Source organism: Rhodococcus sp. UFZ-B548, assembly GCF_903819475.1.
In the GTDB taxonomy this organism is placed as follows: domain Bacteria; phylum Actinomycetota; class Actinomycetes; order Mycobacteriales; family Mycobacteriaceae; genus Rhodococcus_F; species Rhodococcus_F erythropolis.
Window position 1 is genome coordinate 1 of sequence record NZ_CAIJDS010000046.1, and the last position, 55610, is coordinate 55610.

The 55610-nt window shown below is 60.0% G+C and carries 59 protein-coding genes and 1 tRNA gene (1 of these 60 running past the window's edge); 36 read left to right on the top strand and 24 right to left on the bottom strand.

Annotation, left to right across the window (positions count from 1 at the left end; all coding sequences use genetic code 11):
- The first annotated feature begins 465 nt into the window (after positions 1 to 465).
- Together H7C86_RS28305 and H7C86_RS28310 are read left to right on the top strand one after the other, a co-directional pair.
- On the top strand, positions 466 to 1017 hold the full coding sequence (locus tag H7C86_RS28305; RefSeq protein ID WP_095971859.1) for a recombinase family protein: 552 nt from the start codon (positions 466 to 468) through the stop codon (positions 1015 to 1017).
- 272 nt (positions 1018 to 1289) lie between these two features.
- A complete protein-coding gene (locus H7C86_RS28310) occupies positions 1290 to 1763 on the top strand; it encodes a hypothetical protein (protein ID WP_182262676.1) in 474 nt (157 codons plus the stop codon).
- A 266-nt stretch (positions 1764 to 2029) separates the two neighbouring features.
- On the opposite strand, the gene H7C86_RS28315 is transcribed toward H7C86_RS28310, so the two are convergent.
- Positions 2030 to 2269 (bottom strand): hypothetical protein, encoded by a 240-nt coding sequence (locus tag H7C86_RS28315; protein ID WP_182262677.1) that lies wholly within the window; start codon positions 2267 to 2269, stop codon positions 2030 to 2032.
- 16 nt (positions 2270 to 2285) lie between these two features.
- Positions 2286 to 3116 carry a ParA family protein gene (locus H7C86_RS28320; RefSeq protein WP_182262678.1) on the bottom strand — a complete coding sequence of 277 codons (831 nt, stop codon included), beginning with the start codon at positions 3114 to 3116 and terminating at the stop codon, positions 2286 to 2288.
- Positions 3117 to 3845: 729 nt separating this feature from the next.
- Here H7C86_RS28320 and H7C86_RS28325 point away from each other — a divergent pair.
- The 5 genes from H7C86_RS28325 to H7C86_RS28335 all read left to right on the top strand — a co-directional run bounded on the left by H7C86_RS28325 (position 3846) and on the right by H7C86_RS28335 (position 5666).
- Positions 3846 to 4100: a hypothetical protein gene (locus H7C86_RS28325; protein ID WP_182262679.1), complete on the top strand. Its 255-nt coding sequence runs from the start codon at positions 3846 to 3848 to the stop codon at positions 4098 to 4100.
- A complete protein-coding gene (locus H7C86_RS37440; protein WP_259349316.1) occupies positions 4097 to 4222 on the top strand; it encodes a hypothetical protein in 126 nt (41 codons plus the stop codon). Before H7C86_RS28325 ends, H7C86_RS37440 begins: the two co-directional genes overlap by 4 nt.
- Positions 4219 to 4347, top strand: a complete 129-nt coding sequence (locus H7C86_RS37445) for a hypothetical protein (protein WP_259349317.1) — start codon at positions 4219 to 4221, stop codon at positions 4345 to 4347. The genes H7C86_RS37440 and H7C86_RS37445 overlap by 4 nt, the downstream gene beginning before the upstream one ends.
- Before the next feature lie 400 nt (positions 4348 to 4747).
- Positions 4748 to 5041: a hypothetical protein gene (locus H7C86_RS28330; protein WP_182262680.1), complete on the top strand. Its 294-nt coding sequence runs from the start codon at positions 4748 to 4750 to the stop codon at positions 5039 to 5041.
- 430 nt (positions 5042 to 5471) lie between these two features.
- On the top strand, positions 5472 to 5666 hold the full coding sequence (locus H7C86_RS28335) for a hypothetical protein (RefSeq protein WP_182262681.1): 195 nt from the start codon (positions 5472 to 5474) through the stop codon (positions 5664 to 5666).
- A gap of 111 nt (positions 5667 to 5777) precedes the next feature.
- On the opposite strand, the gene H7C86_RS37450 is transcribed toward H7C86_RS28335, so the two are convergent.
- Together H7C86_RS37450 and H7C86_RS28340 are read right to left on the bottom strand one after the other, a co-directional pair.
- On the bottom strand, positions 5778 to 5903 hold the full coding sequence (locus tag H7C86_RS37450) for a hypothetical protein (RefSeq protein ID WP_259349318.1): 126 nt from the start codon (positions 5901 to 5903) through the stop codon (positions 5778 to 5780).
- 947 nt (positions 5904 to 6850) lie between these two features.
- The gene (locus H7C86_RS28340) at positions 6851 to 7072 is read right to left on the bottom strand and encodes a DUF4177 domain-containing protein (protein ID WP_095971864.1); all 222 of its coding nucleotides are present in this window, start codon (positions 7070 to 7072) and stop codon (positions 6851 to 6853) included.
- A gap of 96 nt (positions 7073 to 7168) precedes the next feature.
- On the opposite strand from H7C86_RS28340, the gene H7C86_RS28345 reads away from it, so the two are divergent.
- Entirely contained in the window at positions 7169 to 7600 is a 432-nt protein-coding gene (locus tag H7C86_RS28345; RefSeq protein WP_182262682.1) for a hypothetical protein, read from the top strand.
- A gap of 175 nt (positions 7601 to 7775) precedes the next feature.
- Here the strand turns inward: H7C86_RS28345 and H7C86_RS28350 are convergent, their stop codons facing one another.
- The 3 genes from H7C86_RS28350 to H7C86_RS28360 all read right to left on the bottom strand — a co-directional run bounded on the left by H7C86_RS28350 (position 7776) and on the right by H7C86_RS28360 (position 10246).
- Positions 7776 to 8228, bottom strand: a complete 453-nt coding sequence (locus H7C86_RS28350; protein ID WP_182262683.1) for an HIT family protein — start codon at positions 8226 to 8228, stop codon at positions 7776 to 7778.
- Positions 8229 to 8362: 134 nt separating this feature from the next.
- Complete coding sequence (locus H7C86_RS28355) at positions 8363 to 9352, bottom strand: SMI1/KNR4 family protein (protein ID WP_182262684.1); 990 nt, start codon at positions 9350 to 9352, stop codon at positions 8363 to 8365.
- A gap of 375 nt (positions 9353 to 9727) precedes the next feature.
- A complete protein-coding gene (locus tag H7C86_RS28360) occupies positions 9728 to 10246 on the bottom strand; it encodes a hypothetical protein (protein WP_182262685.1) in 519 nt (172 codons plus the stop codon).
- Positions 10247 to 10377: 131 nt separating this feature from the next.
- On the opposite strand from H7C86_RS28360, the gene H7C86_RS28365 reads away from it, so the two are divergent.
- Both H7C86_RS28365 and H7C86_RS28370 read left to right on the top strand, forming a co-directional pair.
- Complete coding sequence (locus H7C86_RS28365; RefSeq protein ID WP_095971867.1) at positions 10378 to 10554, top strand: AlpA family transcriptional regulator; 177 nt, start codon at positions 10378 to 10380, stop codon at positions 10552 to 10554.
- A 246-nt stretch (positions 10555 to 10800) separates the two neighbouring features.
- Positions 10801 to 11700: a site-specific integrase gene (locus H7C86_RS28370; RefSeq protein ID WP_182262686.1), complete on the top strand. Its 900-nt coding sequence runs from the start codon at positions 10801 to 10803 to the stop codon at positions 11698 to 11700.
- A 1099-nt stretch (positions 11701 to 12799) separates the two neighbouring features.
- Here the strand turns inward: H7C86_RS28370 and H7C86_RS37975 are convergent.
- Entirely contained in the window at positions 12800 to 12925 is a 126-nt protein-coding gene (locus H7C86_RS37975) for a transposase (protein WP_182262687.1), read from the bottom strand.
- Between the two features lie 223 nt (positions 12926 to 13148).
- Positions 13149 to 13523, bottom strand: coding sequence for a cupin domain-containing protein (locus H7C86_RS28380; RefSeq protein ID WP_182262688.1), 375 nt, complete (start codon positions 13521 to 13523; stop codon positions 13149 to 13151).
- 54 nt (positions 13524 to 13577) lie between these two features.
- Between H7C86_RS28380 and H7C86_RS28385 the strand changes: the two genes are divergently transcribed.
- The 8 genes from H7C86_RS28385 (at position 13578) to H7C86_RS28420 (ending at position 27829) form a co-directional block, all read left to right on the top strand.
- On the top strand, positions 13578 to 14027 hold the full coding sequence (locus H7C86_RS28385) for a MarR family winged helix-turn-helix transcriptional regulator (protein WP_182262689.1): 450 nt from the start codon (positions 13578 to 13580) through the stop codon (positions 14025 to 14027).
- Positions 14028 to 15561: 1534 nt separating this feature from the next.
- Positions 15562 to 17037: an MFS transporter gene (locus tag H7C86_RS28390; protein WP_182262690.1), complete on the top strand. Its 1476-nt coding sequence runs from the start codon at positions 15562 to 15564 to the stop codon at positions 17035 to 17037.
- 76 nt (positions 17038 to 17113) lie between these two features.
- Positions 17114 to 20539, top strand: a complete 3426-nt coding sequence (locus H7C86_RS28395) for a BTAD domain-containing putative transcriptional regulator (RefSeq protein ID WP_182262691.1) — start codon at positions 17114 to 17116, stop codon at positions 20537 to 20539.
- 122 nt (positions 20540 to 20661) lie between these two features.
- A complete protein-coding gene (locus H7C86_RS28400) occupies positions 20662 to 22047 on the top strand; it encodes an FAD-binding oxidoreductase (RefSeq protein WP_182262692.1) in 1386 nt (461 codons plus the stop codon).
- Positions 22048 to 22103: 56 nt separating this feature from the next.
- Positions 22104 to 22934, top strand: a complete 831-nt coding sequence (locus H7C86_RS28405; RefSeq protein WP_182262693.1) for a DUF5602 domain-containing protein — start codon at positions 22104 to 22106, stop codon at positions 22932 to 22934.
- Between the two features lie 384 nt (positions 22935 to 23318).
- Positions 23319 to 26078: a BTAD domain-containing putative transcriptional regulator gene (locus tag H7C86_RS28410; protein WP_182262694.1), complete on the top strand. Its 2760-nt coding sequence runs from the start codon at positions 23319 to 23321 to the stop codon at positions 26076 to 26078.
- 361 nt (positions 26079 to 26439) lie between these two features.
- Positions 26440 to 26898, top strand: a complete 459-nt coding sequence (locus H7C86_RS28415) for a hypothetical protein (protein ID WP_182262695.1) — start codon at positions 26440 to 26442, stop codon at positions 26896 to 26898.
- A gap of 94 nt (positions 26899 to 26992) precedes the next feature.
- Complete coding sequence (locus H7C86_RS28420; protein ID WP_182262696.1) at positions 26993 to 27829, top strand: alpha/beta fold hydrolase; 837 nt, start codon at positions 26993 to 26995, stop codon at positions 27827 to 27829.
- A gap of 217 nt (positions 27830 to 28046) precedes the next feature.
- Here H7C86_RS28420 and H7C86_RS28425 read toward each other — a convergent pair whose 3' ends face one another.
- Entirely contained in the window at positions 28047 to 28232 is a 186-nt protein-coding gene (locus tag H7C86_RS28425) for a hypothetical protein (protein ID WP_182262697.1), read from the bottom strand.
- Between the two features lie 132 nt (positions 28233 to 28364).
- Here H7C86_RS28425 and H7C86_RS28430 point away from each other — a divergent pair, with 132 nt between their 5' ends.
- The 8 genes from H7C86_RS28430 to H7C86_RS28465 all read left to right on the top strand — a co-directional run bounded on the left by H7C86_RS28430 (position 28365) and on the right by H7C86_RS28465 (position 37444).
- A complete protein-coding gene (locus H7C86_RS28430) occupies positions 28365 to 29927 on the top strand; it encodes a S1C family serine protease (protein ID WP_182262698.1) in 1563 nt (520 codons plus the stop codon).
- Positions 29928 to 30296: 369 nt separating this feature from the next.
- Positions 30297 to 30455, top strand: coding sequence for a putative ATP-grasp target RiPP (locus H7C86_RS28435; RefSeq protein WP_095971880.1), 159 nt, complete (start codon positions 30297 to 30299; stop codon positions 30453 to 30455).
- A gap of 86 nt (positions 30456 to 30541) precedes the next feature.
- Positions 30542 to 31561, top strand: coding sequence for an MvdC/MvdD family ATP grasp protein (locus tag H7C86_RS28440; RefSeq protein WP_182262707.1), 1020 nt, complete (start codon positions 30542 to 30544; stop codon positions 31559 to 31561).
- Positions 31558 to 32295: a TIGR04500 family putative peptide maturation system protein gene (locus H7C86_RS28445; RefSeq protein ID WP_182262699.1), complete on the top strand. Its 738-nt coding sequence runs from the start codon at positions 31558 to 31560 to the stop codon at positions 32293 to 32295. Before H7C86_RS28440 ends, H7C86_RS28445 begins: the two co-directional genes overlap by 4 nt.
- 23 nt (positions 32296 to 32318) lie before the next feature.
- Entirely contained in the window at positions 32319 to 34454 is a 2136-nt protein-coding gene (locus tag H7C86_RS28450; RefSeq protein WP_397517274.1) for a peptidase domain-containing ABC transporter, read from the top strand.
- Between the two features lie 204 nt (positions 34455 to 34658).
- Positions 34659 to 35297 carry a PE-PPE domain-containing protein gene (locus H7C86_RS28455; protein WP_182262700.1) on the top strand — a complete coding sequence of 213 codons (639 nt, stop codon included), beginning with the start codon at positions 34659 to 34661 and terminating at the stop codon, positions 35295 to 35297.
- 378 nt (positions 35298 to 35675) lie between these two features.
- On the top strand, positions 35676 to 36074 hold the full coding sequence (locus H7C86_RS28460) for a hypothetical protein (RefSeq protein WP_182262701.1): 399 nt from the start codon (positions 35676 to 35678) through the stop codon (positions 36072 to 36074).
- An 869-nt stretch (positions 36075 to 36943) separates the two neighbouring features.
- A complete protein-coding gene (locus H7C86_RS28465) occupies positions 36944 to 37444 on the top strand; it encodes a hypothetical protein (protein ID WP_182262702.1) in 501 nt (166 codons plus the stop codon).
- Between the two features lie 61 nt (positions 37445 to 37505).
- Here the strand turns inward: H7C86_RS28465 and H7C86_RS28470 are convergent, their stop codons facing one another.
- Both H7C86_RS28470 and H7C86_RS28475 read right to left on the bottom strand, forming a co-directional pair.
- A complete protein-coding gene (locus H7C86_RS28470) occupies positions 37506 to 37691 on the bottom strand; it encodes a hypothetical protein (protein WP_182262703.1) in 186 nt (61 codons plus the stop codon).
- Between the two features lie 279 nt (positions 37692 to 37970).
- Positions 37971 to 38044: transfer RNA gene (locus tag H7C86_RS28475), tRNA-Gly, on the bottom strand.
- Between the two features lie 305 nt (positions 38045 to 38349).
- Between H7C86_RS28475 and dcd the strand changes: the two genes are divergently transcribed.
- The 4 genes from dcd (at position 38350) to H7C86_RS28495 (ending at position 41081) form a co-directional block, all read left to right on the top strand.
- Complete coding sequence (dcd, locus tag H7C86_RS28480) at positions 38350 to 38919, top strand: dCTP deaminase (RefSeq protein WP_019747488.1); 570 nt, start codon at positions 38350 to 38352, stop codon at positions 38917 to 38919.
- Between the two features lie 25 nt (positions 38920 to 38944).
- Positions 38945 to 39229, top strand: coding sequence for a hypothetical protein (locus H7C86_RS28485; protein WP_019747487.1), 285 nt, complete (start codon positions 38945 to 38947; stop codon positions 39227 to 39229).
- 91 nt (positions 39230 to 39320) lie between these two features.
- Positions 39321 to 39527 carry a hypothetical protein gene (locus H7C86_RS28490; protein ID WP_019747486.1) on the top strand — a complete coding sequence of 69 codons (207 nt, stop codon included), beginning with the start codon at positions 39321 to 39323 and terminating at the stop codon, positions 39525 to 39527.
- A 30-nt stretch (positions 39528 to 39557) separates the two neighbouring features.
- Complete coding sequence (locus tag H7C86_RS28495; RefSeq protein WP_141487664.1) at positions 39558 to 41081, top strand: hypothetical protein; 1524 nt, start codon at positions 39558 to 39560, stop codon at positions 41079 to 41081.
- Between the two features lie 3 nt (positions 41082 to 41084).
- Here H7C86_RS28495 and H7C86_RS28500 read toward each other — a convergent pair whose 3' ends face one another.
- Positions 41085 to 41837, bottom strand: coding sequence for an IclR family transcriptional regulator (locus H7C86_RS28500; protein ID WP_021333867.1), 753 nt, complete (start codon positions 41835 to 41837; stop codon positions 41085 to 41087).
- Positions 41837 to 43348, bottom strand: coding sequence for an APC family permease (locus tag H7C86_RS28505; protein WP_141487663.1), 1512 nt, complete (start codon positions 43346 to 43348; stop codon positions 41837 to 41839). Before H7C86_RS28505 ends, H7C86_RS28500 begins: the two co-directional genes overlap by 1 nt.
- 238 nt (positions 43349 to 43586) lie before the next feature.
- On the opposite strand from H7C86_RS28505, the gene H7C86_RS28510 reads away from it, so the two are divergent.
- The 3 genes from H7C86_RS28510 to tatA are packed head-to-tail and all read left to right on the top strand — an operon-like array spanning position 43587 to position 46054.
- On the top strand, positions 43587 to 45167 hold the full coding sequence (locus tag H7C86_RS28510; RefSeq protein ID WP_182262709.1) for an FAD-dependent oxidoreductase: 1581 nt from the start codon (positions 43587 to 43589) through the stop codon (positions 45165 to 45167).
- 39 nt (positions 45168 to 45206) lie between these two features.
- Complete coding sequence (locus H7C86_RS28515; protein WP_020968713.1) at positions 45207 to 45878, top strand: Rid family hydrolase; 672 nt, start codon at positions 45207 to 45209, stop codon at positions 45876 to 45878.
- Complete coding sequence (gene tatA, locus H7C86_RS28520) at positions 45878 to 46054, top strand: Sec-independent protein translocase subunit TatA (protein ID WP_019747480.1); 177 nt, start codon at positions 45878 to 45880, stop codon at positions 46052 to 46054. The genes H7C86_RS28515 and tatA overlap by 1 nt, the downstream gene beginning before the upstream one ends.
- Positions 46055 to 46106: 52 nt before the next feature.
- On the opposite strand, the gene H7C86_RS28525 is transcribed toward tatA, so the two are convergent.
- From H7C86_RS28525 to H7C86_RS28545, 5 genes are all read right to left on the bottom strand, one after another.
- Positions 46107 to 46721: a bifunctional 2-polyprenyl-6-hydroxyphenol methylase/3-demethylubiquinol 3-O-methyltransferase UbiG gene (locus H7C86_RS28525; RefSeq protein WP_141487662.1), complete on the bottom strand. Its 615-nt coding sequence runs from the start codon at positions 46719 to 46721 to the stop codon at positions 46107 to 46109.
- Entirely contained in the window at positions 46718 to 47476 is a 759-nt protein-coding gene (locus H7C86_RS28530) for a PIG-L deacetylase family protein (RefSeq protein WP_030535919.1), read from the bottom strand. Before H7C86_RS28530 ends, H7C86_RS28525 begins: the two co-directional genes overlap by 4 nt.
- Complete coding sequence (locus tag H7C86_RS28535) at positions 47470 to 48408, bottom strand: acyl-CoA dehydrogenase (protein ID WP_182262704.1); 939 nt, start codon at positions 48406 to 48408, stop codon at positions 47470 to 47472. The genes H7C86_RS28530 and H7C86_RS28535 overlap by 7 nt, the downstream gene beginning before the upstream one ends.
- A complete protein-coding gene (locus tag H7C86_RS28540; protein ID WP_021343174.1) occupies positions 48405 to 49109 on the bottom strand; it encodes a glycosyltransferase family 2 protein in 705 nt (234 codons plus the stop codon). The genes H7C86_RS28535 and H7C86_RS28540 overlap by 4 nt, the downstream gene beginning before the upstream one ends.
- A gap of 233 nt (positions 49110 to 49342) precedes the next feature.
- On the bottom strand, positions 49343 to 50110 hold the full coding sequence (locus H7C86_RS28545; protein ID WP_020906539.1) for a GAF and ANTAR domain-containing protein: 768 nt from the start codon (positions 50108 to 50110) through the stop codon (positions 49343 to 49345).
- 110 nt (positions 50111 to 50220) lie between these two features.
- Here H7C86_RS28545 and H7C86_RS28550 point away from each other — a divergent pair, with 110 nt between their 5' ends.
- Positions 50221 to 50919 carry a HemK2/MTQ2 family protein methyltransferase gene (locus H7C86_RS28550; RefSeq protein ID WP_037277350.1) on the top strand — a complete coding sequence of 233 codons (699 nt, stop codon included), beginning with the start codon at positions 50221 to 50223 and terminating at the stop codon, positions 50917 to 50919.
- Here the strand turns inward: H7C86_RS28550 and H7C86_RS28555 are convergent.
- Positions 50876 to 51925 (bottom strand): iron-containing redox enzyme family protein, encoded by a 1050-nt coding sequence (locus H7C86_RS28555; RefSeq protein WP_020968719.1) that lies wholly within the window; start codon positions 51923 to 51925, stop codon positions 50876 to 50878. The two genes, H7C86_RS28550 and H7C86_RS28555, sit on opposite strands and share 44 nt — an antisense overlap.
- Here H7C86_RS28555 and H7C86_RS28560 point away from each other — a divergent pair, their 5' ends adjacent.
- Complete coding sequence (locus H7C86_RS28560) at positions 51926 to 52165, top strand: CDGSH iron-sulfur domain-containing protein (protein ID WP_019747472.1); 240 nt, start codon at positions 51926 to 51928, stop codon at positions 52163 to 52165.
- A gap of 128 nt (positions 52166 to 52293) precedes the next feature.
- On the opposite strand, the gene H7C86_RS28565 is transcribed toward H7C86_RS28560, so the two are convergent.
- The 3 genes from H7C86_RS28565 to H7C86_RS28575 form a co-directional block, all read right to left on the bottom strand.
- Positions 52294 to 52497: a cold-shock protein gene (locus H7C86_RS28565; RefSeq protein WP_003943666.1), complete on the bottom strand. Its 204-nt coding sequence runs from the start codon at positions 52495 to 52497 to the stop codon at positions 52294 to 52296.
- A gap of 316 nt (positions 52498 to 52813) precedes the next feature.
- Positions 52814 to 53791 (bottom strand): YihY/virulence factor BrkB family protein, encoded by a 978-nt coding sequence (locus H7C86_RS28570; RefSeq protein WP_020968720.1) that lies wholly within the window; start codon positions 53789 to 53791, stop codon positions 52814 to 52816.
- Positions 53792 to 53877: 86 nt separating this feature from the next.
- Entirely contained in the window at positions 53878 to 54315 is a 438-nt protein-coding gene (locus tag H7C86_RS28575) for an STAS domain-containing protein (RefSeq protein ID WP_141487661.1), read from the bottom strand.
- 317 nt (positions 54316 to 54632) lie between these two features.
- Here H7C86_RS28575 and H7C86_RS28580 point away from each other — a divergent pair, with 317 nt between their 5' ends.
- Entirely contained in the window at positions 54633 to 54881 is a 249-nt protein-coding gene (locus H7C86_RS28580) for a hypothetical protein (RefSeq protein ID WP_020968722.1), read from the top strand.
- A gap of 15 nt (positions 54882 to 54896) precedes the next feature.
- Here the strand turns inward: H7C86_RS28580 and H7C86_RS28585 are convergent, their stop codons facing one another.
- Positions 54897 to 55610: the 3' portion of a SigB/SigF/SigG family RNA polymerase sigma factor gene (locus H7C86_RS28585; protein WP_223258034.1), read on the bottom strand. Its footprint extends 6 nt past the window's final position; 714 of the gene's 720 nt are visible here — the last part of the coding sequence; its start codon lies off the right edge, out of view; it ends in the stop codon at positions 54897 to 54899.

Consider the following 55610-nt stretch of genomic DNA (forward strand, 5'->3'; position numbering starts at 1 on the left):
AGCGGAACCCTCGGTCCCGCTATCTCGGTGTCCACCATCCGGGGTGAACCTCACTTGCTTCGGCGGGGCCTGCACACCATCCATCCGGGACGAGTACGCGACGTCAACGATAGCGTGAATCGGATGGTTCGCAACGCGCGCGCTGGGTTCCGACTAGGTTAGGCTCAAACAAACTGTGCTGCAATTGATTCCCCGGTTTTCGTCTGAGTGTGGAAGGGGTTTCGGTGATTTTGTTCGATGCATGACGCACGCGCACGCACAATCCATGCAATGCAAACCAGTCAGCGGTCATCAAGAGAAAGGGAGCTCCGGAATGGGCATCTCGAAAACGAACGATTCAGAGACTCGATCTACAGATGGTTTGGGTAGCTCGCTCACTAGCGAGTTTGGAGTCTCAAAAACCCGTCTCATTCGCACTGTCTCGAAACATAGTGCATCGGTTGAGTTCTGGGACAGAGGCATCGCGTGAGCGCTTTGTTGGGGTATGCGCGGGTGTCAACCTCGGAACAGAATGCCGATCTGCAGGAGGACGCTCTCAGCGCCGCCGGTTGTTTCAGGGTCTGGACCGACACGGCTTCAGGGGCGAGATCTGACAGGCCAGAATTGGCCAAGCTTTTGGATACGCTCAGGGAAGGAGACACCCTGGTGGTTTGGCGGCTCGATCGGCTCGGTCGTTCGCTCCCTCATCTGATAGATACTGTCGAGCAACTGAAAAGTCGTGGAGTCTCGTTCAAGTCACTGACTGAGTCGATCGACACTTCAACGTCGGGAGGCACGTTGATCTTTCACATCTTCGGGGCTCTCGCTGAATTCGAACGCAGTCTCATCAAAGAAAGAACCATGGCTGGGTTGGCTGCGGCCCGCGATCGCGGTCGCATCGGTGGACGTCCAGCCGCGCTATCTGTGGCGAAGCGACGTCTGGCGATCAAGATGCGAGGCGAGGGAGTTCCCATGGGGGAGATAGCTGAGGTTCTCAACGTGGCGCGCAGTACGTTGTATCGGAATCTGGCGAAGTGATCGGGCTGGCGACAGCGGACGCCCTGAATGGCGTTCTGACGCCTGATCTCGAAGTCTTCTAGACGAGACGTCGCCGATTCCAGGTCGGCGCGTCAACGCGATCTAGGGGCGCAAGAGATCATCGCCTATCGATGAATCATCTATATGTCAAGCACTGCAATAGCTTTCAGAGAGATCTGTCCGGGCTGCCGTATAGCTTGACTTCGTCCCCCGCGCGCGCGAGAAATCCGTTTCCCGTACACGCCGACGATCCGAGTAGCGAGGAGTCCAACATGTACCTGACCGACGAAGACAAGCGAACCATCCACGGTCGGACGCGCACGATTCGAAACAGATTGAGTGGTGAACTGAATGAAGCAGTTCTCGAGGTCGTCGAGGAGAGCGGCAACGATGACTTCCTCGCAATCTACAAATCACTGAAGCGACTGCGGCCCTCGGATGTTGATCGCGCCATGACGGCCAGAGTGGTCCGGTTCCTCCTCGCCAAGATGGTCGCCGCGGGAGATCAGGGTTTGGATAGGATCGAGTTCGATTGTGCTCAGACGGTCCGAGATTGGGGTGGAACCAGCGCCGCGATCGCAGATGCCTATTCGGTGGTCGGCCCGGCAGACACGACAGACCGTGGCGTTTCCGATGCAATCGTCATCTACCTCGATCGTCTCGGGCCGGCGAAGGCCAAGCGGAAGGCCAAGCCTGGGGATCCGTTCGCGGAGATATTGAGAAGGCATGGGGTGCAACCGGAATGAGTCGATCCTGATTGTTACTCCAAGTCTTCCCCGGCTAGCTTCTTCTTAGCGAGTCTATTGGTACCGACCCGCTGGACGGTTGGCGCAATTCGTTGGGGAACTTCCATTGGCTCCGCCGAAATGCGCATCGTTCGCCCCGGACTTTACGAGAGTCCGGGGCGCCCGCAGGTTCGCGAGGCTACTTTCGCTGCCGAGTGACTTTCCCGGTAACCCATTTTGGGGCAAGCTAATTGGTCTTCAAGTGAAGTTGGGCCCTTGCTAGCTTGTTACCTTGCCAGCACTTCATCGATGCACCTGTTGAACTCGGCGTCCATCGTCGTCCCCAGTTGAGCGAGCTTCGCCTTGAAGGCTGCACGACGGGCTTTCGTCACTCGGGCCGATACCTGGACAGTTTGGGCATCGGGGTCGTCGGTCAGGCTGAGAGCGGAATCGGTGGAGTTGAGGGTAATCGCTTCGCGGTTCTCCGCGGGAATTGCCGGATGCGCGCTCCGTCGGCGAGAGCTCAATGTACTTGCTTGCGGTTCATACTTCGGCGGCATTTCGGTTCTCCCCGTTATCGATTGAATGCAGGATCGAGGTCAGATAGTCGGCGTATGTCTGGTGAAGAACTCTCGCTTTGACTGTGCCCCATGTATCCAGACCTCGGCCGGACTCTTGAGCCTCAGCGATGAAGCTTGCCCGTTGAACAGGTGGGGAGAGAAGAGACACGGGTGCCGGAAGGTTTATCAGTGCACCCTGCAGTTCGCTCATCCAGTGATCCATCCGCTTTGTCTTCTGCACCCCGTTCACGATGGCGGCCGCAATCGTGAGCTTGGGATTCGTGTACTCCTGGATTATCTCGACGGTGTCGAGGAGGCGATCCAAGCCGTCGAGGGCGAACTGGCCGAGTTCTGCGACTACCACTATGGCGTCTGCTGCAGTGAATGCGTTGATAGGCAACTGGTCCAGGCTCGGAGGGCAATCGATCAGAATGAGGTCGTACCGATCGGAGATGTCCGCGATTGCCTTCTTCAGCCGGCTCTCCCTGCCAGCCTTCATGGTGACCAGGCTTTGCGCTGCATCGGCAAGATCGTCGCCGCCGGCTGGGACGACATCCAGGTTTGCCCACTCGGAAACCCGTATCGCGTCGGACATCGGTGAGCTATTCGACTTGTTCAGGACCGTGGCGAGTGAACAATCGAGGGGACCTTGATGTTTGGGTGCCAGGACCTTGGTTGCGTTGCCCTGCGGGTCAGCATCGACCACGAGAACCTTGAGTCCGTGATCGGTGATCGCCGCGCGTGCGATGTTCACGGTTGTGGTTGTTTTCCCGACTCCGCCTTTCTGATTGGCGAACGCAATAGTCTTGGTCATCTGACTCCACTAATTTGATGGAAAACCAGCTCTTACCAGTGGTTTCTATCGTCTAAGCGTATCGAATTGTTAACTTGCCATGTAGTGAAGACGTGAGCATGTGAACAGGCTGGAGAGCTAACAGCTCAACAAGTGGCCACAACGGTCGAATAGAGGCGATTGCCTGCCTGATCCGCAGGAGTCGGTGCATGAGAAATCCCGGTTCTTAGCAAGTCGACTTGCTAACAACCGGGATTCTGTGTGGTCGAACTATCCGAAGCCGAGGTTCACTCATCCCACCACCGAATGGATTGTGATGATGATCGGGATGCCAGCGTGGCGGCGGCCTGGGCTGTCCAGCTACGGGTGCACGCGTGGATTGTAACTATCCAGTTCCGAGCTCATGGAGGCTGTGATTGAAGGCAAGATCACAATTTGAGTTGTTGACAAGTAGCTGCTCATAGGACTGTATGTGTCTGGCTTGATATCTGACTACTTCGCTGCCGGCAGGGTAGTTGAAGGTGTAGTCCCGTTGCATTCTGTAACCTGCTGTGGTCGGCGCGTCGTCAGGCCCGCCGTAGATTCAATATGCTCCAAATCTAGCCAACGGTATACGCTGTGCGCGTTGTGCGGGCAGTGTCGAAATCGACCACCCGCACATTCGCGTATCGGACATCGAAGCACCAAACGGCCACGCGAGACAAGGCTAGTAATAAACTGGTAAAGACATCGATGCCAGGAGAGCTGCACGTGACCGATCTCAGCCCGCAAGGACGCGCCCATCTTCGAAAGAACGCGCAGAGCTACGGCGACGACGTGCTGGTCGACGTCCTCGATGCGCTCGACGCCGCCCTGAATGAACGCGATGAACTACGCGACGCCCTCGTCAACCGCATATTCACCACACCGTCGACCGAAGATGCAATCAGCGAACGAGCCGAACCCACCTCGCTAGCCAGACCTGAATCTAGCGAAATGCTTAGATCTGGTAATAAAGGCCTGTGAACACCAACACCATCGCCGCAGCAAATCACGATGAGAAACTTCTCATTGCCGCTGCCCTCGTAACCGGCTACCCCACACCGATTCACGTCCTCTGCCAACAAGACGAACCGACAGCCGCATGACAGAAGACGAACTGCGCGCCGAGATCCGCGCCCGCGCCGAACAAACAGTTGCCCCCGACATAGACGCCGGCTGGGTCGAACTGATCAACAACGTCATCCGCAACAAAGCCCCCGACACGAACTAGCATCACGTCGTCCAGGGGCGCGCCTGGATCTGTCGACGCACCAGCCGCACATCACCGGCCGAGTGCTCCAGAAATCAACGCGCACAAAGTCGCTCCCATTTGGCGAGTGGCGGGGCCGATCATCCACCCAGAACACCAACCCCGCCGGTCGCCACTCTAGGTTATATCGTCCCCATCCCCTCACTGCGCGCCGCGCCGGACTCGTCCAGGTCGCCGAGTTGCACGCATGTCAGTATCCGGAGTATCGCTGGCTGACAGCCAATCGAGATGACTCACTGCGGAAGAACAAATACCTCAAGGCCAGGCGGTTCGGAGTGCTGTCGAGAACGGAAGTATTCTTGACGGGTGAGATGCTCGACGCGCATCTGGACGTAACTGTTCTAGCCAGGAAGGCGACAGCATGAAGACTGGCAGCGATAATCGACGCTGGATGATCCTCGAAAGGCCCAAGCCTGCAAAGGTTTCAGACGCCGAGGAATACTGGTTGTTCGCTCCGTCTCAGCTGTCCGCTCGCTGCGCCTATTGGGTACGTCAGATTGAGCGTGGCTGGCTTCCGAATCGCCGGATCGTGCGTGAGGGGTACCAGAACGGGGCCGATTGGTATGGCATCTACATCTGGGAGTACCTGAATGTTCTCGACCCGCTGATCACGCAGAAGCGGACTCAGCTCGCGTCGAGTTGCTCTAACGCTTAGCCGCACCTCTCGCCCAACGCTAGGCGCCGTGGCGCGAGTAGTTGGTGGAGAGTCCGCCTCGCGTCGTTGTCGTCCAGGGGTGCGTCTGGATGTCGCCGACAAAACGCCTTGCAGTCATTGTGACTCGGCACAGCGATCTCAACGCGCACGGACCTCCATCCAGGTGTAAGTCACCGCCGGTCCTGCTCACGCGTCGGCCACGGAATCCAAGCCCGCACCAATGCGGTCTCCCTCCGTAGTGCGCCGCTGCCTGGATGGATTCAACGTCCCCGCTTTCAGTGGGGCACACGGCGGTCTGATGGTACCGACGGATGGACTGATGTGGTGTTCACGCCGAACTCAGGAACGGCGATGGCGGGCAACGCGTTCAGCGTTCCGGCCGCACATCCGAACGCAATCGTCACCAGCGTCTTGCCAGTGCGATCGGACAGTGCAATGGCTGCACGGAATACTCGTCAATGACACTGTTGTTGCGACTGGACCGAATACGTCCGCCTATGACCTACGTGCGCGGGTGACCGCCGGTATTTCACTCGCTGCCGGGGATCTGGTCAAGGTTCAAGTGCAGCGAGTGAGTACCTTCGGCACGACGGTGTATGCCGGTGCCAAGTTCGCCATCGTCTGACCCACATGACAATACCGCCGATCTCATCGCGTTTAGCGGTGAGATCGGGGGCTTTTTCGTTGATGCTTAGCTGAGTGGGTGTCGAACTGGAAAGGGAGTAGATCAGGTTCCTTAGTAGATCCGGCGATGCCCGTACGGAACGCCGAAAGGCTGAGCCACGGCCAGTGAACCGAGTGATCGGGTTACAAAGGCGACGAAGAGGGCTCCTGCTGTGAGGCACAGTGCTTTTCGTTTCACGACATCTCCGTTTCGAGGCCCGTTAGATTCTGCAGGTTTCCGGTCGCAGATAGTTGCCGAGAGTAACTAGCTTCCGCGTTCTTCAATTCCCAACAGGGTAGCCCTGACGGCCACACAAGATAGGGGACCGTCAGGGCTGGTAAACGAACAACTGTAGCGCTATACGTTTACAATCCCACCATACCTGCAATGGTAGCCGTATCGTAACCATGGGGCCTTTTCATCTCCGACTTTACCCTCTGCCGCAATTGCGCCGGGCGCGTGATGTGCGAGTTCACAGCGGCAATTGGCGGCGACGCAGTGAGTGGCTCTCGGATCGGAATGACATCCGCGGGACAGGAACTTCGGTGATCTTGCTGCAGTCTCAGCCGTTCGGCTGGTGAGATCCATGGGCCGTCGTAAACCACACTGCTGCAGCGTCGGCATTGTGTGCAGTATGCACCGTTCTTCATCGGCTAATACAACTCTCGCTGTCCGGGTCCCGACCCGTGAATGATCTTAGTCGGCGCAGTCGAAGCGAGCGCTGCCGGCTGGCTCGTGGGGCTGACCGTGTTATCGACGTCGAACCACCGCAGGCGCTGTCTACGGCGCGAGGGGAAGGTCAAACCTCAATCTCGTCGGGCATCTTCGAGATCCGGGGGTGTTACTGACAAGGGCCACCAGCGAGTGTGTGATCAGCACGCTGGTGGCCCTGGGTGCGCCGCGAACCGAGGCGGAAGCGGCGCACCGTTTGTGGTGCCCCGCCGACTGTCTGGGGGAGATCGCGTCGGCAGGGCTACGCCATACCCGAGTACGGAGTCGGGTGATGCCGCCATCGGAAATGTACGGGTTGAAGATTTCGGTTACCAGTCTTCGTCAGGTAACAGATACTTGAGCGTTGAACTATCCCGATTGCATTTTCTGACGGGCCTGGTCAGTTCGGTTCTACTGTCGTCAGCCTCTTTGATTCACGACGTTCTGCGCTTGAATATCGCCATGTAGTTCCGTCCCTTGATGTTTCCGGTGAGGTTGCCAGTCATCAGCACTTCTTGATAACTGATCAGCTCCCAGCCTTGGGAGCCGAGATGGTTGAGGTATTCGTTGAATTTGGCGATCGCCTCCGCCTGCTTCTTCGCATTCCAGCGCTCCGTGATGTTGATCGATTCGGTCCAGTATTGCCACTTGTCCATGGCCGGAGAGCCTATAGCTCCGAGAAGAGTGAGGGCTGGAAGTGAATACGATCACGGATTGTTCGGTGGGAGCCCCCAGAAATCTAGGATGGTTGAATGATGAACGAGAGCGACGCTTCGGTCCCGACGATTGATCCAATCGCAAGTTGGTTCACTGCTCTCGGAAGCCGCGCTCGCCGCGCTCTTTTTGCTGCCCCTCGTGGAGAAGTGCCGCAGAAGTATGTCGACGAAGTTCTCGCCAAGGGCCACAAGCTGGCGCTTTCCTGGTTTTCGGAATCGACGAACTCGGAGTCCGTTCGACTGCCGGAGGCGGTGGCGGACTATGTCGACGGTGTTCTAGCTGCACTACAGCGATGGTGGATCGGTCTCTCGAATGAACACCGATTGCAGTGGGCGGAAGTCGAGAACGGTCCGGTTCCGAACAGTCTTCACATTTCGTATCCGGATGCGTTCGAGTTCGTACCCGGCGATGATGTGGTCTACGCAGACCCTCAAGTGATCGATTTCATCGCAGTCGCCGCTGCGTGATCGCATCTCGCGCCATATACGCCCGAAAGGTACGGATTCCCTTAACATTTTGGTGGGTCGTGCCGCCGGATATTTGTAGGTTCGGAACTGCCTGGGGACACTGCGGTCGGCCGGAGTCGACTGTCGCAGCGTCCGCCTGAGCTACCGGTCTACGCGGAGACGGTGCACGTCCGAGTTATTCCAAGGCTTCGGAAAGTTGCCCGTCCAGGGTGGTGAAGAGCCGACTGCCGAGAGTGTCGATCGCCTCCAAGTCGCCTGGGGTTCCCGGTTGCCAGGGCAGCACCAGTCGGTCCTTGGTCTTGTCGAGATAGCGCGGAATCACGTGCAGGTGGAAGTGGAACACTGTCTGCCAGGCGTCTGCACCGCAGCAGTTGAGTAGGTTCACCCCGTCTGCACCGAACTCCGCGACCGCTGCCTTGGCGATCCGCTGCGCTGCCAGTGTGACTGCAGTCAGGTCTTCGGCAGGAATCTCGAACAGATCTTTGCTGTGCCGCTTGGGAATGACCAGTATGTGACCGTCCGAGCCTGGATTGATATCCATGAAAGCGAAGGTCGTTTCGTCCTCGGCAACTTTCACGCTCGGGACGGTGCCGGCAATGATGCCGCAGAACAGGCACAGATCGGTCATGTCCAGGGAGTCTAGCTCCGGCAACGTAGTCGCGGTCCCTCGCCTTGCCAGAAGGGCAAGGGATCAAACCGCACTCGGACTCCAGCGGGAAACGCCGATTCAATTCTGGAAGGGCAGTCCAGGCGGCACTTTGTTTAGTTGGACGATTCAGTCGCGGGGCGTGAGAGTTGGCTTGCAGCGAGCTGTCTGAGTCCCCAGGTACGGTCAGGTTCCCATTCGAGGGCTCCGTTGTCTGTCGTCCAATACCAGCCGTCGTCGAACGCCTGCGAGGTCGTCAGGCTGTCGGCGAGGTCAGTCAGCATGGCGCTGATCGAGACCCACCGTGGACCGGGTTCGTCTGCCCCGGACTTGTCGAATTCGGTTACGCAACCGTGCATGGGACCAGGGCGGGTGTCGACGCACAGGAAGTTTCCGTCCATCCCCGCGAAGGGCACGAAGGCCGGGATGAAGGTGTCGGCTTGAAATCCTGCCCCGGCGGGCGCATCCACCGGTCCGTCGCCGTACAAGCGAGCACTCTCGTCCCAAATCTGGATAGATGACTCCCACTGCCAAAGGACATCGTCCAACGTGAGAAACGCGAAACGGTGGAGCAACCCCAGCAGCCTCTTGTCGGAAACTCCGTCGACCAAGGTGTACAGCTCGATCAACTCGGCCGGCCACCTTTGTCCCGTCTTCGCCATCGCGGCGTCGACACTGTCGCGGTCGGCGCCGGTGATCGTCGTGCCGGGGAAGTGGACTCGCAGCCAATCGGAGATGCGGCTCCACTGATCACGAACCGAACCCGCCGCCCTTGAATGTGCGGCGGGTCGAGCGTGCGAAGAACCCTCGATCATCGCCTCGACAGCAGCGCGCCGCTGTGCGTTCTCTTCCTCGGTGACGCACCGGCGGATCTCGGCTTTGAGTGCGGCGCGGTCAAGACTGTGATCGCCGATTCCCGGCACACGGGCATGCGCGCTTCCCAACGACACCCAGATCATCGGCCGCGATCCGTCCTCGGTCGCAGCTAACTGCACCCCTGCCTCGGCGATCTGTGCGATCGCAGCATCATCACCGACGACGTAACCATCGCGCACCAGAACTTCGCCGGAACCCGAGCCTTGCCGAGCAACTGCCCAATAGGTCACGGAGCACTCTCTTTCATCCGGTACGGGAATCCAATTATCCGTTCTGAGAGATTGTCTCAGTCGATCGGGGCGACACAGTCGGACACCCCTCGTCGCTCGTAGTGGAGGTATTCGAGGCATGTGCCCCGCTTGGTAGACCGTTCGACCGGGACAGGCGCCGAAGGTCAGACGGGTTGGAGGGTTCGGTTTGGGTGCGCGCTGAATGACAATCTGAGCCGACCGCACCAGAAGATGTGGATATCTGCCCTTTCGACAGGGAGCCGAGAATCATCCATGTCCGAGACAGTCATCGAACTGCCATCCGTATCGGTTCTGGCCTGGTCGACACACTCCGGCGAGCTGATTCGATGTGTGCCGGAAGCAAATTCACACGATCTATCGCGGATCTGTGAAGCTGCCTTGCTGAAGGGGAAAACGGTGTCCTTCAAACGGTTTGGCTTCGTCCGCAGATGCGACTTCGAGATCGAATGCTCGTAGCTTTCCCGGTCCGGTTCGGTATCCCTTGACACGGTAGACCGCAAGGACAAATCCAGCGGCGATCGGTATCAACAGATTGCCCACGTAGCGGTCCGGATCTCGGACTTGCCACCAACGTCCGACGCCGAGAATCTGATCAGGATCTTGGGCGTCGACGTCTTTGTTCCATCCTTGCCATGGACGTTCGTCGTCATTTGGATCCTTGATGGCTGCTGCAACCTTCACCATCAAAGCCACTGGATGGTCTTCCGGCACAAAGGGGGTGGACTCTAGTCGGTCTGCTTCTTCCGCCGTGACGTAGACATTGCGTCCGCTCGTGACAATGTCGCGGACCAGGCCTGTGTCGATCAAGTTTTGTACAGCTTTCCGGGTCATCCCAAGCCGGTCTGCAAGCACACTGCGGGCGATCAATTCCATGCCTGCGATGTTAGTCGATTGCCGACACTTCACGTAGCAGCGTTAATGGGTGTGGACAAAGTAGCGAAGAGAGGGCTAGTGTTCGTAGCTGGTTGCTACTTTGTGGACAAGAAATCGAGAGTGGAGTGAGGATGGAAGAGCTGGCGTTGTGGAAGTCTTCCCAGGTTGCGGAGTACTTGGGGATCTCGGAGTGGTCTGTGGACAAGCTGGCGAGGGAGAGGCAGATCCGGTGTGTGATGCTCGGGGCACGTTCACGGCGTTTCAGGCCGGCAGATGTTGAGGCGTTCGTAGAAGAGCGGGTGGCCTGATGGATCTACCTCAGGTCATGTTGGGTCAAGGATTCAGCGCCGGGTTCGTACGGTATGGCAGGTAGAAGGTCCACCAACCCTGCCAAGATGCCGAACGGCCGATGGAAGGCGCGCTATGTGGTGAGAGATCCTGTCTCTGGCAAACAGATTCGCCAACCCACCAAGACGTTCGACTTCAAATGGCAGGCTGATGAATGGCTGGACGCGAATCGGGGGAGGACGGCACGAGAAGACAAGATTGGTCTGATGTCTATCGCGAGCTACGCGGACAGATATTGGTCCGAGATCGTGTACGGCTTGTCGAGTGATCAGAATATCGCCAATTTTCGAGGACATCTGTCGATACGGGTGATTCCCACACTGGGTGACGTCAGGATTGGAGATCTGAATTCGGCCATGGTGGAGCGTGCGCAGGCCAGATGGGCTGTGGGTGTGTCACGGACAGTCGTGATGGGCACCCGCAGTTTCCTCAGCAGGCTCTGCGCTCATGCGATCAAGCAGGGCGTGTTGCAAGGCAATCCGGTGTTGAGTGCTAAGAAACCGCCTCGGGAATTGCGTCGAGAAGTACACACTCTGGCTCGGGTTGAGATCGATCAACTGCTGGGCGAGTTGCAGAGGCGCGATGAGCTTTACTCAGATCTCGCGTCAGTCGCGGTACTGACCGGGGTGCGTGTGGGTGAGCTTCTAGCGCTTCGCCCGTCGGATATCAGTTTCGAAGACAGAGTGATCCGGGTTCAGCAGGCATGGTCCGGCACCGGTAGAAACCGAGTACTAGGTCCACCGAAGTCGGGCAAGATTCGGTCTGCTCCGCTACCTGCGTCGCTGGTGCCGACCCTGAATCGGCGCATCGATGTGATGGGGTCTCGCGCTGAGTCGTTGTGGCGGGGACCTCGGGGAAGTTCACTTCATCACGGGAATGTCATCGCCCGCACAGGATTCAAGGAGATCGTCACCAGTTTGGGTCATCCAGAATTTGTCTGGCATGACCTGCGGGCGACAGCAATTGTGGGATGGCTCCGATCCGGAGTTCCGCTCACTGTGGTCCGCGACTGGGCAGGACACGCATCAATTTCGACGACCGATCGATACGTCCGCGTAGCCCGGTCTGACTATGCCGATGCGGTCAATCTACTTGATCTCCAGTGATTTTACCGTTGGGTTTGGTTTCTAGACCGCAGTCGACAGCGCTGCGTTCTGATGGTTCTGAAGTGCACGGAATCAAGTCGCGCAACGCATCCCAGATCTGAATCGGGTGTGAACAGCGAGTCTGCGGGTTCGCCTCTGCCGAGACTGCCGATTCCGTGAGCCTGTTCTTTGTAGGGCATCGTGAACAATTCCTGGCGACCACGTGTGTAAGCAATTCCGGTGATCAGAATTCGTCGTTATCAGTGAGAGTCCGACGCAAACCAACCTCATCCCGATGCAGTGCTGGCAATCCCAGGGACCGGGCTCCGGGAGCTTCCTAGCCGTCTGATCAATGGCTGGGAGGTCAACGAACAGCTCCTCACGCGTTCAAGCGTGAGGGGCCACTCGTCGTGGAGCGGACAAGCGGTCAGCGGAAATTGGGCTCAGGCCATGGGGGGTCCAGATCAAGAAGGCCTTTAGTCCGTCTGGGATCTCGCACTGGTGGATACACTGGTTACACACCCAACGTCAGCGCATCACAGGATGATTCGAGAATGGAGGCTGTCAAGGTGGCCGACCGAAAGACGATCTACAACGGGTTTGACCATGACTGACGGAACTTCTGACGCTGCGGAATCCAAGCTCGCACTCTGGTCATGTGACGCTCTCGAGTACCGCGGGACAGTATTCATCAAACCAGTCGGGCGAGGGATCGAACTCCTCGACCTCGAAAGTAATTCCCAGCTGGCGCCATACCTTGTCAAGTTTGGGGAACCGCTGCGAATTGAGGATCTCATGCGAGATGGCCGGTATCGAATGAGTCTGGTGTTGACGAGGATTGAACCTGACGAGCAGGGTGAAGCGATCACGTCCGATGCAGGTTGACCGGGGTGATGACCGTTGAAGTACCTGCGCCGGGGCAGCCCGACAACGTGGTAGGTACGGCCGACTGGCTTGAACTCCTAACCGTGAATGGCAGCTCACTCGCAAATCCTGCCGACGTGCGGTGCTATCCCCCAAGTGGTGCGGAATATTCGCGGGGTAGTCCCATCCGATCCTACTGTTCCTCAACACCTTTCCGGTCTGGTTGATTGCGGATAGAATGCAACATCATCTTCACTTACGGCCTCCGCGCCTTTTGGGCGATCGACATGAGACTGACCGCGAAGTGGGCGCGGCACCGTTGCCATGACGCGCCGAGAAAGGTGGCGCCGATCGCCGCCACAAGAAAGGCTTGCGTGGACATCGGAGGTCGCCAACTTGACCCCGTTCAGGCCGCAGCCTCGAGTGCGCGGAATAACGTCAACCAGCCGCCCTTCTCCTCCTCGGATGAGACGTCGATACCTGAATCTCTTGGTGCTCGTTGCCCGTTCATGCTGACCGCCAACATGCTTCTACGTCTTTCGGACTGCCGTGTTGGTGCCGTGCCGGATGGTGGGAGTGTTCCGGACCTGTTGGACGCGATCTCGCTAACACGTCCAAGGAGGCGTTATGGTTCCGCCCTCGGCAGTGACGGCGGTCAAGCCCACCGATGTCGTCACCCACAACGCGGCAGCGCTGTCGCTCGGGTTGTCGAGCTGAACCGTCGCCGACTCCGGAACCAGTACGACATCTCCAACTGAGAGTTGAACTCGATTGTCATCCAGGGTGATCACGGGCGAGCCGTGAAGTACGAGAAAGACCTCCTCGTGCGAGACCGTGTGCGGTGCGCCGATATTACCGGGCTCCAGTTCGGTACGCCAGGCGCACAGCTGTCGACTACCGCGGGAGGGTGCCACATAGGAGTGGAATTGTGCGCCGTGCATTTGGTGGGTGTAGTGATCCCCGCTTTTTCGGATCGGCATGTCAAGTTCCCTTCGTCAGTTTAACTGTCTTTATTGGACAGGTAGACTGACGACATGTCAAGGGACGAACCACGCGCCGATCTGCTGATGTTGCTGATGCGCAGCGCGTCCGCCCTGGCCGAGCAGATCAATTCCGCAGTCCTCGCGGAGGGGCATTCGTCGCTACGACCGGCGCATGGCTTGTTATTTTTGCGGGTGGCCGGCGACGGGGCCACTGTCAGCGAAATTGCCGCCTACCTTGGTATCACTAAACAATCCGCAGCCGTGATGGTCGACGAGTTGGTCGCATCCGGATATGTGAGCAAGCAGCCCCACCGATACGACCGCCGTTCGCAGCTCGTTCGGCTCACCTCCGCCGGCGCCGACGTGACCACTGCGGCTACCAACGCAGCACTCTTCCGTTGGAAAGCGGCGAGCACGACACTTGGCGCGGACACGATGGCATCGCTGGTGCTCGCGCTCGAGGAGATTGGGAGAGACGGCACGCCGCGCCCAGTCTGGTGACCCGAATAGGCTTTGGCCGCAGCGCCCTCGCGCCTTGTATTAGGCCCGAGGGTGACGCATCAACGCGTCGGCGATCCGTAACGATTGCGATCTGGTGGAGCATTGTCGATTCTGGCTGGGCATTGTCATTTGAAGGTCATGGCCAACGGCAGATGCTCTCCGCTAGTTCCACACCTGGCGAACAGATCGGCTCTGGCTTTGTTCGGTCACTTCGGTTGGACAAACCGGTGCCTTTGCGGATGACCGCACAAGTGGGCCGCACTTCGTCGATCGCAAAGCAGGACTGGTCGATCGGGAACTGACTCGCTCTCGTCACCTAAGTCCAAGCGAAAACCAAGCGCGCTCCAAGGTTGGGTACCGAAAATGACTTGGTGCTTGTTGAATGCACAGATCAATTGTGCACTTGGCGCCGGATTGAGAGTGGGTGGAACCTGAGGGTTCCGATGTGCGATGTCTTCACACAGGGGCTCCATGACGATCGTGATCTCTCCGGGAGGTCAAGTCGGCCGACGCGCTGGTGCTCACGCATGAAGCGCAGCTGTGAAAGCAATTCGGCGGCGAGAATCAGAGTTGGGCTGCAACAGAACTACTTCATCTTTGAAACGGGCGCTGCCCGAATTCTTGGACTGAGAACGTCGACGGCGTCGTCGACGCGTTGCCGTGGAGTCAAGATCTGCGGGGTGGTGAGGCATTAGTCCTCTTGACGTACAGGTGCTGAATTTCACGCGGGAGGCGGGCCGGGATGTATGGCCTCGCAGAAACTCATCTATTTGTGACGACAGGGCAGCGTATCTGTGCGCCGCCAGGAGGAGAAAGAGTATGCAGGGGACGCACGATCGAAACCGACACCGAGACATTCTTGCTCGGTCGGCAGATAGTGGCATTGATATGCAGGCTGAGGATCATTTCGACGCGGTACGGTCGGTCGTGACTATGCTGTGCTCCGTATCGCTCTCCGCGGAATATGTTGCAGAGGCTGCGAATCGAAGTTGTTGTGAAATATTCGATTCGCTCGGATTGCGATCGGCGCGGGTGGGATCAATATTGCAGTTGGCCTATCAGACGACTGCGCGAACCATTGATCAGGTCGCAGGGCACGCGGCCTACGTTGAGCGTTCACTGGCTTTTCCCGACAGACTGAATGCACTCACCATTCGGCAGAGACAGATTCTGGCATTGAGGGCGATCTGTGGATTTGGGGTAGGCGACGTGGCGACCGCTCTGTCGGGTTCTGTTGAGGGCATTCGCCTCGAACAGCATCGTTCGTTGTCGCGGCTGCGGGTAGAGGTGCTATCGAGTGCTTAGTTCAGGACGCTCAATCCGGTAGATCACGAATCGAATCCGCCGCTGTTCGTCGTGGGCTTCCGTACTCAGATGATACCTAAATAGTGTAAGTCGTTGAGAGTCATTCGCATTGAGTGTCGCGGTCTGCGATCGGGTGCCATGTGGGTTCCAAGCGTTTCGCCCGATATGTCCCAAGCGTCGGAGCGCAGGGTGTTCCGAGTACACACCCCTTCGACCATCAGGACGGGCCATGACCGCACCGATCACCCCGAAGAACACCGCAGTACGAAACACCTCAGTACGAAACACCGCAGTACGACGAGCCACTCTGCTGGCAGTATGCGTGAGCACCGCAATGCTCATGCTCGACATCGCCGTCGTCAACACCGCCCTGCCGTCGATCGCATCCGATCTCGATACCGGAGTCAGCGCCCTGCAATGGGTGATCGACGCGTACACGCTGGCATTGGCGACGGTGGTTCTCAGCGCCGGATCGTGGGCAGACCGACGGGGTCGACGCCATGTTTTCATCATCGGCATTCTGTGGTTCACCACGGCATCTCTGTTCTGCGCTCTGGCGCCGAACATCTGGGTGCTCGACCTCGCGCGGGCCGCTCAGGGTATCGGCGGCGCAGTGCTCTTCGCCTGCTCACTTGCCTTGCTGGCGGACGTGTTCGAGAAGGGTCCCCAGCGCGCGACTGCTCTGGCTGCATACGGCGCCACGATCGGGGGCGCGTTTGCCGTCGGCCCACTGGTGGGCGGGCTACTTACCGAGTTGTTGGATTGGCGCGCAATCTTTTTGATCAACGTTCCGATCGGGTTGATCACACTGGCGATGACGGTGCGGTGGGTTCCCGAGTCACGCGATCCTCGACCTCGCGGCGCGGACGTGCCCGGGCAGATTCTGGTGTCCACCGGGCTGGCAGCTCTGGTGTTCGGTTTGTTACGCGGTAACGAGGATGGGTGGTTCGAGCCGCAGCCGATGATCGCCGCGGTGATCGCCGCGGCCGCCATGAGCGGTTTCTCCCTGCACGAGCTTCGTACCACCGAGCCCATGCTGCCCCCGCATCTGCTCGCCAATCGGGCCTTCGCCGGAGCGCAGATCGCAGCGTTCTCGATCTCTGCCTCCCTGTTCGCGGTGTTCGTCTACACGACCATCTATCTGCAGAACGTGCTGCATCTGTCTCCCGTGGACGCCGGCCTGGTGTATCTACCGGCGACGATAGCGATGTTCGTCGTCGCGGGTGCCACCGCGAAATTGGACGGGCGCATCCCCGTCTCGGTCTCGTTGACGTGCTCGCTTCTACTCGTCTCGGTGGGGCTGGTCATGATGACCGTCGTCGACGTGACCAGTTCGCCGTACGCGATACTTCCCGGATTTGTTGTCGCGTGCGTGGGGGCCGGGGTGTTCAACCCCGTCATGAGTGGGTTGGTTCTGGGCGAAAGCACTTCGAACCATTCCGGATTGGCCGCAGGGATCAACGACGCGTTCCGGCAGACCGGCATCGCAGTCGGGGTTGCCGTGCTCGGCGCCTTTCTTCCGGCGCAGTCGATGCTGCCCGGCGGATCACCGGACGACTTCGTCAGTGGACTTCGGTTGGCACTGTTTGTCGCAGCCTTCATCGCAGCTCTCGGTGCGTTGGTCTGTGCGGCGACTCTGCGCACTGCCCGACAGGCTGGCAAATCTGTCGCGAAAGAGATTGATTCCGAATCGATATCGGCCTGATGATCTTCTCGCGCGCCTGCCGGTTTCTGTCCCTAAGATCTCAGTGTTTGATGTCGAACTGGGCTAGGAGCGACGCGTGATCTATCGACTTCTCGGACCGTTGGAGGTGTGCCGTGCTTCGACGCACAGTGAGCCGGGTGGTCCCGCTGTCAGTGAGCTTGTTGTGGATCTGGGTCCGAAGAAGCAGCGGACAGTTCTCGCCGTTCTGCTTCTCAATCGTGGACGCGTCGTCTCCACCGACCGGCTGATCGACGCTCTCTGGCACGACGAAGCACCTGCCAGCGCGATGGCAAGCATCCAGGCATACATCTCCAATCTGCGCCGAGCGCTGCGCGTCGAAACCGGTGCGGCGTCACCGATAGTGCGTCAATCGCCTGGCTACGTTCTGGATATCTCTGCCGCCGAAGTCGATCTGTCGGTGTTTCTCGACGACGCCGAAACCGCGCGACAACGCGCAGAGGACGGGCAGTGGCAGGAGGCATTGACGATCGCTGACCGCGCCCTCGCCTCGGTTCGTGGACAGTTGCTCGAGGATTTGTGTGACGAGCATTGGGTGGAGGTGGAGGCCGCGGCATTCGAGGAGGTGCGAACCGAATGTCGTGAGACCCGGATAACGGCACTTCTTGCTCTCGGGCGCCTGGCTCCGGCGTTGGTCGAAGCCGCGCAGTTGTGCAGCGAGTACCCGTTCCGAGACCGGACCTGCTGGCTGAGAATGGTGGCGCTCCATCAGGCCGGACGGTCCCCAGAAGCCTTGGAACAGTTCCGGGTGCATGCGGCGAGGTTGGACACCGAACTAGGCCTCGAACCCGGCGGAGAACTGACAGCACTTCAGGGCGGGATTCTGCGACACGAGCCTGGCCTTGCTGCGTGGCCGCGAATTCCGGGATGGTCAGGTGCGGGAATGATTTCGGTGCCTGCGCCTGAATCTGCGGTCGTGGAAGGTCCGGACGTCGATTCAGCGCGCGCATTTGTCGGGCGGGGATCGGAGGTCGGTGCGGTTGACCAGATGCTCGATCAGGTTCGCACCGGCGCGCCTCGTTGGCTAGCTCTGACGGGTCCGGCGGGTATCGGCAAGACTCGGCTCGCGGAGGAGTGCGACGCCCGGGTGGCTTCGATTGGCGGGGTCGCAGTGTGGGCACGGTGCGTGGAGGACGATGGGGCTCCGGCATGGTGGCCGATTCGCCGAATACTGGGAGAGTTGGGGACCGATGCTGACGCGGTGCTCTCGTTGCCGACCGATGTGGAACCGGACGAGGCCAGATTCGCTGTCTACGAACGCGTGCTGACGGCCATCGAGTCTGCGGCGGCGAACGTGCCTGTGCTAGTGGTGGTGATCGACGACATTCAGTGGGCCGATCCCACGACGCTTCGCTGTTTGACGTACTTGGTGGGTGCGCTGCGTAGGGAATCAGTCTGGTTCGTGCTGACTCTCCGCGACACGGAGGCCGGACCGAATGTTCGACGACTGGTGGATGCGATTCTTCATGGTGACGGGAATCGGCACGTCGTTGTGCCGGCACTGGCCCAGACGGAGGTAGCTCGGCTGGCCAGTTGTGTGTCGGGGGAGCAACTCGATGAGACGGAAGTGCGGATTCTGGCTGAGCGAACAGGTGGCAACCCGTTGTTTGTCTCGGAGTACGCCAGGCTTCCTCGCGACGAACGCCTTGACGGAGGGATCCCGATGGCCGTCCGCTCGGTGCTCGGGCGCAGACTTGCTGCGGTGGAACCGGCAGTGTTGCAGGTCCTTCGCGTCGCGGCTGTCATAGGTGAGAGCATCGAGATGGGTACGTTGACTGCTGCGACCCGGCTCGATGTGGACACGTTGGCTGACTATCTCGACGACGCTGCAGACGAACGGATTATCGTTGCGGACCCCGCAATCGGGGGCTACGTTTTCGCGCACGGGCTTCTTCGCGATGAAGTTCTCGGTGCGATACCTGCGCTTCGTCGTCAGCGTATTCACGCTCGCGTAGCCGACGTGCTTGCAGATTCGTCCGATCCGGATGGATTGAGTCGGCGCGCACAGCATCTGCTGTCTGCCCTTCCCCTGGTCGATCCTGGAGTGGTGCTGGAGGCGTGCTCGGCTGCAGCGCGGCAAGCGGCTGAGCGATGGAGTTCTGAATCCGCCGCCCAGTGGTGGGAGGCTGCTGTCCGTGCGTTCGATCTGCTACCTGCGTCCCTACAGTCGATTGATGCTCGGGATGATCTGTTGGTCGCCAGGGTCGAGGCACTTGCACGGGCCGGGCGAGGGCAGACGGTTCTCGATGTCGTCAATGCCGGTCTCCTCGAAGCGGTTCGGGAAGAGCGCACTTCGGCTGTCGGACGCTTGGCGGCTGCGCTGCTGCGCGCTGCAGGCGCGTGGCCCTGGGTTTCCTACGGCAAGGACCCCGGCCCGCTCCTCGAACGTCTTGCCGGCTTGGAGCCTTTCGTCGTGTCCGATCAAACGGCGCACGCCCGCGTTCTTGCCGCATTGGCTGTCGGGAGTTGCTATCACCCGGACTCGACGGTTCCCGATTCCCTGAGCTCCCGGGCGCTCGAGATGGCCCGGGAAGTGGGCGATTCGGACGTGATCGCCGATGCCCTCTTGGGGCGGATTCTGCTGTACTCCGGAGTTGCGACGCATAGCCACGAATCAGTCGAACTTCTCGAGGAACTGTTCGAGTTGGCTCATCAACAATCACGATCCGACGAGGTCATCGCCCACACAGTGGCGAGTATGACGCGGATGAATCTCGCGGATGTCGATGCAGCAGCGATGCACGTTCGGCAGGGAATTATCGGGTGCGATGTTCTGCGATTACCTGTGCTCAGGGTCCAACTGCGTTGGATGGAAGCGACTCTCGCGGCATGGCACGGCGATTTCGAGGAGACCAAGCGGCAGTTCAACACCGCTCGGCAGATCCACCTTCAAACCGAGCTGTACACCGCGGGGAGTGCAGGTTTGGCCTTCAACACGCTGGAGTGGGAGTACGGCACACTCGCAGACGCCGACCCCGGAATCGTCGAGCCGGACTCGTGGAGTATCGCGATCGCCGGTGCCAGGGGAGAACGAGAAAGGGCAGCTTTCGAGATCAGCCTTTGGTGTGCAAAGTCCGGTCCAGTCACGTGGACGACGTTAGGCCACCAGACGTTGATCGCCCGTGTTGTCGCGGACCTGGAACTCGGCGAGTACGCCGAGTCGTTCGTCGAACTCCTCACACCGTTCGTGGACCGCATAGCCACGGTGGGGCAGGTGGGCGTTATCGGATCGGTCGCGGAAGTCGTCGCCCGCCTGCATGCGATGCAGGGTCGCCCGGACATGGCGACGGTATTGCTCGATCAGGCGGAAGGTATCGCCAGACGAACATCGAGTCCCCCCACACTGCTGCGATGCCGCTTATTGCGCGCCCAACTTCAGGCTGGATCGGTCGCTCGAGATCGCGCTATTGCCGAGATCGCGGCGGAGTCCGAGCAACGTGGTATGCACGGCCTTGCTACTTTTGCGCGCTCGATGCTGGTGTGAGGGAGGGCCTCTTGACCTTGGACGTCGCTTGGATAGGGTGACAAAGCCGAGTCAAGAATCAGCCAAGCACTCTCGGACATCCTTTCTTCATTCCCGAAAACGGGCCGAGGAAAGGACTTCCGATGAATCTACAGACTCCCATGCTCGACACTGCGCTCGAATCGTTGCGCGCAGAGGTGACCGGATCTGTCGCGTTGCCCGGCGAGGCGGGATACGAACTCGCAACTCCGTGGAACGTGGCCGTACCGGTCAACCCGTGTGCCGTGGTGGCAGTCGAGAGTGCGCAGGACATCGCCGCTACCATGCGATTCGCGGCAAGGAACGACCTCCGCGTCGCCGTGCAACGAACCGGGCACGGCGCGGTACCTCTCGGCAATGACGTTCTGCTCGTGCATACCGGCAAGCTGACAGAGTGCATCGTCGATCCCGAAACGCGCACTGCCCGAATTGGAGCAGGACTGATCTGGCAGGACGTCATCGACGCCGCCGCGCCGCACGGATTGGCGCCGTTGGCAGGCTCGTCGGCCACCGTCGGTGTCGCCGGGTTCCTCACCGGCGCCGGTATCGGACCCATGGTGCGTACGTACGGCCTGTCGTCCGATCACGTCCGTTCGTTCGACATCGTTACCGGCAGCGGCGAACTCATTCACGTTACTCCGGACGAGCATGCCGAACTGTTCTGGGGGCTACGCGGCGGCAAGGGAACTCTGGGCATCGTCACCACGATCGAGATCGACCTCATGCCGATCACACACTTCTACGGCGGTGCACTCTATTTCGATGGAGCGGATGCGGCAAGAGTGGCACACGCGTGGCTGGACTGGTGCGCCGATCTTCCTGAGCACAGTTCCACCTCTGTCGCATTTCTGCAACTCCCACCGCTGCCGCAGGTTCCGCCGCCACTGGCCGGAAGACTGACCTTTGCGGTCAGGTTCGCCAGCCTCGCCGACGAAGGTGAGGCCGAACAGATCATCAACCGAATTCGTTCGGTAGCAACACCGTTGATCGACGCCGTCGGCGTTTTTCCGTATGCGGCCATCGCGGCAGTGCACGCTGATCCCATCGACCCGATGCCGACACACGAATCAACTGTGCTGACCACCGAACTGTCGCACGAGGCCGTCGACACGCTGCTCTCGGTCGCCGGACCCGGATCTCAGTCCCCACAAACTGTCATCGAATTACGTCTTTTGGGTGGCGCCCTGGCTCGGGAACCGAAGCACCGCAGCGCCTTCTGTCATCGAGATGCCAGTTTCGCGCTAATGGTTGCGGGAGTTCTCGTTCCGCCCTCCGCGGACGCCGTCGTCGGCCATTCCCAGCGGATCGACCGGGTGATGGCGCCCTGGACCACCGGGCGCGCCCTGCCCAACTTCGCACCCAGCGACGACCCCGATCAGATCGCCCGAACCTACGACGAGGACACCGCCCACTGGCTCAGCGCTCTGGGCAACGAACACGATCCCGACGGTGTACTGCGTGTGGGTCAGGTCATGCGTCAGATCCGATGACAATGCGGCAACGTCCCAGCTTCGCAACACACCGACCACTGTCGACAGGAATGAACATGCATGCTGTACGAACCGCAGCTGCCCTCGGAATCTCGCTCGTGACCGCACTAGCGGTCGTGGGATGCAGCGACGCATCTACGCCGCGGGCTCAAGGATCCGAGAACGCGCACCAGCACGGAGCTGACGTCCTCGTCGGGTCTGAAACCGCCCTGGGACAAGGAAGCGCCAAGACCTATGTCACAGTCGACGATTCGGGGAATCCGAACGAAATCGGTATCCGCATCTCCGAATCCGCACTCGAGGGACTCCCTGACGGACCTGAGGCGACCATGACGATGCTCATGATGGACTTGCCGGCGAATGCACCAGAGACCGGATTCGATCATGTGATGCTCGACTGGAACCCGCACGGTCACGATCCGGAGATTCTGTTCGGCAAACCGCATTTCGACATGCACTTCTACATGACGGATGTCGAGCACGATATCGACCCGGCCGCGGCGGATTTCGCTGAGCGCGCAGCCAAACTGCCCGAGCCGCGGTACGTTCCGCAAGGATACGTTCCACCGCCCGGTCCCGCTGCCGAGAACACGGTTCCCTTCATGGGCATGCACTGGACCGACGTCGCGGACGGAGCGATTCCAGGATCATTCGACTTCACCGAGGTCCTTCTGAACGGGTCATGGGATGGCGAATTCACGTTCATCGAACCGATGATGACACGGGAATGGATGCTTACGAAGCCCGCTATTCGAGAAGAAGTGCGCCAGCCCGCGTCGTATCAACGGACCGGCTACTACCCGACCACCTACTCCGTCGGTTTCGACGATCAATCAGGCGACTACGTCATCGCACTGTCCGGCCTGACGATGCGCGAGGCATCATGACGAGACCATCCTCGTTCGGCCCATCGTCCACTTGATGTAGTTGCGAAATGGTCCGTCGAACTCGAGTGGCAGCGTGCATGCATAAGTGCACCACGGTAAGTGTCGTTGGGGTTCCGGTGGACCCTGAGAGCGCTGATGGGTCAGCTGCACGATTCAGGAAATCACCGGATCGTGCAGCAGACCCGTTCGCATTGAACGCGGATTGTTGTGGCAAGCTCGCACTTTTCGGGTCGCTGCACTCACGCACTTTCGCTCTTGGTGAAGTGGATCGGGACGGGTCAAATGCGATCAGAGTGGACCTATCTACATCCTGGGGTAGATAGTGGTTGCGCATTGCAAGTGTGCATCTTCTCATCGTTGTGGTTTGACGTTAGATTTGCCGCTATGTCTCTGAACGTGCAGTTGTTCGGCCCGGTGGTCGTGCGGGTCGACGGGGCGATTGTTCCGCTCGGCGGTCGTATTCCCAGGGCTATCGTTGCTCGACTTGCATTGTCTTCCGGGCATCGGCTTCCAGCTGGAGAATTGATCGAGGCGTTGTGGGTATCCCCACCTCCGTCAGCGATTGCTTCTTTGCGCGCCCACATCTCTCGGTTGCACAATCTGCTCGGAGAGCAGCTTGCCGGTGGCCGTGGCGGGTATGCGTTGCTGGGTGTCGACAGTGTCGATGTGCACGCCTTCACTTCGGCGGCCGAGGCCGGGATCCGCGATCGTTCGTTGGGCGTACTCGAGACCGCTGAAAGATTGTGGACTGGGAAGTTGTTCGACGATTTGACCGGCATTCCGTTCGTAGCTGAATGGACTGAGAAGTTGAAGGCTCAGCACCGAATTGGGACAGAGCTTTTGGGGCGTTTGAGATTGGAGGCGGGGGACTATCTCGGGGCTATCGCGACATTACAACCGCTTGTGAACGAGAACTGCGCCCACGACCAACCGGTGATCCTGCTGGCGCGTGCTCAGTCGCGAGCGGGTAGAACGGGTGATGCGCTCGCGACGATCGACACGTACCGCCGCCGAACGGCTGAGGAATTCGGTCTCGATCTGCCGCCGGAGTTGGCTGAACTGCGGAGCGACGTGGTTCGTCACTCATCGTCGGTGGCTGCGGCGCCGTTGGGGCGAAGCGAGATCGAGCGGCATGGCCTGCCTCTGCCTTTGACAGGTTTCGTGGGAAGACGTCATGAACTCGAGGCCATCGAGGTGGCCAGATCGCGTGCTCGGCTGGTCACATTGACCGGTAGTGGAGGGGTGGGCAAGACACGTCTGGCGGTTGAAAGTACCCGCCGAATCCGTGATGTGGTGGACGATGCACAGTGGATGCTCGAAATGGCCCCGTTGACTGGGGAACGCGAATTGGTCTCTGCACTTGCCCAACTCCTGCGTGTCCCGGTGCCTTCGATGGAAGCAATCAGTGACAGGCTCTCCGACGGCCGAAATCTCCTGGTCCTTGACAACGCAGAGCATGTGCGGGCGGCGGTCACCGCGTTATGCCAAGAATTGCTGGCACGGTGTTCGGGGTTGGCGATCATGGTGACCAGCCGCGAACCATTGTGCATTGCCGGTGAACGCGTGATCTCGATCGACCCGATGCTCGGTGACAGCCTCGGTGATGCGGTTGAACTGTTCATCTGCCGCGGGGACGATGCGCGACCAGGGTTCCGAGACCCGTCAGACATCGCTCGTATCCGGAATCTGTGCACACTGCTGGATGGGCTTCCCCTCGCCATAGAACTCGCGGCAGCACGACTATCCGTCCAATCGATGTCCGAGATACTCCATTCGATACATGAAAGACCCGGTGAATCCTGGTCTTTCGCGTCGACCACTACCAGACATCACTCCATGCGCAGCACAGTCGAGTGGAGTGTCGATCTCTTGGGCAGTCCTGAACGCGACCTCCTCGCTCAGATCGGACGATTTCAAGGACCAGTCACTGCCGAGGCCGTTGCAGGAATTTGTCGCGTTCCTGACGGATGTTCAGTCCAAGATCTGGTGGCCAGTTTGGTGCAGAAGTCGTTGCTGGCGGTCGAGACCAGTAGCCAGGGCACGCGAGCGTTCAAACTGCTCGAATCGACCAAGTCTTTTGCGCGATCCCTGCCGATCGCCGAGGAGGAAAGCTGGTACAACCGACACCGAGAATGGTTCGCAGCGACCGTTCATTCTCTTGCGCCTCAGATGTTCTCACATGCCGCCCCGGTAGCTCACGATATCGTGGAGGTGATGCGCCCGGATCTGCTCCGAGCACTGGACGGCGCAATCACGTCTGAACAGGGATACGACGCGCTCAGGCTCGCCGGCGGGCAGGGGTGGCACTGGGTGCGCCGAGGCGTGTTGACCGAAGGCAGGCAGTGGTTGGACAGAGCATTACTCTCCGCGAAAGACGATCACGGTCGTGCCGTCGATGGGGAGCGTGCTCGCGTGCTGCACGCTGGATGCGTTCTGTCGTACATGTCTGGGGACATAGCGAATGCTCGCCGATATGCGGTCGATTGTTCCAGGTACGCCACGATTGCTGATGATCGCAACCTGACAGCTGCTTCGTTGGGTTTCATGTCGTACTGGGAAGCGCTGTTCGGAGATTTGCAAGAAGCAAAGATACTGATGGACAGTGCATTCGAATATGCGTCAGATGCCGAGCCCTGGGCGCGCAGCGAAATCTTCGTCACGTGCGGACAGGTGCAACGTTCACTCGGTCACCCCGCGCGTGCACTCGAGACCCTCTCTGAAGCGGAACGGCTGGCACGACACTCTGGACACGGATGGGCACTGATTCCCGCAGTTGGTATCGCATCGAAGATTCTGATCGATCTGGGTCGCGGTTCCGATGCCATTACGCGCTTGGCGCCGCTTGCGGCCAGGGCTTTCGCCGACAATGACCCGACGTCGACGATGGCAACCCTTCACCAGTCGATCGGCGCAGCTGCCTTGATGGAGAAGCATTACGAAGGGGCAGTGCTGCATTCGGTCGTAGGAAGGCTGGGAAAGGCCTACAACTTCGACCCGCTTGTCACTGAACCCGAAGACTCGGCACGATATCTCGCGCGTATACGGCAATGCCTAACTGCGGACCAGTGGCGTCAGGCGCAAAGCGCCGGCCGAAACATGTCGCTGAGCGCGGCCGTGAGCATGCTGGACTCCCTAGCGACCTGACATACGTTGCAGAAGTATTGCGGGATGCCAATTGGCGGTTGTGCCGGGATCACACTCACCTACGCTCGGTCGAGGATGAAGAACCCGCTGCTGAGTATCAACGTGAATGCGAAATCCTTCACATCGCTCGAACAGCCGCAGGAACACTCTTCGTTGTGCAGCTCGGTGCTCGGGATGTGTAATCCCTTGTACGGGGCTGTATCCAGATTCTAGCCACCATCGCGACGGCGCGATTGACCACGGTTTCACCACATCGGTGCCATGGAATTCCGTTGTAACACTGATGCATTCCGCCCGTGATCCTATGTTGCGCGCCTTAGCGCAGCGGTAAACCTCGATACACGTAGAACGGAGACCAACCATGCCCAAAATTCTGTTCGGAGTGGCCACAACCTTGACCTGTGCAGTGCTCGTGCAGTTCTACCTGGCCGCAGTGGGCACCTTCAGTACGGCAGCCACCGGACGCTACGCAGCTCACGAAATCGTCGGAACGATCGTCCTGCCGTCGTTGTCTTTGTTGGCAGTTGCGATATGTCTGCTCATGAGGGTTGATCGAGTCACCGTGTTCCTTGCTGCCGCTCCGCTCCTCGGGGTTCTTGTCGAGTTCGCACTCTTCGCGCTCAACCTGTGGCTGTCAGGCGGGCCGACGACCTCGGGGACCATCAAGTGGGCAGGCACGTTGATACTCGGGTTGCATCCACTAGTCGGTCTCGTCATGTTGGGTTCCTGCCTTCTGCTGTGGAAGCGGGCGTGCCGCGGTATCTCACCGTCTCCTTCGCCCTCGGCGGTCATTGCCGTGAGCGCCAACGCGGAGAGTTGACTGGCAACCCCATCGCTGATCACGGGGATTGCAGAAACATTGCAGCCTCAAATCTGCCGGGAGACAGTCTCCTCTCCAGCGATAGCTTTCCATCATGACCACCAATTCAACGCCTGCACCCACCCTTGCGTCGACCAGACTTGGCAACATAGCTTTTCGGCAAGTCGGATCTACCTCTGGTCCAGTGACAGTCTTGTGGCACAGCATGTTCGTGGATTCGACCAGTTGGGATCGAGTCATTCCGCTGCTACCGCACGATCGCCGGATACTGATAGTCGACGGTCCAGGCTACGGCGGCAGCGACCCACTCCACAGAGTCACGTCAATCGCAGAGTGTGCGCAGGCTGCGATCGAACTCCTCGACGCCGCAGGTGTCGAGGATCCGGTCGACTGGGTGGGAAACGCCTGGGGCGGGCACATCGGATATCACCTCGCCGGAACCTTCGCCGACCGCCTGCGAACACTCACGACGGTGAGTGCGCCCGCCCTTCCATTGCCCACAGGGGAGCGCGTCAAGCTCGAGATTCTCAGCTACGTACTTCGATTTTTGGGGCCGATATCGCTTCTTCGGCGCAAGATCGCGAATGCGCAACTCACCGATGACTTCCGCGCCGATGCTGCAACAGTGGGATACATCAATTCGGCTGTGCGCCGCGCGGGAGGCCGAAGCTTGGCGAACACGACGCGATCGTTCATCGTGCGACGTTCGGACCTGTCGAAACACGCAGCGCGTTCGGCGTTACCGATTCTCATTGTTGCCACCGACGATCGCGGTGAACTTACGCCGACACAGGCCCGAGCTACCGCGGAACTATGTCGTAATGCGGAAGTGGCGGTCATCGACAACTCGCGCACCCTCATTCCCCTCGAGCAGCCCGAGCGTCTTGTCGAGTTGCTGATCGAATTCTGGAGCAAACAGGAAGCACAATAAAACGTGTCGCGGTGTGATGTGCGGAGCGGGTCTCCCCAGATCAGCGGCGCTGTGAGAGGGGACGTGCGAGAGGACTATCACCGCGGCTGTCGGATGCCGTTTCGTGGATTTCCACGCGATGTCCAAGAACTTCGCCCGATATCTTCCAAGCACGGCAGCGCAGAGTATGGCAAGTAGACATTCAACGACAATCCAGGACCGACTGTGAATGCACCGATCAGTACGACAAACGCCGCGCCATCGAGCGCTGTGCCGCCAGCATCAGCGAGATTGCGGCGACGCGTGCAGTGGTCCTCACCACCATGACCCCCATGTCGACGGCATTCGGCCGGAACTCCGCGAACGTCGCAAGTATCAGAACGTAGACGTGAACGTGTTTACGAAAGGCAGCGTTCGCACTCATTCGGGGCGTCCGCAACCGTACCGAGGTTTGTTGACGAACTCAGCGGCTTTCGTGCCGAACCTTGTTCATCTATTTGAAGTCTCGATCATCTCGCCTCCGACCGAAATGCGGGGCGTACCAGAAGGAAACTCAATGTTCACTATCATCGGCAGGCGATTCGGTGTCGCAGTTGCCACGGCCACCGCAGTCGCTTTGTTGTCATCGTGTTCCTTTTCGATCGGAACTGGAACCGAATCTCAAGCGGCCGGATCGGATGGCGTCGGTTTCCGAGATCTTCAGTCGGCGACCATTCAGATCGAAGCCCTCGGAACCTTCGTCTCACCATCGGAAGGGGGATATGAAGCGGCAGGGCGTGGTTCAGGGTTCCTCATCTCACCTGACGGATACGCATTGACCAACAATCACGTGGTGACCGGCGCCGGCACCCTCAAGGTCTGGCGCAACGGTGACCAGAGCAAGACTCTCAACGCTCGCATCGTCGCTTCCTCGGAATGTCTTGACCTCGCCGTGGTGAAAATCGACGGAAATGATCTGCCGTACATCGGTTTTCGCGAAGGCTCGATATCTACTGCTGACGAAGTCTATGCAGCGGGGTTCCCGCTCGGAGATCCCACCTTCACGATGACCAAAGGCATAGTCTCCAAAGCGGACACTCCCGCTGACACTCCGTGGGCATCGCTCGACCACGTGATCGAACATGACGCGCGGATCCGCGGCGGCAATTCTGGTGGGCCACTGGTGGATCCGGATGGAAAACTCGTCGGCGTCAACTATGCCGGAGACGAACAGCACGATACGAATCTGGCGATCCACCGCGACGAAGTCCAGAAAGCCGCACAGGAACTTCAGAGCGGCAAGAACATTCTGAGTCTCGGCATCAACGGTGAAGCCCTCGTCGACGAGAGTGGTGCCGGACTCGGCGTCTGGGTGAACTCGATAGCGTCAGGATCCGCTGCGGACAAGGCCGGAGTGGAACCGGGCGATCTCCTCACAAGCATGGAAGGGGTTTCACTCGGATCAGACGGCACCCTCGCCGACTACTGCAGCGTGCTTCAAACACATGGTCAGGAGTCCACACTCGCAGTGGAAGCCTACCGGCCCAGTTCCGATTCGTACCTTCGTGGACAGTTCAACGGTGACCCGCTGAAACCCACGACGACTGTCAGCTCCGGAATCAGTGGAACATCGAACCCCAGCACAACCCAAGCGACAAGTGCGGGCGGATTCGCCACGGTGACAGACAATTCCGGAACGGTGAGCGTCGACGTGCCCACCGCGTGGTCCCAGCTCGACGGAACCGAATTCGTGGACGAAAAGAACAATCGTTTCTATGGACTGGAGGTCAGTTCCGACATCGCGCAGTACAAAAATGGGTGGGGAGCGGTCGGAGCGTCAGTCCTCGCCTCCGAGGAAGCAGTCACGAACTCATCACCTGAGGAGTTGCTGAATTGGGCAGCCCAAGGTTTACCAGAGGCTGGGTGTACTTCCCGCGGACGGATGGACTACCAAGATGCCCTCCACACAGGGTTTTTCGAGGCGTGGGAGAATTGCGGACCGGACAAAGCCAAATACATCGTGGTCGCTGCCAAAGCTGACAGCGGAAGGTACCTTGCGCTTGTCGCCGTCCAAGCCAACAGCGAAGCTGACGTCGCGGCAGCTGATCGCGTGGTGAACAGTTTCTCTGTTGGCCTCTGAACGATCACGTGACTCTATAAGCCACTACGGTCCCGAGCGGAGCAAGGCGCAGAAGCGTCGCACTTACGGGAATTCCGAATGCACGTGCAACTGACGAGACCTCCACGTCGCACCGTCGGCAATCTCCTCGAGCGAAGGACATCAACAGTTCTGGCCCGCACAGGGGGCAGGCCAGACATTCGACGCACCTCCAGGACACGGCGTCGCCGCGCGACTTCAATTCGTCGGAAGTTGCGGATGTACGACGGTATGGAGGTCGTTGTTCAACCCGGTCTTCGATTCCGTAGGTGACTGGCCACGACTGGGCAGCAGCTGGAATCGGACAAGTCGCCGGACCTACCGGCGCAATAGAGAAAGGGTACAAACATTATGCGCACCTCCATCGAGGAGATTTCCGCGTCAGGTCCAGAGCTGGATGAATCACAACTCGCGGGAATCAGCGGCGGGATGAAGTCCGAAGACATCGGGCGCTCCAGCAAGGTCATCATTGTCGCAAGTGGATCCACCAGCCGCGACCACGACTTCTGACCGAACTCGCGCGTGTGGTGAAGCAGCTTTCATCCCTCCACCACACGCGCGACCCGTCAAGCCAACTACACAAGGCATGGGTCCAGATGAATACTCCGCACATTCTGGTATTGACCGTTCCAGGCGATCGCCACGCACACAACGTCTCTGACCTCCTTCGTGAACGTGGAGCTTTGGTCACCGAAGTCGACCCGGCAATTATCCCGACACGCTCGAGGTTGACCACTTCGATAACAAGCAACGGGGGAGTGACCAGAACTCTTATCGGTGCAAGCGGTCGGGTTGACCTCGAAGCAGTGGACAGCGTGTGGTTTCGCCGACCAGGCGCACCAAAGGCAGACCCAGCGATTACCGATCCCGAGATACGCACATATATCGAAGAAGAGTGCGAAGCACACGTGTCGACCACGTGGGACGACCTGAACGTGTTGGCCGTGCCGGGATCCCGTGCGGACATCCGCGACGCGAGTCGCAAGACCACCCAATTGGCGCGTGCACATTCGATCGGATTCGACCTTCCTGAGACGCTGATCACCACTGACTCGGAAGAGTTCCTTGATTTCTGGTACCGACACCGAGGCCAGGTAATTACCAAGCCACTCCATATGCCCGGGATACTTCACAAAGGGCGCAGCTTGGTCCGAATGGCGGAAATTGCCTCAACGGCCGACATAGCCGAAACGTCCTCATTGAGGCTGTGTCCATTGATCATTCAAGAGTATGCGGCCAAACGATCAGAAATCCGGGTGACTGTCGTAGGGGAGGATGTCTTCGCTGCTGAAATTCTCAGCCAACAGAGCAATCACACCAAAATCGATTGGCGCTCCTACGATTCCAGCACTACCCGGTACACGACGCATGAGCTACCCGCACGTACCGCCCAGTTTTGCCGCGAGCTTGTCCACGGATTTGGTCTCTGTTATGGCGCAATCGATCTGGTGTTGACTCCAGATGATCGGTATGTCTTTCTCGAGGTGAATCCGTCCGGACAGTGGCTCTGGATCGAGGACGCGACCGGACTGCCGATAAGCCGGGCGATCGCGGACCTACTCATCGGCTCGAAGGCCGCTCAAACCTCAACGGAGAAAAAGAGGATTCCCACATGAACGCGCCACGTGCAGAGCTACTCGAATTCGCGCACCGAGCTCTCGAACGAATGAACGCCGCGGACGGTGGAAGCGTAGATCCCGATCACGAAGCACAGTTATTGCGTGAGTTCGACCCCACCTCGAAGTTTCGATTCCTTCCGCATCGAGATAACTTTGACAATTCCACCGCATGGGCATTGCTGATCATTGCCGACAACGGTGAGACCACGACCATGTCATGGGCACCACCACATAACATTCCGTGGCCTCTGCGCGGCACCCACACGAGAAGTGAATCGACGCTGCTGACCGTCAACGGAGTCGAACTCTCCGTCGAAGAGGCCATCTGGCATCTCGACATCTTGTGGGAGGAGGCTGCGTTGCTTCGCAAACTGATCGACGTCTGCCTGGTGCGTGCCGAGTTGGAAGCCTCACCAATGCATCTCACCGACGACCAACTACAGCGGTCGATGGATGCTTTCCGGCGGTCCCGAGGCCTTCTCACCAGTGCGGCAACACAGCAGTGGATGCGCGAACATGGTCTGGATCATCGCAGCCTCGAACAGCTGGTGGCATACGAGGCGTCCGTCGCCGCTCTACGCCAACGACATTCGGAGCAAACTGACATATCTGATCAACGAAGCGAACGCAGTTTCGATCGGTGGCTCGCCGGCCAACGACGAGAATGCAGAATCGAATGGCACTGGGGAGAATCGGCGAAGACTGCTGGGATCGCGACTTCCACGCGATGATCACGCAGCGTGTACGTCCCGAGATGCAAACAGGAATCGCTGACTGTGGAGCCGCATGTATATCAATGATACTGGGCTACTACGGGATCCGGAGAACGCTGAGTGAGATCACCGATGCGCTGGGTGCGGGGCGAGATGGGACAAGTGCGTTGTCCCTCGTGCGCACGTCACGGTCTTTCGGCCTTCACGTGAAGGCCGTCGGACGACCCGGTTCCGAAGTCATCGCCGCGAAAACCGGTTTCCCTGGAATCGCTCATTGGGACGGCAACCATTTTGTGGTGGTCGAGAATGCGGACTCACAGCGGGTCCGAATTGTCGACCCGGCGTCAGGCAGGAGGTCAATCGACCGGTCCGAATTCGAGGACCACTACAGCGGAGTTTATCTGGAGTACACCCGTGGGACCGCCCACAAAAGCGATCGGCGGGAGCGGGAATCGAAACCGCTCCTCTCGCGTGAGGTGATTTTCACTTACCTGCGGCGCCACAGGGGAACGCTCCTGACACTGTTACTCATGTCGGTACTGGTTCAGGCTGCCGGAATTTGCGTGCCGCTTCTGTCCGGCATGTTGGTTGATCGCGTCATTCCTGACCGTGATCAGTCCCTGCACTTGCTGGTACTGGTCGCGACGGCATTGGGGCTGACCGGATACCTCGTCCTTTGTTGGGTCCGGCTCGAAATGATGCTGCGTGTGCACCGCGTTCTCGATCGCCAGCTCACTGGTGCGGCGGTTGCTCATCTGCTCCGGCTTCCCCTGTCGTATTTCCTGAGCCGTGGGACCAGTGATGTCGTCCAGCGGATCGGATCTATTGTCGCGGTCCGAGAAATGTTGGGTGCGCAGGTGATCGCGGCGCTGTTCGACGGACCACTCGTGTTGGTGTACCTGTTCGTGGTCTTCGACCGGTCCTGGCAGTTAGGACTGACCCTCGTTGCTTGCATGTTCTTGCAAGTAGCGGCAATCGCGTTCGGCAACCGCCTCACCATTTTGAGAAGCAAGCAGGAATTGGCGACACGTGCGGCAGCCGACGGATTGTTGATCGAATCTGTGTCCGCGATTGAGACGGTGAAGGCATCGGGGCTTGAGGCGCAGATCGGGGCGAAATGGCTGAAGCTTTTCGATCGTTCACTTCAGCGGTCAATCGCATCCGCACGCATCGAATCATTCGTTCAAATTCTCGTGTCGTCGCTACAACTGACTGCACCCGCTGCGCTGATCTGGGTCGGCACGGCCCAAGTACTGGCCGGTTCGCAAACCTTGGGACAGATGATCGCCACCACCACTCTCTGCATCGCGGCACTGATCCCGACAGCTTCGCTGGCCGGCACCGCTCAGCGAATACAGATATCGTCTGCACACTTGTCCCGAATACGCGACATCCTCCATGCCCCCACCGAGAGCGCCGACGGCAACGTGATTGCACCTGAACTCGCGGGAAACATTTCACTACAAGACGTGTCGTTTCGCTACAGCGCAGAGAGCCCGTGGGTCCTCGAGAACATCGACCTTGACATCCCAGCGGGTAGCACAGTCGCACTGGTCGGGCGCTCCGGAGCAGGGAAGAGCACACTCGCTCGAGTCCTCCTCGGGCTGTTCCCGCCCACCGCAGGTTGTGTTCGTTTCGACGGCGTCGATGCATCACAATACGAAATCACCTCACTGCGAAAACAATTCGGCGTCGTGACACAGAACGCTGGACTCTTCACCGGCACGATCGCGGACAACATCGCACTATCCCAGCCCGGCGCTACCCGCACTGCGATCATGTCTGCCGCTAAAACCGCCGCCATCGAGGCGGACATCGTGCGAATGCCGATGGCATACGACACAGTCCTTCGCGAGGGAGACGGATTGTCGGGAGGACAGCGCCAACGGGTGGCCATTGCACGTGCCATTCTGCCGAATCCAGCGATACTCCTGCTGGACGAAGCAACAAATGCTCTCGACAGCGAAACCGAGAATGCTGTCGTGTCAAACATTGAGAAGCTCGGAATCACACGGATTGTCATCGCCCACCGACTCACTACGATCGTTTCAGCGGACCTTATTCTCGTTGTCCAGGATGGACGTATCACCGAGCGCGGTACTCACCGTGACCTTGTCGATCGCAACAGTCACTATGCGCAGCTGTTTCAGAGTGCAGCAGAGGCAGATGTTCGTTAGATTCCACCGTTCGCATCTGCCGCGAGGTCCCGTTTGCCGGTGCACACTCACGCCGGCACCGGCAAATGAGAAGTTCTTTGCAGCAAGGTATTCGACGCCTCGTCGACTCGATCAAATGAAGTCTTGTATCAGCAGTGTCGGGAGTTCATCATGTCCATACGATCGCGACTCACCTCTTTGTTCTTTGTGGTCAGCGCGCTCTCAATGATCGTTTCCCCATTTGCATTTGCGACAACAACGACCAGATGCGCTGAGACGATCACGTTTGCTGTCGATGGCACCAAAGGTGCTGGGACTGCGACAAGTATCGATCCCGCATCACCACTGAACAAGATCGCGGACCGATACCGGGACCAAACCCACAGAGTTGAGCACGTCGAGTACCCGGGCGGAATGATCAAAGGCATTGGGGGCTGGTCGGAAAGCTACGACCAATCGGTCGCAATCGGAATCTCCAGGCTCGAGGCGCGGATCGCCGAAGAAGAGTCAAACTGCGGGGGATCCTCGAATTTCGTTCTACTCGGATACTCGCAAGGTGCGAGGATTGTCGGGGACGTCGCGTCCAACATAGACAGCGGTCGCTTCGTTACGGAAAGCCGTGACCTTGCCAGCCGAGTGGTGGTGATCTTGTACGCAGATCCTCGGCAACCCGAGGCCGGAATTGAGGTCGCACTCGCCGGGGTTCGTTCTACAAGCGGGATCACCTTCACGGGCGAACGGCAACCATTCTCCGTAGTTCAAGTTACCTGGGTCTGTGCCCCGACAGACGGGGTGTGCGATGCACGGAAACCGCTGGGCGTCGATACGTTCATGGGCTATATGACCACGCACACCAACTATTGAACCGAATAGGCCAGTTGTGCTGTCGATCACGACGGAGGTGAGGGGCCATTGAGAAGGGCCTCGGCACTGACAGGTGGTCAAGTCTCAGTCCCCGGCGGACCGGCGCTGACGATTGCCGGGATCTCTTACGAACCTACGAACTGAGAGCGCCGCTTCGGAGGGCTGGAAATCGAAACTTCAGACGAGCAGGCAAGCATGAACCGCGCTTTCGGGGCCTCGAAGAACGGTGAATGCTGAGGATTGCGGGTCGACCACATGCGTGCCTGGCATAAGCGACGGAATTGGACTCATCGAACTATCTGTTACGACCGGTCTGTCTGGTATGAGTAACTGGCACCCACCGAGTAACGCGTGGGCAAAGACTAGAAGGACAGCGCAATGACGCAACAGGGGATCCACTCGACGATTCAGCAAACCCAAATCAGGAAGCAGGGGCCGTGGGGATTATGGTGGCTGACTGGCATAACTTTCGGAATCTACTACCTCGTCTGGTATGACCGCATCAACGGCGAACTTGCAAGCTTCACGGTCAATGAGCGCGAGGGTTGGACGCGTTGGTGGTCGCAGATCATCCCGTTCTACGGACTCGTCGGACTCTCCCGCACGGCGAAGCGTCTGAACCAAGCGCATGGGATCGCGAGTTCATCCGTGACGGTATCACCGGTCATGACGTGGCTTTGGGCGCCCGCGTGGTTTGGATCCCACACCCGCTATCTGCAGCGCCGGATCAACACTCTCGCGGATATCCAAGCGAGCCAACAGGCGTACCCGGCGTGAGGTTTCACATCGGAAACCAGCACTTGAAGTATGCGTCATCTGCTCAAGCACTGAATGCGAAACGTCCGAGTCGTGGTTGGCGCACGGACCGCGCGAAGTAGTATCACCGGTGCGCGTTTGCCTCGCCGGCTCGGCGCGCAAGGCCCGCCTCGGTGTTACTGACGAGCATCAGGCGGGCCACCTGAACTGCATGCCGCTATCCGTGACGGTTGGCGGCATGCACGGCCCGTCGGGGGCTGGCATCACAATGTCCGGCGGGCCGCCTATGGTCCAGTCGACGTCTGGTGTCATCCCCAATTTTTGGGGATGAATTGGGGATAGTTCAACACTCAAGTATCTGTGACTTCACGAAGACTGGTATCCGACACTCAGTGCACATATTCTGCCACTGCGACCGCCGGATTCAAGTCGAGTCCTGGTGTCGCACTGCCTCGCCGGGACGCAAGTCACTCTGTAGATCCGGCGAGGCGCCACGAATTGCGCGGCGATGGGAAATCAAGGGCTCATCGACGTGCACGGCCCGCCGCTCTGACGCATCCGGAGCGGCGGGCTACCGGGATCGATCCCATGCCGCGACTGGGGAGTTAATCGGCATGTCAGGTGTGTCGGGCTGGCCCATTTCCTCCAGCCCGGCGCATCGCCGAAAACGGCAACGAGTCTTGACCTCTCGACGCGATGAGGCTGGGGATACTTCCTCTATCAAATTTGCGCAGGCCCGAGGATGGCAACCAAATGTCGCCGCGACGAATCTGCGTGGGTCGATTCCGCTGCGCACTTGCGATCCGGTGACTGTGCGGAAGATCGGCGACGGTGTGATTTCTCCGTGACGCCTACCGGCGTACTTCTCACGTGAAGGGACCAGACAATAAATGTGGATAGTGGACCTCGGCAAGGCTTTGGAAATCGGAGGTCTGGCATTGGCGGCGAGAGGACTCTTCCTCGCATGGCGACACTCCGCTGATGGCGCTCATCTGTTTCCCGAATGGGTCCGCGACTTGAATCCGTTCCCCCGTCGACGAAGCGCCACCGTCCACGCCACGGCGGCCACTCTCGCAATAGGCACAGCGTCGGCGCTCGTGGAGGTCAGCGTTGATCCCAATCAACCATTGGCGCCCAGAGTGGCTGCGCTCGAAGCGAATCTGAACGCCGCGCGCAGAGACATTTTCGAACTCACATCCGAGCTACGCCAGCAGGCACACAAGTTCGAGGCTGAGCACAAGCGGATCGAGCGAACTCTACTTTCTGCATTGGCGGAAGAATCCCGGAAGCAGACCGGCCACGCGGTGATCGAGCTGCGGACAGCGGTTCTTGGACTCTCCTTGTCGGCATTTGGAGTCTTGATCCAACTTCCGCAATCCCTCGGGATGTAGGCGTTCTGTGCAGCCCAGTCTGAGTATTCACGCTCGGTAGGGGTCCGAGCCGGTAGTGCCGTCATATACGACTGCACGCGACGACGCACGAATTGACGTCACTTACCGCTTCCCAGACGGAGATGAGCGCCAGGTCGGCTGGGAGTACATCCGTCCCTCCGCCGGAAACGGCTGAGTTGGCGAGGACAACGCTCGCTGCCGGATCGTGCAGTTGGATCTGTGGAACTCGTTCTCGCGTGCCCACCATGCTTTGGTGCCTTCGATGCCGCCACTGAGGAACCTGGTCGTCGTAGTGGGACTGATCATCCGGTGTTGTTTGGATTGAACGCCGTCGAGGCTGCTGCGGATGCGACGACTCGAGAGGGTTGCGCTCGGTCCTCTAGCACCCCCATTTGCGTTGGATACACGTTAACTGATCACTGAATGGAGGAGGTTGTGTACCTGCCGTGTACCTGTCACAGGATTTGGGGCCCAAACAAGCGAAGTTCGTCTGCCCCAAAAAGGACTCTGAACTGCGGAGAATCTGTGGAGCCGATGACGGGAATCGAACCCGCGTATTCAGCTTGGGAAGCTGATGTTCTACCATTGAACTACATCGGCGTCGCAGCCGACCGGACGTGTTTTCACCGCCGATCAACGTGCTTTCCGAACATTATCAGACGAGCATTCGAGCAGACGTATCACTGGCCGTCGTTGAAGAGAAGGCGCGTGTCGAAGTCGGCACAATTGGTGGATCTTCGTCTAAAAGTTATGCGCGGGAAAGCCTGTCGGGATGGAGAACTCGCGACAGGTGGGGCTGGGCTCTGCCGTGGGAGTCCAGAACCCGCGCATCGTGTTCGGTAGCCACAGTGTGATCGCACCCATCGATGGGTCGGTACTGCCCGCAGAACCGGTAACCTCTACCTGTGCTGCTCTCCGATCGTGACATCCGTGCCGAAATCTCCGTTGGACGTCTGGGTATCGACCCTTTCGACGATTCCATGGTGCAACCGTCGAGCGTCGACGTGCGCCTGGATGGTCTGTTTCGGGTGTTCAACAACACGCGGTACACGCACATCGACCCGGCACTGCGCCAGGACGAGCTGACCAGCCTGGTCGAACCAGCAGAGGGCGAGCCGTTTGTGCTTCATCCCGGCGAGTTCGTTCTCGGTTCGACTCTCGAAGTGTGCTCACTGCCGAACGACCTGGCCGGCCGCCTCGAAGGTAAGTCGAGCCTCGGGCGCCTGGGCCTTTTGACGCACTCCACTGCCGGCTTCATCGACCCGGGTTTCAGTGGCCACATCACACTGGAGCTGTCCAACGTCGCAAACCTGCCGATCACGCTGTGGCCGGGAATGAAGATCGGGCAGCTCTGCCTGCTCAAGCTGTCGAGCGCTGCAGAGTTCCCCTACGGAAGCTCCGAGGCCGGATCCAAGTACCAGGGTCAGCGCGGCCCGACTCCGTCGAAGGCGTACCTGAACTTCAACCGCAGCTGAACGAACCAACTTCGGGGGGAGTCGCATGATCGGAATTTTCTACGGTCTGGTGTTCATGAACTTGTTGTTCGTGACCAGCACCGTGTGCTTGATGAAGCCGTCGAAGGCCAGTGTTGTTGCGACCGTCTGCGCAGGAGTGGCGTGGCTCTTCTTCAACGGCCCGCTGGAAGGTCAGGTCTTGTGGTCGTTGAATCGAGAACACGGTCTGACGGTCTCGGATCTGATGTCGCTTGTTGCCTTCGGCATCGCCGCTCGTGGTTGGAATCAGGTCCGTAAGGTCCGCGAAACCGTCGACGCCGATCGTTACTGACCTGCGAGCTCACCTCAATTGAACGCCACGATTCGGGCAGAAGTTTCGACCTGGAGCACAACGGTCGGCGAATCGGGCACAATTACTGAGTATGTGGTGGATTGTCGGAGGCGTACTACTCGTATGGGTCGTGTGTTCCATTCCGATTGCCATCCTGGTCGGACGCGGTATCGCGCGCCGGGACCGCGCAGAATTCGACGGCCGAAATCAACAGTGGGCCGACGAGGTTGTCAGGTCGATAGAGAAGCAATCGGATCAGGACAATGCCGATCGGCGTAAGCCACCACTGATCAGCTGACCAGCTGAACTTTTCCGGAGGTGAGTGGGCGTGGAACTTCCATCCGATACTCCCGACGACGTCGTGGCCGCAGCCGCCGGAGGACCCAGGATTCCGCAGTTCGATCCCACAGTCGGGATTCCGGTAGTTCCGCCTGCGGGAGATGCTCCACACCGGTTGGTGGTCATCGGCGACTCGCTGTCGCAGGGATTTCAGAGCGGGGCGGTCTTCAATACCGATCTGTCGTATCCGTCGATCATTGCTCACCAGTTGGGCTGGCTCGAGCGGTTCCGCTTTCCCCGATACGGCGGTCCGGGCGGGCTCCCACTCAACATCGAACTGCTGCTCCGCACCCTCGAAGAGCGCTTCGGCCCACGGCTCGACCTCTGGGAGGTTCCGCTCGCACTCTTTGCTGCACGCGGGTTCATGGATCAGGTGGAGGACTACTGGGAGCGTGGGCCGGGCAGCGTGGCGCCGACGTTCTCGGCGATCAATCACAACCTTTCGGTCTACGGGTGGGATCTTCGTGACGCTCTGACCAAGACCGCGCATGGGTGTGAGGCAGCCCTGCACGAACCGCACGACGACCTGATCAGCCAGATCGTCGAGAACAACGGCGAACGCGCCGCACTGAGAGTTCTGCCGCGAGGCTCCGAGGCAGAGAAGCGCATGACGGCGTTCGACGCGGCAGCGGAACTGGGCAAGGAAGGCATCGAAACTCTGATCGTCTTTCTCGGGGCCAACAATGCGCTCCGCACCGTCACCGAACTCCGAGTCGAGTGGAGCGGCAACAACTTCCGTGACCCGGACGGCAAGCGCGAATACACGGTGTGGCAGCCCGAGCACTTCGCGTCGGAGTACGCCGAGGTGCTGGCCGCGATCCGCAAGATCAACGCCCAGCACGTCATCCTCTGCACCGTCCCACACGTGACCATCGCACCGATCGCCCACGGGCTCGGCGGCAAGATCGAAATCGGATCCCGCTATTTCCCGTACTACGCGCGACCGTGGGTGCGCGACACAGACTTCGACCCACAGCGCGATCAACACATCACCGGCGCGCAGGCGTGGGCCGTCGATACCGCAATCGATGTGTACAACGACGGAATCGAGCAAGCCGTCGCGAATGCCCGTCGGGTGGGGAAGGACTGGTACCTCTGCGATATTGCCGGGTTGCTCGAGCGCGTGGCCTCACGGCGCTACGTCACCGACGTCAATGCGCGGCCGTCATGGTGGACGCCGTACCCCCTCCCCAAAGCACTGACCGACTTGCAACCCGTGCCGGACTCGCTGTTCCTCTCCGCCGACGGTCGCGGCGGCCGCGCATCGGGCGGCCTCTTCTCGCTCGACGGCGTTCATCCCACGACAGTCGCGTACGGGGTGATGGCGCAAGAACTGGCGAACATCATGGTCACGGCCGGGGTCCAGTTCGACCGCGCCCAGGTCGATTTCGACCGACTCGTCCGACGCGACACCTTGGTGCGCACTCCGCCGCAGAATCTCGATTCCACGCTCGGCGTCATCGGCTGGGCCGACGAGCATCTCGGCTTTGCCAAACGTGTGTTCGGCCTCTGATTTTCAGCTTGCCTTCGACATCGTCGGTGCAACGATGCGTTCCGCGTACTCCCGCAACAGCACGACCAGGTCTACGTCGTCGACGGAAAGTCTGCCGGTCGGACCTATCGCAGCCAAGGCACCGACGACACACCTTTCCGCGTCGTGGATCGGGACGGCGACGGCGGAGCGTCCGACACGAATCTCGTCGACCTCACGGGCGGGCTCGCCGCGCCGGATCCGAGAGAGTTCGAGTTCCAACTGGTCGCCGTCGGTGATGGTGTGTGCAGTGACCTTTCGCAATGGGGCCTCGGCCAATTCGGGTCGGCTGGCGAGGAGCAGCTTCCCGATAGCCGACGCGTGAACGGCTGTGACCAGCGTCCGTTCGCCGCTGAGCTCGTGGTCTGGATCGCGATCGACCAGTCGAATTCTGTTTTCTGCAAACGACGCGAGGTAGACGCCGAACCGTAGCTGTTCGCGAAGTTCTTCGAGGAGCACCGAATTGTCGACGGGGGTGGGTTCGGCGGCAGCCCCGGCCAATTCACGGGTGCGTCGGCCCAGCGCGAAGCCGGAGAGGTCGGCGATCCGAACCAGGTAACCGTCGGCGACAAGGATGTTGAGCAACCGATACGCAGTGGCAGGTGGGATGTCGGCCAGGGCTGCAATGTCTTTGGCGGTGGCTCCCGATCCGAGCCTGGCCGCCGACTCGAGGAGGGCAAGGGCGCGCTGAACCGCTCGGGGTTCGTGCCCACCGAGGTCGCGTGGTCGGCCCACCATCAGCGGGCGCCGGCAGTCGGCTCGCCCACCAGCACGATGTTTCCGGCTGCGTCGGTGGCGAACACCCCAGCTCCTGGTAGTACGTCCTCGGTTTCGGGACTGTCGAACGCGCCGACGTGCAGCAGGCTCTTGGGGCTTCGGCGTCGCAGGTAGAACTGCCAGAGCGTGCCCGAGGTCAGGATCACGAGCACAGCGATCGGTGCAACGTACGCATGGTCGATCGTGTTGGCGTAAACGAGGTAACCGAGAACTATCGCACCGGCACCACTTCCACACGACGCGGCTGCGAGAACGCCGGGAGTGTGCTCTCCGATACGCGTCAGGAAGACAACCGATGCGATCGCCACCAGTGCATAGGCAACGATGACGGCACCGCGAACCGTCAGTCGAACGTCGTCGAAAATCTCTCCGCGCCCGAGAACGGCAAAGGTTCCGCCGCCCAGCAGGACGGTGCAGACCACGGTAGTCAATGCGAAGTAGGGCGTACGGAAGGCACTGTGAACCGAGGCGAACCGGCGGGGGAGTAGGCGTTCGACGCCGAACGAGTAGACCAGTCGCGACGCAGCATTGGACGACGCCATCGACGACGCCAGCCACGAGCACCCCAGACCGACGTTGAGCGCGATGACGACACCTGGACTCACACCCGTCGCTGTTCCGTGGAGATAGGCGTTGACGAGGGTGTCGCTACGTCCCGACCAAGCGGCCCAGCCCGCAAAGATGAAGAGCGATCCACAGATGATCGGGGTGAGAAGGACTGTGCGGGTGACGGTTACCAGCGGACGACGAGCTTCGGGGCCGAAGAAGGCCGCGCTCTCGAATCCGGCGAGAGCGAACACGGCAGCCAGGGCGGTGAGTAACAGCCCGTGGCCGGAGGTGGGCGGAACGATCTGTGCTTGTTGGCTTCCGGAACCGCCTAGAATCATGAGCCCGACGATGAACAGAAGTGAACAGCTTTCGACGACGAGGATCGCGAGAGCAGCAAATCTGACACTTCGAACGAGGGCACCGAGAATCAGCAGGGCTATCCCCAGATAGAGCGCGATGACGTGAAAAGTCCTGTCCACGTGCACACCCGCGAAGCCGAGCAAAGCGATTGCGGCCTGTCCTCCGTGATAGAGCGTCATCACCGCGCTGCCGACGTACTTGACCAGCATGGCGATGCCGGTGGTCAATGCTGCCCGGGTGCCCAGGCCACGAAAGACGAAGCTGTGCAGCCCGCCCGATGCTGCCATTCGGCGCGTGAACTGCGAAACGCAGAAAGCGATGAGCGTCACCAGCACGGTGGCCGCGATGATGGTGATCATCCCGCTCAACAATCGGCCGTGTGTCAGCATGGTGACGGGCAGAACGACCATCGACACAGCAGGGGCGGTGGTTGCCACCGACTGGGCCAGCACTTCGGCGCCCGAGAGTTGCCGACGGCCCAACGCGCGCAGCGGTGATCGCGCCGGGGGCTGCTTCTCGCGCGTGGTGAAGGACCGCGCGATAGCTTCGGTGAGAGCGGACATGTCGCGTCACGCTAGTCCGGTTCTGTAACGCGGATATTGCGGACATGCTTCCGCTGATCGCACTCGGGTGAGAGAGCCCGATGCTGATGCTCGCAGGTTTCTCACTCGGTCCCCACTGACTGTTTCCTGCGCGTCAAGTTCCGGACCCAACGCTCCTGAAGTCTGTGTTCAACACCAACCACCCGGGTCACCGGGAGCACACTGGGGAGCTCGAATGCCATACACACGTAGATCTTTCATGCGCAGTCTGGGAATCACCGGCGGCGCCGGCCTGGCACTCGGTGCTATGTCGTCCATCGGCCTGGCGCCGGCGGTGGCGTCGACGCCGAGGCGATTTCAGGCACCTGCCGCGGGTGACCTGATCGGAAAGGTCAAGGGAAATCACTCCGTCGTGATCCTCGGCGGTGGACCGTCCGGTCTGTGCTCCGCCTACGAACTGCAGAAGGCCGGATACAAGGTCACTGTCCTCGAAGCGCGCAACCGGCCGGGTGGTCGGGTGTGGTCGATCCGCAACGGCACCGAAGAAACCGACCTGAACGGTGAGACACAGACCTGTACGTTCTCCGAGGGGCACTTCTACAACCTCGGTGCGACGCGTATTCCGCAAAATCACAACACCATCGACTACTGCCGCGAACTGGGCGTCGAACTGCAGATGTTCGGAAACCAGAATGCGAACACCTTCGTCAACTACACCGGCAACAAGCCGCTGGCGAATCAGTCGATCACCTACCGAGCAGCCAAAGCCGACACCTACGGATACATGTCCGAGCTGCTGCAGAAGGCCACCAATCAGGGCGCTCTCGACCAGGTCTTGAGCAAGGAAGACAAAGAAGCACTCTCGTCCTTCCTCACCGACTTCGGTGATCTCTCCAGCGACGGCCGCTACGTCGGATCCTCGCGTCGAGGACACTCCGCCGAGCCGGGCGCCGGCCTCAACTTCGGAACCGAGATCGAACCATTCGGGATGAGCGATGTCATCCAGGGCGGCATCGGACGTGCATTCTCCTTCGAGTTCGGTTACGACCAGGCCATGACGATGATGACCCCCGTCGGCGGCATGGACCGGATCTACTACAAGTTCCAGGACGCGATCGGGATGGACAACATCGAGTTCGGCGCCGAGGTCAGCGGCATGAAGAACGTGCCGGAAGGCGTCACCGTCGACTACGTCGTCGATGGCAAAACCAAGTCGATCACCGCCGACTACGCAATCTGCACGATCCCACCGCACCTGATCAAGCGGCTGAACAACAACCTGCCCTCCGACATCCTGCTCGCGTTGGATGCAGCCAAGCCGTCGTCGTCGGGCAAGCTCGGTATCGAATACTCGCGTCGGAGGTGGGAGACGGAGGACCGCATCTACGGAGGCGCGTCGAACACCGACCGCGACATCTCCCAGATCATGTTCCCCTACGACCACTACAACTCCGACCGCGGCGTCGTGGTCGCGTACTACAGCTCGGGTAAGCGTCAACAGGCTTTCGAATCGCTCACCCACCGTCAGCGGCTGGCAAAGGCCATCGCCGAAGGCGCAGAAATCCACGGCGACAAATACACTCGCGACATCTCGTCGTCCTTCTCCGGAAGCTGGCGTCGCACCAAGTATTCGGAATCCGCCTGGGCATCATGGGCCGGCGCGGGAGATTCCCACGGCGGCATGGCAACTCCCGAGTACACCAAGCTGCTCGAACCCGTCGACCGGATCTACTTCGCCGGCGATCACCTCTCCAACGCCATCGCCTGGCAGCACGGGGCCTTCACGTCCGCGCAGGACGTCGTCACCCATCTGCATCAGCGTGTTGCGCAAACTGCCTGACGTGCTTCGTTTTCCATCACTTTCTCTGGAGGTCACATCATGAAATCTCGCAGCACCAAGGTCCTTGCAGCGGCATTCGCCGCCACCGCGCTACTGGGCTTCGCCACGGCCTGCTCGTCCGATGAGGCGGACGCCGAGACCACATCGAGTTCGTTCGTCTCCAAATCGATTCTCGAAGCGGGGCAGGCAAACCCGATGATCGCTCAGGGTGTCGCGATCGGCGGCGACACCGCGATCTACAAGACCAGCGGCATCGGCCCGTCGGCAGGAAACAAGGCGGCGCCGGAAGGTTCGCCGGAGTCGTACATCGACGGCCAGTTCTCCGGCGGAGTTCTGCCTGCCGGGGTCACCGTCACCGAGGCGCAGGGCATCAACGTACTCAAGAAGATCCGCGACAACCTCGAAGCCCAGGGATTGAGTCTCGAAGACGTCGTGACGATGCGCGTCTTCCTGGACAACGCGCCGGGGTCGGACAAGGCCGACTACACAGGATGGAATCGCGCGTACCGTCAGTTCTTCGCCAATACCAATCTCGACACCGGTGATACGGAGCTGGTGCCGATGGGCACTGCCGAGCCGATCGCTCCGATCGAGCGCAACAGCGCTCGGCCCACCCGCTTCGCCCTCGAGGTTGCCGGACTGCCCGTTGCCGGTTGGCTCGTCGAGGTAGAGGTCGACGCGGTGTACCCCGATGGCAAGGAACCCGCCTGATGGGCGCGCTCAGCCCGACCCACTGGGCAATCGTCGCAGTAGTGCTCGTGGTGCTGTTCGGTTCGAAGAAGCTGCCCGACGCGGCCCGCGGCCTTGGCAGGTCGATGCGGATCCTCAAGACCGAAGTCGGTGAACTGCACTCGGATACGGACCTCGCGTTGGAGAAGCGAGACTGACCCCTGTGCGCGGTTGAGGAGTCCCCACACTCCTCAACCGCGCACAGGTCTTCTAGATCAGACCTTCGGAACGCGCTACCGATGGTGGTGACGGCGGACCCTTCACGAAGACATCGATCAGCACGTCCTCGTCCTGGTACGACGCGAACTGCGCCAACCCCGGTGTCTGGCGCACAGCCGAATGAACGGCGTCACCGTTCTGCGGATACTCCGGTACGACGTGACGCCAATGGGCGCACAGCAGCGTTCCACCAGTCTCGAGATGCTCGACGACGTGCAGCATTGCCTCGATCAGCTTTTCGAAGGTCAGGTAGTAGCCGACCTCGCTGATGACGACGAGGTCGAAAGTCTCGTCGGGCCAGTCGTCACCCAACGCCCACAGACGAAATTCGGCATCACGTCCGGTAAGCCGCGCACGGGCGCTCTCGAGTGCGGCCGGGACGATGTCGGTGGCGAGAACGCTGTCGCAGCGCTCTGCCAACTTCTCGGTGAGAACCCCGATCGAGCATCCTGGTTCGAATGCGCGACGGTATCGAGGTTTGGGGAGCATCGCGGCGCTGAGCGCGTACTTTCGCTGCTCGTACCACCGGGATTCGAAGTCCCACGGATCGGATTGCGCCGCATACATCTTGGCGAAGTAGTCCGCGGGAAGCTCACGATCGGTCATACGAACACCGTTTCGTACGGTCGCAGTAGTCGTTCCATCGCATGTCGGGGGAGGATGGGTGCATCCGCGGGATGGTCGGAAAGCGGGGCGATCTGTGAAGTGAACTCATTGGCAGCAGCGGATTTTGCAGCCTGAACGTCGGAGGGCAAGGCCACTCTTCTGGCCCTTTCCCACGGGACTGCTGCATGATCCGGCTCAGCCCAATGCCACGCCCAGATGGGGTACTCGATCAATCGTGATCCAGTGTCCGCGCAGGCCTTCGCCGCTGCCTCCCCGGTGGCTTCATGGTCGGGGTGGCCGTCCCCGCGCCATGTCGAGGCGCACCAGGTACCCGTCGAGGAATCACCGAGAATCGAGCTGAGACGGTCGGTCAACTCCTGTCGGTTCTCCCTGATCTTCCCGTCGGGAAGGCTCAATCGAACCGGTGCGGGAATTCCGAGTACACGCGCTGCTCGATCCGACTCGGACCGCCTGAGATGTTCCATCTCAGGCTGAGTCACTGTTGGTGAATCGGGATGTGAGGCTCCACCGTCGGTGACAGACACCACGTGAACGTCGATGCCGGAAAGCGTTGCGAGAAGAGCAGTTCCACCCAGTCCGAGTATTTCGTCGTCGGGATGGGGAGCGACGACGATCAATCGCGAGCACCCGGTGAGATCCAGTTCCGGAAAGCTGCGTCCCCACTCCTGCCATGTCGATTCGGGAGTGCCGCCATCGTCGACAGGCTTCTGCGCGAACAGTTTCGAGTTCACCACGGCCGTTTCCCCTTGGCCGCAATCCGGCCCAGTTCGGCGAGATCCTTCTCGGCGTGGCTCTGCCGCAAGTAGACGGTGAGGTCGGCTACCCGCGCGGCATGCTCGGCGTCCATGCAGAGCGGTGCGGCGCCGAGAGCGCGTCCCACCCGATCCAGGGTCTCGGTGGCGGCGCGCTCGACAATTGCCCGCACACGGAGTGCCCGCTGCATGGCCTCGGCATTTTCGTCGAAAGGATCGGCGTCGATCTCCGCCGCCGCGACTGCGAGCGCGTTGCGCGCTGCGGCCAGCGCCGCATCGACCGCGCCGAGGTGGGCGAGTAGGTAGGGATCGTCGCTGCTTGCAGCCTTGTCGTACAACGGATCTGCAACGCCGCAGGCACCGCCGTACCAACATGCAGCCACGCCTATCGCGCCGTGCCAGAACCCCGGCCTACTCAGGTAGTCGCCTGCCGTCCCGACCGGTATCGCCGGAACCATGTCGAAGTCGACCGCGCTGGAGTCGCTTTCGGCCATACCGACGGCCTTCCACGAATCGGGAACGGGATGCACCCCAGGTGGTCCGAGCTCAACTGCGAAGAGTGAGGGTACTCCGTCGACCAAGGCGGTGATCAGTGCATGCGTGCAGGTGTTGGCACCGGAACACCACAATTTGCGGCCGGTGAGCGTCCAGATCCCTACGTGCTCAGACGCATTCACCACAGGTTCGGGTGGCTCGGCCGCCCACACTCCCCACAGCTGCCCGGGTTCGGGATCCGGCCCGTCGAGTTCGGTGAGTATCGCGACGGCATCGGTGTGAGCCTCAGCCATCCGCCCGAGAACCACATTCTCGCGCGTGAGCTCTGCCAGGGAGGTCCACCGCGCGGCTGTCGCGCCGCCGCCGGGAAGCGGCAAGTACAGTCCACCTGCGTCCAGGAGTGTGTGTAGTCGTTTCATCGTGCCAGCTCCGCTTCTTCGTTATCGGCGGTCGTACAACCCAGGTTACGGATATGACCGGCAAAGCCGCCCGGAGTTCGGCCGTCGAGACGCGCAGACGTGGTGACCGCAATGTCCTCTGCCCACGCGATACAGGCGCCAGCCTCGCTCAACCGCCGGACGAGATCGACGTCCTCGTCTTCTTCGAGATCGGAGAATCCTCCGACGCTCCAGTACATATCCGCGCGGACACCGAGGTTGGCCCCGTGGACGTGACCGTGTCGACCATATGGATGTGCGTGGTACATACGTTCGTATCGTTCACGAACGGAGTGTGGATGGCCTTCCCAATCCGCGATGCGTACGGTTCCCGCGACGACGTCCGCAGTACGCGCATACTCCAATTGGCGCGCAATCCAGGTGGGGCCGACCACCGAATCTGCATCGGTGGTGGTGAACCACGCCGAAGCTCCCAACTCTCGGCCGAACTCGGAAAAGCCCGTCGCTCGCGAACGTCCGACGTTCTGGTGCTCGACGCGGAGTACTTCGACCCCGTCGGGGATGACACCGGCGGTTCCGTCCGAACAGTTGTCGAGGACGGCAACCAGTCGGACGGGGACAACGCAAGCCGACGCCGCTGTTGCGAGTGCGCGAAGGCAATTGGGGAGGTCTTCGGCTTCGTTGTGGGCGGGAACTACGACAAGAACCTGGTCGATTGGCACAGTGACGATCCTTTCCTCACCCTGGTACGGTCGGGTCTTCTTTCGTCCCGGTTCTCAACAGATAACCACATTTCGGACGAGTGCCGCCGCTCGACCGCCAGCAGTCACGCAGGTCGAAAACTGTTTCGGTGAAACATCTCTGGATGCGTTTGGGAACTGTGACTTCGGGGTACAAGACGAGGTTTTGCGACTGTGCTTTAAGGTGCAAAACGGGGTTTTGCACCGAAGAATCTTCAGAGCCGGCGGTGGCGCACCGAATCGATGAGCATCCGGGCAACCTCGTGCAGTTTCACGTTGGTGTTCTGCGATTGCTGCACAAGACGGCTGAATGCTTCCTCGGCGTCGATGCCGTGGACGGCGATCAGGACACCTTTGGCTTGTTCGATCTCGGCCCGAGATTCCATGGCGCAGTGCAACTGTTCGATGTGCTCGTGTGCTTGACGCCAGCGTCGTGAATCTGCGATCGCCGCGCCCGCACCGGCGGTGAACAATTTCATCAACTCTTCGTCGAAGGCCTTGAACTCTGTCGAGGCGAATCCGTAGACGTTGAAAGCACCGAGCAGTTCGGTGTTCCCTTCGCCCATGGTGATCGGCACGGACAAGTAGGACCGGACGCCTTGTTTGCGGGCTTCGTCGGTGAATTCCGGCCATTCGTCGACGTGATCACCCACCTTTGCCCGAACCGAGGACACCGTGCGCGCGGCGTCAACGCACGGACCACGATCAGCGGAGTGCTGGGCGTCATCTATCTCGGAAAGGTAGTCCGCGGTGGACGCAGCAGTTCGTGGGCCATCGGTGGACAACACAGTCACGCTGACAGCATCGGCGTCAGGCAGTGCTTTGACCGCGGTCTCGGCCAGACGTTGGAGCATGGAGTCGAGATGCTCGTCCGTGTTCAGATTGGACCGGAGTCCGGCAATCGCTTCGGCGAGTGTGTCGAGCGAATCTGCCGCGGAAGCAAACGCCGCGGCTACCTGAGGAGCGTCCGCATTGCCTGTCATGACTCAGGTCTACTCCGCAATCTGCGACGATGTAACCGTTCCGGGCAGTCGATGCTGCGATGTTCGCATGAAATCCGAGGTTCCTGGGTAGCCACACGCAGCGATGTGCGATGTCGCCTGAAAAAGAGGAGCCGATGATGATCCTGCGTCTACCTGGTGTGTATCGACCGCAACACGACACGTCGTTACTGGCGGATGCGTTGCTGTTCGAGCACCTCACCGCTCGCAGCCGGGTCCTGGATCTGTGCACGGGGACCGGCGCCCTCGCCGTCGCGGCATCGGCGGCTGGTGCAGGCCACGTCGTCGCGGTCGACATATCTCGCCGAGCGTGCGCCAATGCTCGTCTCAACGGAATCCTCAACGGAACCCTTATCGATTCCCGTCGCGGCGACCTCACCGAGGCGGTACACGGCGAACTCTTCGATCTGGTGATCTCCAACCCGCCGTACGTCCCTGCACTGGCAGACGATCTACCTACCACTGGAATCGAACGGGCTTGGGACGCAGGCAAGGACGGACGCGCCCTCATCGACAGGATCGCGGCCACCGTTCACGAAGTACTCGTCCCCGGCGGCACACTACTTCTTCTGCAGTCGGTACTGTGTGGGGTCGACAAGACCGAGGCGATACTCGAGGAACACGGTATGGCCGTGGAGATCTCGGCCCGGAAGTACATTCCCTTCGGGCCCGTGATGCGCGAGAGGCGCACTATGCTCGAGGCACGAGGGTTGATCACCACCGGTCAGGAAATCGAACAACTCGTGATCATTCGCGCAACGAAGTCTCGCCCTTCTCCCAACTCGATGTGAGGTGATCGCCGAGAAGGTCGTCGAACGCGAGGCATGTTGCAGCGCCGAACAAGATGTCATCGGTGCGGTGCGGCTGCGAAGAAGCAAGACCGCCGGCAAGTTCCCGAACGGCGATCTGTTCGTGAACGGAATCCGCTTCCACGTGCTCGTCGTAGAACAGTGTCGCGTCCGAACCGAATCCGAGTCGGCGCAAGCCGGCACTGTACCGTTTGCTCGGCAGCGCCGACGTGGTCTCGACGGCGCACAGGTGCCCGACCAGCGCTCCGAGATGTCGGCGATGAAAACCGAAGAGCGAGAGAGCATTCAACGACGCCAAGGTTACCGCGGGAACTGCGTCGATGTAGTGGCCGTAGCGGTCCGAAAGGCCGACAGCCCGCATGGTGTCGGCAAAAAGACGCGAATGCATTCGCTCTGCGCTGCCCCCTCCGTACTCGTCGCTCTGCACTTCGACGAGGGCTGCTTTGACGGCACCGGAGAGGCGCGAAATTCCAAGGGTGTGCACATCCGCTTCGCGCAGCTGATTGAGCGAACGGTGAATCAGCACCTCCGCGAACTGATCGATTGTGGCGTCCTTCGCCATAAAGGACGCCAGCCCGGGGCCTGCACTGGGAGCCGTCATCGCCCACAAATCGGCTACGACGTCACCGGACGACGGAACCTTTCCCACGAGTTCCACGATGGCGGCCTCGAAATGCGTCTCGAGACGCGACCTCGCCGCGAGCAGGTCCAGATTCCACTCCCACGCGTCCGAGACGTTCTCGATTCCCTGCAAATGAAGCTCGTAGAGGAGCGTCAGAGTCAACTGAGCGTCGTCGTCTCGAAGAATGTCGTAGGTGGGGTCGATGGACTGTGCAACCTCGTACGCGTCAGCGGCAGCCGTAAGCTCCCTCGGATCGGCCGAGGAGCGCAGAATGGAAACGAGAGTGGCGCTCAGTGGGCCGCGAGCCTGTGGAACAGGCATGGAAGTGGGCACGCCAGTGGCCGAATCGAGAAGTGAAGAGGACATATGACCGCGTTTCCCGAATCGTCATCTGCCGAAACACCGAGTGTTGCCGGTAACAACACCACCATAACCGCCTGCTCGGACGGCCCGCTGCTGGTGCGTGGTGACTTCGAGTTGCTCCGTGACGACGGCACTCCGATAGAGAACAAGCGCTCTACGGTTGCTTTGTGTCGATGCGGGCGGACCGGCATTGCGCCGTTCTGCGACAGCTCCCACAAGAAGAAGCGGGCGCGAGCGACGTAACCGGGGCCAACTCGGAACGAGCCGGACCCGTAAACCAAGACGGCCCTGAAACCAAGAAAAGGCTGGATGCCGGCACCGTGCGGTGCAGCGTCCAGCCTTTTCAGTCTGAAGTCAGACTGGGATCGAACTCAGATGGCGCGAACGTTCTGAGCCTGGGGGCCCTTCTGGCCCTGTCCGATCTCGAACTCGACCTTCTGGCCCTCGTCGAGGGACTTGTAGCCGCTGCCCTGGATCTCCGAGTAGTGAACGAACACATCCGGTCCGCCACCTTCCTGCTCGATGAATCCGAAGCCCTTTTCACCGTTGAACCACTTGACACTGCCCTGAGCCATAACCAAATTCTCCTGGATCCATCGAGCCGAGCCCTCCCATCGAGAGTCCGGTCTCACACCTGATCCTGCCATGCTCTTCTTTTTCTGTCTCCAATTACATGCATGGCGAGTTGCAGTATTTGACGGGTTTGTCCCGTTCCGGGACCACGTCGGAAGCAGGTGATTGTTCAACTATGCGCGTTTACCTGCTGTGATGTATTCGTCGCTTCGATGTAGCGCGAAATGACAACACCTGTGTTAAATCTGGATTCGCGGCGCAGAATGCCACCCCGATACCCAGGAGGGGACCAAATACCCAACTCGATCGGGGTCGAGATCAGTCCGAATCGTCGGGTTTGGTGTGCCCGTCGAACGTCACATGGATGTTCTCGTGGGGAACCGCGCGTTGGGCTTTTGCTTGATCGGCGAAGGTACGCCGATCGCCTTCGATGAGTTCGGTGTTGTCGGTGAACGGAGCCAACAACGCCCGCGGATGGAGTTTGTCGACTCGCACGACGTTGATTTCCGCGCACATGACGATCGCGGCGGCAGCGAGGAACAAGAAGGCCAACAAACCCAGAACGATGGCAAAGACGCCATTGGTGGTCGAGGCACCCCGCACCACGGAGGTCACGTAGAGGGCACCGAAGGACTGAAGTGCTTGCCAGAGAACAGCAGCGGCGATCGCTCCAGGCGCCACATCGGCTACCGAGAGCGGGCGGGCGCAGGTGAGCCGGAAAGCGACGATGAAGATGCCTGCATTCAAGACGACTACCGCAAGGGTCAACAGGAAGCTGAACGAACCGCCCAGATGAAGCGCACCGCCGATGTTGGAGACAGCGGTGGTCCCCAAGATCGCGAGACCGATGGTGCCCAGGAGCAGTAACCCTTGAAGACGCCCGCGGATGGGATCCGGTCGCATGTTTCGGGGCACCGACCACACCGTGTTCATCGCATTCTGGCAAGCCAGAGCGACACCGAGGCCACCGTAGAGACCACCGACGATTCCGATCACCAGCCCTGTGACACCGCCGCCGATCTGTTGCGCATTGCCCAGATCGTCACCGATCACCGGAAACTGATGCAGAGCGGAGTCCAAGATCTGTTGCTGAAGCTCGGGGTTGCCAGAGAGCACGAAGCCGAGAATGGTCGAGAGCAACAGAAGAAGAGGGAAGAGCGAGACGAAGCCGTAGTACGCGATCAGCGCGGCGAGATAAACACCTTGATCGTCGAGGAACTTGTAGAGGACCGCTATCGGGAACCCCAGGGCCGGATGCTTCTGTTGCAAGGCATCGAGGCGCTTGGCGATTGTCATTCTCGGTCTCTCTCAGCTCGTCGGACAGCCCGACGAACCTTAGTCGCTGCGAGCGCGCGGCGCTCGACGCCGGTGCAGGCTTGGCGTCAGGAGGCTTCGAGTGACTTTTCTGCTTCGGCGAGCGCGCGCATTGCTCCCTCGACAGAGTTGGCGACCGGAAATTCCTCTTCCGCCCGTGCGGCCCGAAGCAAGCGTCGAAGCGGGTGTGACCCGATGACGGACCACTGGAAGTCGTGCGCTCGTGAACGGGAGTTCAGTTCGGCGAACAGTTCGAGACAGACCGCACCGACGAACAGTGAGTTGGACAGGTCGAGAATGACGCGGGACCACTCCGCAGCGTACGAGTTGAGAAGTTCTCTCAGTTCTGGGGCGGACAGTTTATCGAGGTCGACGTCGACCTGGATCAGGACTGTCGAGGGTGCTATCCGCCAGGCCGCGAAGCCTTGTGTGTCCACGATCGGACCCAATTGTGTTGAGGGATCGACGAAATCGATCGCTGTGTGGTCGAGTTCATTCAGATTCATGGCAGATCCGGTCTGTGTGCTTTTCGTCGAAAGGCTGACGACCGACCTGGCGGCACGGAAAGTGGAAGAGTCCAGGTGTGGAAAGCATTGAGCCCAATGGATGTACGCAGGAAGTTGTGACCTGAATCCAGAGTCCTGATGCGAACCGAGCGCCAGCGGCTTCAGCCCCGGCTGTATTCTCAACCTCGGTATCGCTCAGTGTAGCTCGAGGGCTTGGATCGGTCCAGGCTTGTAGTCGAACATTAAGCGGTGCAATGTTTTTGGCTCGACACTTCGGTATGGTTGGGGATCAGCGCCACCTGACGAAGGGATTTCAGATGAACGACCGCGATGCACTCACGGCCATCTCGACCAAGCTCGACACACTGATCGGCGCGGAGACCAACGGTCTGCAGGACGAGGTTCCGCCCGGTTCCAGTGTTCAGCGCACCGAGCAGGACGGCGAGCACGGCCGGTGGGGGCACGATTACCGCCTCGCCAACAAGTATCTCGAGGCTCTCGACATCGGCCAGCCCGGGCTCATTGACCGAGACGAGATGGAACGTCTTGCGCAGGAATACATCTGATCCTGGGGACCTACTTCAGAAGATTTCACCCATCTCGGTGCGCAGCTGCTTCAGTGTCTGAGTGAGGATTCTGGATACATGCATCTGAGAGATGCCGATCTTTTCGGCAATCTGGGACTGGGTGAGATGACCGAAGAATCTGAGAACCACGATCGTGCGCTCGCGCTCCGGTAGTGCAAGGAGCGCGGGTCGCAGGGTTTCGTGATTGTCGATCCGACTGATCGCTTCGTCGTACTGTCCCAAAGTATCGATCAGAGTCAGTCCGCTCCCGTCGCCGGCTGACGCGGTGTCGAGCGGTGTGGTTCGATATGAATTTCCGGCGGTCAACCCCTGTTCGACCTCGTCCGGCTCGATGTCGAGCTCCGTCGCAAGTTCCGCTACCGTCGGTGCACGGCCGAGCGTCTGCGACAACGACGTGAGCGCCCGGTTGAGGGCGAGATGCCGTTCCTGAAGGCTGCGAGGTACGCGTACGGACCAGCCGTGATCGCGAAAATGCTTGCGCACCTCACCCATTACGGTGGGGACTGCGAACGACAGGAAATCCGATCCTTTGTCTACGTCGAATCGCTGCACAGCCTGTACCAACCCCACGCGCGCAACTTGTTCCAAGTCCTCGAAAGGCTGGCCGCGCCCCTGGTAGCGACGTGCAACGTGGGTGGCGAGCGGTAGGCACAGTTCGATGATCGAGTTGGTGATCTTTTCTCGGGTCGGGTCATCCGGCGGAAGCGA

What these genes read in the sequence shown, in the direction of transcription:
- H7C86_RS28310 (WP_182262676.1), top strand. Translation starts at nt 1,290, where the DNA reads ATGTACCTGACCGACGAAGACAAGCGAACCATCCACGGTCGGACGCGC.
- H7C86_RS28320 (WP_182262678.1), bottom strand. Translation starts at nt 3,116, where the DNA reads ATGACCAAGACTATTGCGTTCGCCAATCAGAAAGGCGGAGTCGGGAAA.
- H7C86_RS37445 (WP_259349317.1), top strand. Translation starts at nt 4,219, where the DNA reads ATGACAGAAGACGAACTGCGCGCCGAGATCCGCGCCCGCGCCGAACAA.
- H7C86_RS28330 (WP_182262680.1), top strand. Translation starts at nt 4,748, where the DNA reads ATGAAGACTGGCAGCGATAATCGACGCTGGATGATCCTCGAAAGGCCC.
- H7C86_RS28340 (WP_095971864.1), bottom strand. Translation starts at nt 7,072, where the DNA reads ATGGACAAGTGGCAATACTGGACCGAATCGATCAACATCACGGAGCGC.
- H7C86_RS28345 (WP_182262682.1), top strand. Translation starts at nt 7,169, where the DNA reads ATGATGAACGAGAGCGACGCTTCGGTCCCGACGATTGATCCAATCGCA.
- H7C86_RS28350 (WP_182262683.1), bottom strand. Translation starts at nt 8,228, where the DNA reads ATGACCGATCTGTGCCTGTTCTGCGGCATCATTGCCGGCACCGTCCCG.
- H7C86_RS28360 (WP_182262685.1), bottom strand. Translation starts at nt 10,246, where the DNA reads ATGGAATTGATCGCCCGCAGTGTGCTTGCAGACCGGCTTGGGATGACC.
- H7C86_RS28365 (WP_095971867.1), top strand. Translation starts at nt 10,378, where the DNA reads ATGGAAGAGCTGGCGTTGTGGAAGTCTTCCCAGGTTGCGGAGTACTTG.
- H7C86_RS28370 (WP_182262686.1), top strand. Translation starts at nt 10,801, where the DNA reads ATGTCTATCGCGAGCTACGCGGACAGATATTGGTCCGAGATCGTGTAC.
- H7C86_RS37975 (WP_182262687.1), bottom strand. Translation starts at nt 12,925, where the DNA reads ATGTCCACGCAAGCCTTTCTTGTGGCGGCGATCGGCGCCACCTTTCTC.
- H7C86_RS28380 (WP_182262688.1), bottom strand. Translation starts at nt 13,523, where the DNA reads ATGCCGATCCGAAAAAGCGGGGATCACTACACCCACCAAATGCACGGC.
- H7C86_RS28385 (WP_182262689.1), top strand. Translation starts at nt 13,578, where the DNA reads ATGTCAAGGGACGAACCACGCGCCGATCTGCTGATGTTGCTGATGCGC.
- H7C86_RS28390 (WP_182262690.1), top strand. Translation starts at nt 15,562, where the DNA reads ATGACCGCACCGATCACCCCGAAGAACACCGCAGTACGAAACACCTCA.
- H7C86_RS28400 (WP_182262692.1), top strand. Translation starts at nt 20,662, where the DNA reads ATGAATCTACAGACTCCCATGCTCGACACTGCGCTCGAATCGTTGCGC.
- H7C86_RS28405 (WP_182262693.1), top strand. Translation starts at nt 22,104, where the DNA reads ATGCATGCTGTACGAACCGCAGCTGCCCTCGGAATCTCGCTCGTGACC.
- H7C86_RS28410 (WP_182262694.1), top strand. Translation starts at nt 23,319, where the DNA reads ATGTCTCTGAACGTGCAGTTGTTCGGCCCGGTGGTCGTGCGGGTCGAC.
- H7C86_RS28415 (WP_182262695.1), top strand. Translation starts at nt 26,440, where the DNA reads ATGCCCAAAATTCTGTTCGGAGTGGCCACAACCTTGACCTGTGCAGTG.
- H7C86_RS28420 (WP_182262696.1), top strand. Translation starts at nt 26,993, where the DNA reads ATGACCACCAATTCAACGCCTGCACCCACCCTTGCGTCGACCAGACTT.
- H7C86_RS28425 (WP_182262697.1), bottom strand. Translation starts at nt 28,232, where the DNA reads ATGAGTGCGAACGCTGCCTTTCGTAAACACGTTCACGTCTACGTTCTG.
- H7C86_RS28430 (WP_182262698.1), top strand. Translation starts at nt 28,365, where the DNA reads ATGTTCACTATCATCGGCAGGCGATTCGGTGTCGCAGTTGCCACGGCC.
- H7C86_RS28435 (WP_095971880.1), top strand. Translation starts at nt 30,297, where the DNA reads ATGCGCACCTCCATCGAGGAGATTTCCGCGTCAGGTCCAGAGCTGGAT.
- H7C86_RS28440 (WP_182262707.1), top strand. Translation starts at nt 30,542, where the DNA reads ATGAATACTCCGCACATTCTGGTATTGACCGTTCCAGGCGATCGCCAC.
- H7C86_RS28445 (WP_182262699.1), top strand. Translation starts at nt 31,558, where the DNA reads ATGAACGCGCCACGTGCAGAGCTACTCGAATTCGCGCACCGAGCTCTC.
- H7C86_RS28450 (WP_397517274.1), top strand. Translation starts at nt 32,319, where the DNA reads ATGCAAACAGGAATCGCTGACTGTGGAGCCGCATGTATATCAATGATA.
- H7C86_RS28455 (WP_182262700.1), top strand. Translation starts at nt 34,659, where the DNA reads ATGATCGTTTCCCCATTTGCATTTGCGACAACAACGACCAGATGCGCT.
- H7C86_RS28460 (WP_182262701.1), top strand. Translation starts at nt 35,676, where the DNA reads ATGACGCAACAGGGGATCCACTCGACGATTCAGCAAACCCAAATCAGG.
- H7C86_RS28465 (WP_182262702.1), top strand. Translation starts at nt 36,944, where the DNA reads ATGTGGATAGTGGACCTCGGCAAGGCTTTGGAAATCGGAGGTCTGGCA.
- H7C86_RS28470 (WP_182262703.1), bottom strand. Translation starts at nt 37,691, where the DNA reads ATGGTGGGCACGCGAGAACGAGTTCCACAGATCCAACTGCACGATCCG.
- H7C86_RS28485 (WP_019747487.1), top strand. Translation starts at nt 38,945, where the DNA reads ATGATCGGAATTTTCTACGGTCTGGTGTTCATGAACTTGTTGTTCGTG.
- H7C86_RS28490 (WP_019747486.1), top strand. Translation starts at nt 39,321, where the DNA reads ATGTGGTGGATTGTCGGAGGCGTACTACTCGTATGGGTCGTGTGTTCC.
- H7C86_RS28500 (WP_021333867.1), bottom strand. Translation starts at nt 41,837, where the DNA reads ATGGTGGGCCGACCACGCGACCTCGGTGGGCACGAACCCCGAGCGGTT.
- H7C86_RS28505 (WP_141487663.1), bottom strand. Translation starts at nt 43,348, where the DNA reads ATGTCCGCTCTCACCGAAGCTATCGCGCGGTCCTTCACCACGCGCGAG.
- H7C86_RS28510 (WP_182262709.1), top strand. Translation starts at nt 43,587, where the DNA reads ATGCGCAGTCTGGGAATCACCGGCGGCGCCGGCCTGGCACTCGGTGCT.
- H7C86_RS28515 (WP_020968713.1), top strand. Translation starts at nt 45,207, where the DNA reads ATGAAATCTCGCAGCACCAAGGTCCTTGCAGCGGCATTCGCCGCCACC.
- tatA (WP_019747480.1), top strand. Translation starts at nt 45,878, where the DNA reads ATGGGCGCGCTCAGCCCGACCCACTGGGCAATCGTCGCAGTAGTGCTC.
- H7C86_RS28525 (WP_141487662.1), bottom strand. Translation starts at nt 46,721, where the DNA reads ATGACCGATCGTGAGCTTCCCGCGGACTACTTCGCCAAGATGTATGCG.
- H7C86_RS28535 (WP_182262704.1), bottom strand. Translation starts at nt 48,408, where the DNA reads ATGAAACGACTACACACACTCCTGGACGCAGGTGGACTGTACTTGCCG.
- H7C86_RS28545 (WP_020906539.1), bottom strand. Translation starts at nt 50,110, where the DNA reads ATGACAGGCAATGCGGACGCTCCTCAGGTAGCCGCGGCGTTTGCTTCC.
- H7C86_RS28550 (WP_037277350.1), top strand. Translation starts at nt 50,221, where the DNA reads ATGTCGCCTGAAAAAGAGGAGCCGATGATGATCCTGCGTCTACCTGGT.
- H7C86_RS28555 (WP_020968719.1), bottom strand. Translation starts at nt 51,925, where the DNA reads ATGTCCTCTTCACTTCTCGATTCGGCCACTGGCGTGCCCACTTCCATG.
- H7C86_RS28560 (WP_019747472.1), top strand. Translation starts at nt 51,926, where the DNA reads ATGACCGCGTTTCCCGAATCGTCATCTGCCGAAACACCGAGTGTTGCC.
- H7C86_RS28565 (WP_003943666.1), bottom strand. Translation starts at nt 52,497, where the DNA reads ATGGCTCAGGGCAGTGTCAAGTGGTTCAACGGTGAAAAGGGCTTCGGA.
- H7C86_RS28570 (WP_020968720.1), bottom strand. Translation starts at nt 53,791, where the DNA reads ATGACAATCGCCAAGCGCCTCGATGCCTTGCAACAGAAGCATCCGGCC.
- H7C86_RS28575 (WP_141487661.1), bottom strand. Translation starts at nt 54,315, where the DNA reads ATGAATCTGAATGAACTCGACCACACAGCGATCGATTTCGTCGATCCC.
- H7C86_RS28580 (WP_020968722.1), top strand. Translation starts at nt 54,633, where the DNA reads ATGAACGACCGCGATGCACTCACGGCCATCTCGACCAAGCTCGACACA.